Raw genomic sequence first — 55,096 nt, forward strand, 5'->3', positions numbered from 1 at the left:
TTCGCCAGCTGGGCGGCCAGCGTCTTGTTCGGCGCCATCACCAGGGTGGGGCGCTGGAGCTTCTCGATCATCCACGCGGTGGTGGCGGACTTGCCGGTACCGGTCGCGCCCAGCAGGACGACGTCCTTCTCACCGGCCTCGATGCGCCTGGCCAGGTCGGCGATGGCCGCCGGCTGGTCGCCGCTGGGCTGGTAGGGGCTGACGACCTCGAAGGGCGCCACCGTGCGTTCGATGTGGGAAACGGGCCGCATGTCATCCACCGTACGACCCCCCACTGACAACGGGGTCCGATCAGCGGTTTTGCGGGGTGCGCTGCCTGTGGGGCGCCGCCCTGCGGCGGGCGAGGAGGGCCGGGCGGCGGCCGTGGTGGGCGGCGGGCTCGTGGGCCGGGACGCCTGGCTTGTGCTCGACGGGGGTCCAGTCGGGCTTGCCCATGACCATCAGCGGGTCGAAGAGGACGACGACTCCGGCCAGGCAGAGGAAGGCGAGCGGGCCGATCAGCATCGGCGCCAGCACGGAGGCGGGCGAGTCCCCGGAGTCCGGGGCGCCGGCGCCGTGCAGGTGGACGCTGAGGGCGGCCATGCCGGTGTAGTGCATGCCGGTGACGGCGAGTCCCATGACCAGGCTGGCGCCGACGCTCCACAGGAAGCCTCTGACCTGCCCGGCGGCCCACAGGGCGGCGGTGGCCGCGACCATCGCGATGACGACGGAGAAGGCGACCGTGAGCGTGTTGTAGCCCAGCGTGCCGTTCAGGCGCAGTCCGGCCATGCCCAGGTAGTGCATGGAGGCGATCCCCAGACCGGTGATGGTGCCACCGGTGAAGAGGGCGGTTCCGGAGGTGCCCTTGTAGCCGACGATGAAGATCCCGACGCCGACCATCACGATGGCCACGCCCAGGCTGGCGAAGGTGGTGGGCCGGTCGTAGTGGATGGGCGCGCCCCGGACCGTGAAGCCCATCATGGCGATGAAGTGCATGGTCCATATGCCGGAGCCGATCGCCGCGGCGGCCAGGGCGAGCCAGCCGGGCCGCCACGAGTGGGCGACGAGCAGGGCTCTGGTCGTGCAGCGCAGTCCGAGCGCGCCGCCCAGGCAGGCCATGAGGTAGGCCACCAGCGGTGTGACGAGTCCGTAGCTGAAACCGTCGACGGTGCCCTGCATGCCCGGCTGCCCCTCCGCCCTGTTGCTGGAATTCCGTGAAAGCGCCCCCCTCCCAGGACCGCACGAGCGGTCAGGGTTGACGCAGAGAGTATGACTCCCACCGGATTGGTCGAACGATTTTCCGGCAAAGAAACACGTCCTTGCCCCATATGTGCGGCCGCGGTGTGCGGGCACCGGCAATGCCCTTTCCTTGTGTGGCCATCCTGCACCCCCGTCGCCCTTGACGCTCTGCTGTCACAGTTGAGCTGTACGTGATCGCACGACGCGAGGAGTACGCATGCACGCGCGCGCACTGGCCGCCATGACGACCGCGCTCCTGGGCATCGTCGCCCTTCTGCTGCCCGCCGCACCGCACGCCCGGGCCCGCATCGGCGGCCTGCCCCTGGTGATCGCGCACCGGGGCGCCTCCGCCTACGCCCCGGAGAACACCCTGGCCGCCGTCGACGAGGCGGCCGGGCTGGGCATCCGCTGGGTGGAGAACGACGTCCAGCGCACCAAGGACGGCGAGCTCGTGGTGATCCACGACGACAGTCTCCGCCGTACGACCGACGCGGAGGAGGTCTTTCCCGGCCGTGCTCCCTGGAAGGTGAAGGACTTCACGGCGGCCGAGATCGCGCGGCTCGACGCGGGCAGCTGGTTCTCCTCCGCCTTCGCGGGCACGCGCGTGCCGACGCTGCGGCAGTACCTGCGCCGTGTGGAGGCGAACCGGCAGAAGCTGCTGCTGGAGGTCAAGAACCCCGAGCTGTACCCCGGGATCGAGCAGCAGATCCTCAAGGAGCTCGGCAACGAGAGCTGGCTCGACGAGCGGCACGTCGACGGGCGGCTGGTCGTGCAGAGTTTCAGCGCCGACAGTCTGCGCACCGTGCATGGCCTGGAACCGTCCGTCAGGACCGGCTTCCTCGGCACGCCCGCGCGGGCCGACCTTACGCGGTACGCGGACTTCGCCGACTTCGTCAATCCGGCGTACACGGCGCTGTCCGAGAGCTACGTGTCCGCCGTGCACGAGCACACGGGGCCGCACGGTGACGCCCTGGAGGTCTCCGCCTGGACGGTGAACGACGCGGCCACCGCCCGGACCGTCGCCGGGTACGGCGTGGACGGGATCATCACCAATGTGCCGGACGTGGTGCGGCGGGCCCTGTCCTGGTACTGACCGCGCTCCGCGGCGGGCCGGGGGCATTGTCAGTGGCGGGCCGTACGGTGGGTCGCATGAACAGCCGAGGGCAGCAAGGGCAGGACGAGCAGCGGGTGGTGTGGGCCGTCGTCGGCTCCGGCATCGGTCCGCTGCTGCTGGCCGCGACCGACGCGGGACTGGTCAACGTCGTCTTCCACGCCGACGACGCGGTGCGCGACCGGGCACTGGCCCGGCTGGCCGAGCGGCTGGGCACCACGCCCGTGGAGGCGCCCGGCTCCCCGCTGCTGGCCGAGGCGATACGCCAGGTCGAGGACTACTTCGCGGGCGACCGGCACGACTTCGAGCTACCGCTGGACTGGACGCTGATCTCCGGCTTCAACCGCCAGGTCCTGCGCGAGCTGGCCTCCGGCGTGCCGTACGGCTCCGTGGTGGGCTACGGCGATCTGGCCCGCCGGGTGGGGCAGCCGGGGGCGGCGCAGGCGGTGGGGACGGCGATGGGCGCCAATCCGCTGCCGGTCGTGGTGCCCTGCCATCGGGTCGTGGAGAGCGACGGCGGGATCGGCGGCTTCGGGGGCGGCCTGGAGACCAAGCGCAGACTGCTCGCCCTGGAGGGGGTACTGCCCGAACCGCTCTTCTGAGCCGCGCCCCCTCCGTCCCGTCGCCGGTGGCCGTCAGTCGTAGTGCCGGGCCTCGAATATGTTTCCGTCCGGGTCGCGGAAGTAGAAGCTGCGCCGGGCCAGGCCGCGGGCACCGAAGGAGTCGTGGGAGATGTCCGACACGGGAACCGACCGCTCCTCCAGCCGCGCCCTCAAGGTCTCGAAATCGTCCCCGGGCAGAGCCAGGCAGACATGGTTGACCGGGTGCCCCGAGCTCTCGGCGGCGTCCGGGAACATCCGCATGCGGTCCACCATGGAGAGCGGCATGAGATCGAGGACGGTCTCGTCATTGAGGCGCGCGGAGGGGAAGGGCACCGACCCCGCGGCGAACTCGGTGACCCTCACGGGCTGCATGCCTATGGCCTTCTCGTAGAACTCCATGGAGGCGATCGGGTCGCGCACCCACAGGACGACATGATCCAGACGCATGGTGTTGTCCGTCATGCACCCCAGACTGGTGTCCTGCCCCACAGGCCACAAGGGTTTGATCCAGTCTGCCGCCCGCCAGACATGAGGGAGTACCGACGCAGGAGCACCGACGGACAGGAGGCGGTCGCGTGACGCTGGTGGTGTCGGAAGAGGTACGGGAGGCGGTCGACGCGCGTCGCCCCGTGGTGGCCCTGGAGTCCACGATCATCGCGCACGGGCTGCCCCGCCCGCGCAATCTGCAGGTGGCCCTGGAGCTGGAGGCGGCCGTACGGGCGGAGGGCGCCGTACCGGCGACGATCGCCGTGCTGGACGGGCGGCCCCATGTCGGCCTGGACAAGGACCAGGTGGAGCGGATCGCCAACGAGGAGGGGATCCGCAAGCTGGGCCACCGCGACCTGCCGCTCGCGCTCGCCACGGGCGCGAGCGGGGCGACGACGGTGTCCGCGACGGCACTGCTCGCCGCGCTCGCCGGGGTGCGGGTGTTCGCGACCGGCGGGCTCGGCGGGGTGCACCGGGAGTGGACCGTGACGCAGGACGAGTCGGCCGACCTGGGCCTGCTGGCGCGGACGCGGATCACGGTGGTGTGCGCGGGCGTGAAGTCGATCCTGGACGTGCCGGCGACGCTCCAGCGGCTGGAGACGCTGGGTGTCGCGGTGGCGGGTTACGGCACGGACCGCTTCCCCGGCTTCTACCTCTCCGACTCCGGGTATCCGGTGGACTGGACGCTGGAGACGCCCGGCCAGGTCGCGGAGGTGATGCGGGCTCAGGACGCGCTCGGCGCACCGGAGTCGGCGCTCATCGTGGCGAACCCGGTGCCGGAGGCGGAGCAGCTGGACCCCGCGCTCCACGCGCGCGTGCTCGCGGAGGCACTGCGCGCGTGCGAGGCGGAGGGCATCACCGGGCAGGCCGTCACGCCCTTCCTCCTCGACTACCTGGTGCGCCACACGGACGGCGCGTCCCTGAACGCCAACCTGGCGGCGGTGCGCGGCAATGTGCGGCTGGCGGGACGGATCGCCTCGGCCTGGGCGGGGGCGTGAGTGGAGGGTGGGGGCCTGCTCGTCGTCGGGGATGTGGTGACCGATGTCGTCGCCCGGCATCGGGGGCCGCTCGCCCCGGGGACCGACACGGCCGCCGTGATCCGGACGTTGCCGGGCGGGGCGGGCGCCAACGTGGCGTGCTGGGCGGCGCACTGGGGGTGGCCGGACGTACGGCTGCTGGGGCGGGTCGGCGCGGACGCGGCGGCCTGGCACGAGCGGGCGCTGACCGCCGCCGGGGTACGGCCCCGGCTGGTCGTCGACGCCGAGGCCCCGACCGGGACGGTGATCTGCCTGGTCGACACCGGTGCGGCGGCCGAGCGGACGTTCCTCACCGACAGCGGCGCCTCGCTGCGGCTGGAGCCCGGTGACTGGTCCGACGCGCTGCTGGACGGGGTGGCCCGGCTGCACCTCTCGGGATACCTGCTGTTCTCCGCCTCCGGCCGCGCGCTGGTGCGGGTCGCGCTGGAGGCGGCACGCGCGCGCGGTGTGCCGGCGAGTCTCGATCCGGCGTCGGCGGGGTTCCTCGGTGAGCTGGGCGTCGACCGGTTCCTCACGCTCGTGGAGGGAGTGGACGTACTGCTACCCAGCCGGGACGAGGCGTGCCTGCTCACGGGGTTGCCGCAGGGGGCGGAGGCGGCGGCCGAACTGAGCCGGCACGTTCCGCTGGTGGTGGCCAAACAGGGAGCGGAGGGCGCGCTGGTGGCCCGCGACGGCGGCATCCTGGCCCATGTCCCGGCGGCACCGGCGAAGCCCCGCGACACGACGGGCGCCGGCGACGCGTTCACGGGCGCGTTCCTGGCGTCCCTCCTCTCGGGCGCCACCCCGGAGGCCGCGGCGAAGGAGGGGTGCCGGGCCGGGGCACAGGCGGTGGAGAGGGTGGGCGGGAGACCGCCGACGCCCGGGGAGGACGGGGGTGGGGGCGCCGGTAGGGGTGCCTGAGGGGGAGCGGGGCTGTTGGCACGAGTACTGAGGCGGAGTGGGGCTCTTGGCGCGGGTGCCGGACGGGTGCTCAGTGCTCAGGCGGAGTGGGGCTCTTGGCACAGGTACTGAGGGCAGATGGGCGCGGCGGTGGTCACGAAGGCGTGCCACCGCTCCGTAACGCCACCCCCACGGCTACCCCCAAGGGGCACCGCCAAGGGCCACCGCCACTGCCGCCGCCACTGTCACCGCCGATGGGAGGGAAGCCGCCGGGCCGCCACCCCTACCCCTTCCTCCCCCACGCCGAGATCATCGGTGCCGTGGCCAGGTCCATCGGGCCGGACTCGATGTTCGCGAGGTGGAGGTCGATGTCCTCCTCCGTGGCGATGCCCGCGGCGACGAGCTGGGGGCGGATCTGACGGATCGTCGCCGATTCCAGGGCGGCGCAGGCCGGAGAGGTCATCGGGAAGTAGGCGTCGGCCTCGACGCGGTGCAGCCCGGCCTCGCGAAGGAGCCGCGGGAGCCGGCGGCCGTAGGAGAGGTCGGCGCCGCGTTCGGCGAGGAGGGCGCGGAAGCCCTGGCGCAGCCGGTTGGCGAGTTGCTGTGCGGGGCCGTGTTCGTCGGGGCAGGCGAGGGGCTGCAGGGCGGGGTCGGCGTCCTCCAGGAGCAGCCGTCCACCGGGCCGCAGCGCCTTGACCATCGACTGCAACGCCCGTTCCCGGTCCGGCACGTGCACGAGCACGAGCCGGGCGTGCACGAGGTCGAATCCCTCCCCTGGTGGCTCCTCGACGCCCACGTCATGGACACGTACCTCGACCGGCGGCCGGGCCGCGGCTGCGAGCCGCGAGGTGTCGATGTCGGTCGCGACGACCTTGCCGGTCGGCCCCACCTTCTTCGCCAGCCAGGAGACCACCGAGGGACCGCCGGCACCGACCTCCCAGCAGCGCCAGCCGGGGCCGATGCCGAATCCTTCGAGGTGGCGGAACGTCGTGGGATCGAAGAGGGTGGCGAAGGCGTCGAAGCGCTCTCCCGCCTCGGTCTGCTGGTTGTCGAGGAGATACCCTCCGGTTCGCTTCATACCGGGATCATCCCAGTCGTCCGGCATGTCCGGGGTGGGCGACGCGGTACGAAGGCGATCGGAGCCGACATCGGGGTTTTCCGCGACCCCGCCTCTGCTTCCGCTCGGCGCCACGCAGGCCCTCAAGTCCCGTTGTCCACAGGCGGGAACAAAGCGGAATCCATGCTTTCCACAGGCTTACCCGGGGCATACGCCGGACTGGCAGACTGGCGGGCCAGGACGCGGAAACGCGACACGGGGAGATCCACGCGAGGAGATCCAGATGACCATGGCAGGGAATCTGCGGAAGGTCACCGGCTTGAGCAGGGTCGGCGGCCTTCGCAAGGTGGCACGGCTGGCCCGACGTCCGGCACGGGTCGATCTGAGCCATCCCGCGCGGTCCCCGCTGGGTTCCTCGGTGGTGAACTGCGTGACGTACCGGGACGGCGTGCGGGCCTCGGCCCGCGGGGATCTGACCGAGACCGTGGAGTCGCTGCGCAAGGGCCACGACGGCTTCATCTGGCTCGGACTGCACGAGCCGACGAACGAGGAGTTCGCGGGCATCGCCGAGTTGTTCGATCTGCATCCGCTGGCGGTCGAGGACGCGGTCGAGGCGCATCAGCGGCCGAAGGTGGAGCGGTACGGCGAGACGCTGTTCGCGGTGTTCAAGACGGTCTGTTACGTCGAGCACGAGCAACTCACCGCGACCAGCGAGGTCGTCGACACCGGCGAGATCATGGTGTTCGTCGGCAAGGAGTTCGTGATCTCGGTGCGGCACGGCCGGCACGGCTCGCTGGGACCGCTGCGCGAGGAGCTGGAGTCCGACCCGATCCAGCTCGCCAAGGGTCCGTCGGCGGTGCTGCACGCGATCGCCGACCATGTGGTCGACGACTACCTCAATGTCATCGACGCGGTGCAGGAGGACATCGACCAGGTGGAGACGGACGTCTTCGCGCAGAACGGCGCGCGGGTGGATCCGGGCCGTATCTACCAGCTCAAGCGCGAACTGCTGGAGCTGAAGCGGGCGGTGGTGCCGCTGGGCCGCCCGCTGCTGGACCTCGCGGACCGTCCGGTACGCGTGGTGGACCCGGAGATACAGGCGTACTTCCGGGACGTCTCCGACCATCTGCTGCGGGCCACGGAGCAGATCGCCGCGTTCGACGAACTGCTCAACTCGATCCTCCAGGCGCATCTGGCGCAGGTCACGGTCTCGCAGAACGAGGACATGCGGAAGATCACCGCGTGGGCGGCGGTGATCGCCGTGCCGACGATGGTCTGCGGCGTGTACGGCATGAACTTCGATCACATGCCGGAACTGCACTGGAGATTCGGCTATCCGCTGGTCATCGGGGTGATATCCGTCGCGTGTCTGGTGCTGTACCGCGGCTTCCGGCGCAACGGCTGGCTCTGACACCGCGCCGGTGCCCGAGCCGGGCCGCCGCGCGAGGGGTCAGTGCGCGGAGGGAGTGGTCCTGGCGTAGACGCTCTCGGCCCAACCGGCCAGCTGGGTCTCGCTGAGGTGCCGGGCGAGATCGGCTTCGCTGATCATGCCCACCAGGCGCTTGTTCTCGATCACCGGAAGCCGACGGATCTGGTGCCCCTGCATCTCCTGGAGCACCTCGCTGACGTCGGCGCTCGCGTCGATCCAGCGGGGGGTGCCCTGGGCCATCTCGCCGGCGGTGACCTGGGCCGGGTCGTGTCCCATCGCCACACAGCCGACGACGATGTCGCGGTCGGTGAGGATGCCGCAGAGCCGTTCGTCGGCGTCGCTGATGGGGAGGGCTCCGACGTTGAGTTCACGCATCAGCTGGGCGGCGCGGTCGAGCGTCTCATGGGCGGGGATCCACTGGGCGCCCCGGTGCATGATGTCTCCGGCGGTGGTCATGGGTACCTCCCGGTGCCGGACGGCCGGCGCGGCGCAGGACGCACCGCTGTCCCGGCGCCCTCATTCTCGCCGCGCGGGGCGGACGTCGCACCTCCGGTGAGCAAGGCCGTACGAGGCCGTCGGCCGCTGCGGCTCAGGCGGAGAAGCCCACGATCTTCCGCGGGGTGATGCGGATGATCACGCGGACCTCGTCGTCCTTCTCGGCCGGCGGGTCGATACCGAGGTACTTGTGCGAGAGCTCGCGCGGGAGGCGCTTGCCCTCGTCGGGAAGGATCTCGGCGGTGCCGCGGATCTCCACGGAGGTGTAGGGGTTGGCGAGGTCGAAGACCGAGAGGCTGATGCGCGGGTCGCGGCGGAGGTTGCGCACCTTCTGGCGCGCGTCGACGGAGGAGAACACCACGGTGTCGCCCTCGCGCTTGATCCAGACCACGGAGTTCTGCGGGGCGCCGTCCGGACCGAGGGTGGCGACGCTGGCGAAGTTCTTTCCGTCGAGCAGGGCGCGGACGGACTCGTCGAAGGACAGGGGTTGCTGCACGGACGTCACGGAAGTGGTCATGGAGAACACTCTAGTTATATGCACGCGCATGCAAAGGGGGTTTCAGCCTTTCCACGCGGGATGGCGCGGATCGTCGGCGCGCACCAGGACGTCGGCGGTGGCTGCGGGGTCGGTCTCCCGCTCGTAGCGCTCGAAGGCGGGCAGCGTCCAGCGTTCGGCCTCGGAGGTGCGACGGCGCAGGGCGGACGGGGAGAGGAGCACATGAACGGTCAGGTCGAAGGGGAACCAGTGACGCAGCAGGAGGGGACCGTGCAGCAACAGGAAGCCGCCGGGCGGGAGTTGGACGTAGGGGCTGCGGGTGGCGCGGTCGGTGGCCGGGTCCCACAGGTCGGGCAGGATCCGTCCGTCGCCGCCGGGTTCGAGGGGGCCGAACACCTCGCGCCACAGAGCGCCGGTGTCGAACCAGCCGTCGTAATAGGCGTCCACGTCGTGACGCCCGTATTCCAGACGGAGCGAGGCGGGCCGCAGGAAGCCGTGGGTGTCGAGGACCCGGGCGGCCCGGCCGCGTATGCGCAGTGCCTCGGCGACGCGCTCGGCGAGGTCTCCGGGGCGGGCCGCCGGGGCGCCGTCGAAGGCGACGCGCGGCCACGGGCCGCCGTCGACCGGCGTCAGGTCGAGCAGCCGCTCGGCGAGGAGGTCGCCGAGCCGGTCCCAGGTGATCGCTTCGAGTCGCACACGGCCCATGATGCGTCAGGTGCGGTCGAGGACGCCGCGTCCTCGTGGCGGCGGGCGGGCGGCAGGCGAGGGAGGTGGGACTCGCTCCAGGCGCGGGCCGCGTCGAGAAGCGGACCAAGGGTGCGGCCGAGGGAGGTGCGGGTGAGGGCGTATGCGACGCGGGGCGGATTCTCGTCGAACGCGGTGCGGGTGAGGAGCACTGCCCGGCGGAGGGGAGGCGGGACGGCGTAGCGCGGGGTGCGCCAGGGGGAAGGAAAGCCGTATGACGGCGATCACGACTCCCCCGGCCCGGGCCGGACTTCTCGTCTTCCAGCCGGTCCGGCGCAAGCACTGCGCCGCGTGCCGGCGCGGGCCGCTCTCGCTGCTCGTCCTGGAGGACGGGGTCCCGCGATGCCTGGACTGCGCCGACCTCGGGCACCTGGTGTTCCTGCCGCGTGGCGACACCGCGCTGACGCGCCGGGCCCGCGAGGAGAGCACGCTGTCGGCGGTCGTCGTGCGCTTCAACCGGCGCAAGGCGCGCTACGAGCGCCAGGGCGTCCTCGTCGAGGAGGCGGGCCTCGCCCGGGCCGAGGCACGGTGCCTGGCGGACGCCGAGGCCCGTCGGCGGCGCCGGGTGCGGGACGCGCGGCGTCGGGCGGATCAGGACGAGCGGTTCGCGGAAGCGTTCGCGGCGCAGATCCTGCGGCTGTTCCCGGGCTGCCCGGCGAGCCGCGCGCGGGAGATCGCGGCGCATGCCTCGGCGCGCGGCAGCGGACGCGTGGGGCGCAGCGCGGCCGGCCGGGCGCTGTCCGAGGGGGCGGTGGTGTCGGCGGTCGTGGCCTCCGTACGGCATGTGGACACGCCGTACGACCGGCTGCTGATGGACGGCGTGGCGCGGCACGAGGCGCGGCGGCGGATCGCGGGGACGGTGGAGGCGGTGGTGCGGGGGTGGCGGGGGGTGGGGAGGGAGGGGGAGGGGGGAGGGCCCCCCGAAGTGAGGTGAGCCGCAACACCCTGGACGACCACTTATGCCCTCGCGCGCCCCAGCCATGGTCACCGATCATCTACGGGGTTTCACTGATGGTGCAGGACGGCGGCGCCCGGGCGGGTCCCGGGTCCATGGGCGGGAGTTGAGGGTCGCATGGTTGACGGACCGTACACGGTGCTCGCGGTGCTGGGGGTACTCGCGACGGCGCTGATGGCCGGGGTGTTCTGCGCCTTCTCGGTGCTGGTCATGCGGGGGCTCGGCGCGCTGCCGCCGGCACAGGGCGTGGCCGCGATGAACGCGATCAACTCCTCCGCGCTGACCCCCGCGTTCATGGTGGTGTTCCTCGGGACGGCGGTGATGTGCGCGGTGATCGCCGTGGTGACGTTCGTGCTGTGGCCGGACGACGGGCGGCTGGAGTTGCTGCTGGGCAGCGCGCTGTATCTGTTCGGCGCGTTCGGGGTGACGGTGACGGCGAACGTGCCGCGCAACGAGGCGCTGATGAGGCTGGAAGCGGGCACGCCGGAGGCCGTCACCTACTGGCCGACGTATGTGCGCGAGTGGACGTTGTGGAACCACGTCCGCATGGTGGCGTCGGCCGCGGCGGCGGTGGTGTTCGCCGTGCCGCTCCTCTGAGGGCCCACCCGACGCGGGTGGGCCCGGTGGGCGGCGGGCCCAGCGGGCGGCGGGTCCGGCGAGCGGCGAGCGGCGAGCGGCGAGCGGCGGAAGAAAGCGGTGTCCGGCGCTGTTCGCCACTCTGCGCATGGGGTCGGCGAGACGTATCGTGGCCGAAGAGTGCCGCCCGATGACGCTCGGCCTGCCCACGCGTACGCAAGGAAGACGCCCATGGCCGATCCCAAGGGATTCATGACCACGCCGCGCCAGGACTGGCCCCGCCGGCCGGTCGAGGAGCGGGTCCGGGACTGGAACGAGGTCTACGTTCCAGGGGCGCTGCTGCCGATCATCAGCAAGCAGGCCGACCGTTGCATGGACTGCGGCGTGCCCTTCTGTCACGACGCCTGTCCGCTCGGCAATCTGATCCCCGAGTGGAACGACCTCGTCTCGCGCGAGGACTGGAGGGCGGCGAGCGACCGGCTGCACGCGACGAACAACTTCCCCGAGTTCACCGGCCGGCTGTGCCCGGCGCCGTGCGAGGCGGGGTGTGTGCTGGCCATCAACCAGCCGGCGGTCACCATCAAGAACGTGGAGTGCGCGATCGCCGACCGGGCGTGGGAGGACGGGTTCGTGCCGCCCCGGCCGCCGGACCGGCTGTCGGGGCGGACGGTGGCGGTGATCGGCTCGGGGCCGACGGGACTCGCGGCGGCGCAGCAGCTGACGCGGGCGGGTCACACCGTGGCGGTGTACGAGAAGGACGACCGGATCGGCGGTCTGATGCGGTACGGCATCCCCGAGTTCAAGATGGAGAAGCACCATCTGGAGCGGCGGATCGAGCAGATGCGGGCCGAGGGGACGAAGTTCCGTACGTCGACGGCGGTCGGGCGGGATATCGGTGCGGCGGAACTGCGGGCGCGTTATGACGCGGTGGTGATCGCCACCGGTGCCACGGCGTGGCGTGAACTGGACGTGCCGGGGCGGGAGTTGGCCGGTATTCGGCAGGCGATGGAGTATCTGCCGCTGGCCAACCGGGTGTGCGAGGGGGATCTTGAGGTATCGCCGCTGTCGGCCGCCGGCCGGCATGTCGTGATCGTGGGCGGCGGCGACACCGGGGCGGACTGTCTGGGGACCGCGGTGCGGGAGGGTGCCGCGTCGGTGACCCAGCTGGACATCTACGCGCAGCCGGGCGCCGAGCGGGACGAGGACGTGGAGCCCTGGCCGACGTATCCGAAGATCTATCGGATGTCGGCCGCGCACGAGGAGGCGCGCGATCTGGAGAGTGCGCCGGTCGCGGACGCCGACGCGCGGCTGTTCGCGGCGTCGACGCTCCGTTTCACGGGAGACGCGGAGGGGCATGTGCGGTCGCTGCACCTGGTGGAGGTGGACGCGCGGCGCCGGCCGGTGCCGGGGACGGGGCGGACCCTGCCCGCCGACCTCGTGCTGCTCGCCCTGGGCTTCTCCGGCCCCGATCGGAAGGACGGGATGATCGACCAGCTGGGGCTGGCGATGGAGCCGCGGGGCACGATCGCCCGGGACCACGCGTTCGCGACGAACGTTCCCGGGGTGTTCGCCGCCGGGGACGCCGCGCGCGGGCAGTCGCTGATCGTGTGGGCGATCGCCGAGGGCCGGGCGGTGGCGGCGGCCGTCGACCGTCATCTGACGGGTACGTCGAATCTGCCGGCCCCCATATCGCCGTACGACCGCCCGATGACCGTGTGAGGGGGCTTGGGCGGGATCGGGGCTGCTGCGAACCAACCCGATGAGCGAGCGGGCGGCAGTCGCACCAGATGAGGCAGCCCCGCTCGCCCGCCCCGCCGCCGCAGCGGATCGCTCAGCCCGGTCATCCGCCCCCGCCGCCGCACCGGATCGGTCAGCCCCGCTCGTCCGTTCCGGCCACCTTGCCCGTCGCCAGGGCCACGCGGTTCCATGTGTTGATCGTGCAGATCAGGGCGATGACCTGGGCGAGTTCCGCGTCGTCGAAGTGGGCCGCGGCCTCGGCGTAGACCGTGTCGGGGACGCCGCCGTCGGCCACCAGGGTGATCGCCTCCGTCAGGGCGAGGGCGGCCTGCTCCTTGGGGGTGTAGAAGTGGCGGGCCTCGCGCCAGACGGCGACCAGGTGCAGCCGGTCCTCGCTCTCGCCGGCCTTGCGGGCGTCGTTGGTGTGCATGTGCAGGCAGTACGCGCAGTGGTTGAGGTGCGAGGCGCGGATCTGGATCAGTTCGACGAGGGCCGGGTCGAGGCCCTCGCGGGCGGCGGCGTCGAAGCCGATGAGCGCGCGGAACGCCTTGCGCGCGGAACGCCCGAAGTCCACCCGGGTCCGGGCGCTCTCCGCCGCGGCGATGGCCGGCGCGGGGTCGGTGGGGGCGGAGGTGGCGGTGGTGGTGGTCGCGTCGATCGTGTTCGTCGTCATGCGTCCAACTTAGGGTGCGGAAAGACCCGTTGTAGGGTGCATTTCCATGGTGGAATCGTGGGTCAATTCGGCGGAGCGGATCGGTGCCGACCTGCATCTGGAGCTGACCGGTCCGGGCGGGCGGCGGGCCGCGCTCATCCGGGCGCTGCGGGAGGCCGTGCGGGGCGGGCGGCTGGCGCCGGGGACCCGGCTGCCGCCGTATCGTTCGCTCGCGGCCGACCTCGGGGTCGCCCGCAACACGGTGGCCGACGCGTACGCCGAGCTGGTCGCGGAGGGCTGGCTCACGGCGCGTCAGGGTTCGGGCACGCGGGTCGCGGACCGGGCGGAGCCCTTGCGTCCGGCGGGGCGCGTGCCCAAGAAGGTGGCGCCACGCGCGCGTGGGCCGCGGCACGACCTGAGGCAGGGCACCCCGGATGCTTCGGCGTTCCCGCGCACGGCCTGGCTGGCCTCCTACCGGCGGGCGCTGCAGCAGGCGCCGAACGAGGTGTTCGGGCCGGGTGACCCGGCGGGGCGCCGCGAGCTGCGGGAGGCGCTGACGGAGTATCTGGCACGCGCGCGTGGGGTGCGGACCGAGCCGGGCCGCATCGTGATCTGCTCCGGTTTCGCGCACGCCCTGCGGCTGCTGTTCGGCCAGGGCGGGGGCGGGGTGCTGCGGGGCCCGGTGGCCGTCGAGGCGTACGGACTGCCCTTCCATCGCGGGCTGTTCGCCACGGCCGGGGTCCGTACGGTGCCGCTGTCGTTGGACGAGGACGGGGCGCGCGTGGAGGAGCTGGGGCGCGAGCGCGCGGTCCTGCTCACGCCGGCGCACCAGTTCCCGACGGGCGGCCCGCTGCACCCGGCGCGCCGGACGGCGGTGGTCGACTGGGCACGCGCGCGTGGCGGCGTGGTCCTGGAGGACGACTACGACGGGGAGTTCCGCTACGACCGCAAGCCGGTCGGCGCCGTCCAGGGACTCGATCCGGAGAGCGTCATCCACATCGGTTCGGTCAGCAAGAGCCTGTCGCCGGCGCTGCGGCTGGGCTGGATGGTGCTGCCGGAACGGTTCGTCGACGGCGTGCTCGCGGCCAAGGGTGAGCGGGAGGCGTGGGCGAGCGTCCCGGACCAGCTGAGCCTCGCGGACTTCATCGTCTCCGGGTCCTACGACCGTCACGTACGGCGGATGCGGCAGCGGTACCGGAGCCGCCGTGACCGCCTGGTCGCGGCGCTCGCCGCCGAGGCGCCGCACATCGAGGTCACCGGGGTGGCGGCCGGACTGCACGCCGTGCTGAGGCTGCCGCCCGGCACCGAACGTTCCACAGTCAAGGCGGCCGCCTGGCATGGCGTCGCCCTGGACGGTCTGGCGGACTTCCGGCACCCGGAAACAGGGCGGACGCCCCAGACGACCGACGGTCTGGTCGTCGGGTACGCGACAACTTCGGAGCACGCGTACGAGGCGGCTCTGGAGGCCCTGTGCGCCGTACTGCCGCCGCTGTAGGCGGAGCGTGGCGGCTCGTGCTCGCGGAGTAAATCGTGCCGGACCAGGCCGGAAAGTGACCTGCGGGCGACTCGGATCCGAACGCCGGTGGGAACCTGGCCGCAGGAGGCGTTCCGTCGGCGTCACCGGGTCCCGGCCGACGGCGGCCGCCCCCATCCTTCGTTCCGCCGTCAGGCGCAGGGCCACCCCCGCGCGTCCCCCCTGTTGGCGGTCGGTCCTGGAGGGTGTTCATGACGACGCTCGACGAACGCCATGGAGAAGGCGCATCCGACGGGGAAGGCCCGCGGGACGTGTGCGCCCCTCACTCCTACGCGATGATCGGGACGCACGGCGGGCGGGCCCCGTGGGTCCCGGCGACGGCCGTCCCCTTGGATCGCCCCGCGGCGGCGATCGCCCGCCTCACCGGTTCCAAGGCGGCGAACCTGGCCCGTGCCGCGGCCGCCGGGCTGCCGGTGCTTCCCGGTTTCGTGATCCCGCACCTACCGCCGGCCGACGGAGCCGCTCCCCCGCACGACCCCCTGTCCGAGCAGCACATCGATCTTCACCGCGCCTGGCGGGAACTCTCAGACGGCGGCACCCGTTCTCTGGTCGTACGGTCCTCCTCCCCCCAGGAGGACACCGAAGAGTCCTCGCTGGCAGGCCAGTTCACGTCCGTCCTCGACGTGCGCGGCTGGGAGGACTTTCGTACGGCGGTCACCGCGGTGCTGGACTCGGCGCACCGGCCCGACGGGGTGACGGCCCCGATGGCGGTGCTCGTGCAGCCGATGCTGACCGCGCGGGTCGGCGGGGTGATGTTCGGGGCAGACCCGGTGGCGGGCCGCACCGACCGGATCCTCGTCAGCGCGGTGCACGGCGGTCCGGACAGCCTGGTCAGTGGCGCACAGGCAGGGGTGGACCACTGGCTGAGCGGTCGGGGCCGACTGCTGCGCCGTGAGCCACCGGAGGCCGATCCGCCGCTCACCCGGGCGGAGTTGCTCCGGCTGGCCCGGCTCGCGCGGCGCACCCGGCAGGTGTTCGGCGGACCGCAGGACGTCGAGTTCGGCTTCGACGCGGACGGACGGCTGTGGCTGTTCCAGAGCCGTCCGATCACGGCGATGGCGGCGCGCCCCGCGCGCGGGGCCCGGCTGCTGGGACCCGGCCCGGTCGCGGAGACACTGCCGGAACAACTGCTGCCGCTGGAGGCGGATCTGTGGGTCACTCCCATGGCCCGCGGGCTCGCCGCCGCGCTCGACATCGCGGGCAGCGCACCGCGCCGGCTGCTGCGGACCGTGCCGGTGGTCACCACGGTCGACGGGCGTGCCGCCGCCGACCTGCGTCTGCTCGGCGTGGTTCCGCCGCGCCACCCGTGGCTGGCGCTGCTCAACCCGGCGCCGGGCGCGCGCCGGCTCGGTGCGGCCTGGCGCGTGGGCCGGCTCACGGCGGCCCTGCCCGGCCTGGCCACCGACCTCGTGGCCGACGTCGACCGGCATCTGGCGGAGGTCCCGCCGCCCGCCGAGCTGTTCGGCGCCGACCTGGTCGCCGAGCTGCGCTGGACCCGCGCGGTCCTGGTCTCCCTGCACGCGCAGGAGGCCCTCGCGGGTGCGCTGCTGCCGGAGCCGCCGCGGTCCCGCACGGCGGCCGGCGCTGCCCTCGCCGCCCTCGCGGCGGCCCGCGAGCGAGGCGTGCCGGAGGAGCGGGTGGCGGCGGAGGCGCCGGTGGTGCTGGCACTCCTGGGACCGAGCCTGCGAGGGACGGGGGGATTACCGAGGGGAGGGGTGTACGGGGGCGACGAGCAGGAACCGCAGGCCCAGGCACCGCAAGTCCAGGCGCCCCGCGCTCCCCACGGGCCGCACGGGCGACCCGGTGAGTCGTCCGGCGGTGTCGGCGTGGCGGCGGGTGGTCGGCCCTCCCTTCCGCCGCGGGAGGCGCTGCGGTTGCGGGTGCGTTGGGTGCAGGAGTTGCAGGTGCGGCTCGTGCGTCAGGGGGCGCGGCGGCTGGGGCTGGATGCCGGGCGGGCCGGGCTGCTGCGCTGGCGGGAGTTCACCGGCGCGCTGGAGGGCGGACCGCTGCCGGCCGATCTGCCGGAGCGTGCGCCCCTGCCGGACTCCGCGCCGCTGCCTGACGCGTTCCGGCTCACGGAGGACGGGGTGGTCGTCGCCGAGCGCACCGCGTCCGGCAGCGGTGACGGCGGCGGACAGGGCGTGTCCGGCGGGCGGGCCGTCGGGACGGTGTGGGACGGCAGGGGGCCGCGCCCTTCCGACCCGGTGCTCGTCGTCCGCACGCTCGACCCGGCCCTCGCCCCGCTGCTCCCCGAGCTGACGGGTCTGGTGGCGCAGACCGGCAGCCCGTTGTCCCATCTCGCGGTCCTGGCGCGGGAGTTCGGGCTGCCGACGGTGGTCGGCGCGGGGGACGCGGTGCGCCGCTTCCCGCCGGGCTCCCGGCTGACGCTGGACGGGACCACGGGTGAGCTGCGGGGCGCGGCGGCCCAGGGCGACGGCGAGGACGGCCGGTCCACCGACGGTCTGACCGGGGGCGCCCGATGAAGCGCCTCGCCTATGTGTTCGGCGGCGCGGCCGCGGCCGGTGCCGGCATCTATCTGGTGGTCTATCTGTATCGCTGGGAGTGGCAGCGGGCGATCCTGTGCGGGGTGCTGTTGCTGGTCGTCGAGGTGATGCTGCTCGGGGCCGTGCTGCTGAGCCGGCTGTCGAGGATCGAGCGGCGGATCTCGGACGGGGAGCGACGGCAGCGGGACGTGCTGGCGCGGTTGCGGGAGCGGGAGCAGGACGCGCGACGGTTCCGCTGGCTGGAGGATCCGGCGGAACGCACCTTCGTCTTCGTGCCGGTGCTGATGGTCACCGGGGTGATGTTGTCCGGGCTGGCCTGGGTGGTGCAGCGGATCGCCTCGACCATGGCGCGGAGTCCGGCGGAGCGGAGGCTGGCCGGTCGGCTGGCCGTCCTCGTGGCCCCGGAGGGCCCGGTGACCGCCCCTTCGGCTGGCGGTGCCCCGGGCAGCCCGGGCGACCACGGGCCCGTAGACCTGGGTGGTGCGTCCGAACCCGTGGATCTGGAGGATCTGCCGCCGCTGCCGGCGAGCGGGGCACGACGGCGGGCCGCACGGATCACGGTCGTCACCACGGTGGGCGTGTTGTTGCTCGTCATGCTGGTGTCCGCGCTCGCGGATCTCACGCAGACCCGGGACGAGCGGGCGGGCGACAGCGAGGCGACGTCGGTGCTGCTGCGCATGGTGGTGCGGGGTCCCGACATCACCGAGGACCGGCAGGCCGTCGCGGCCCAGCAGATCTGGGAGCACTGCCGGGACTCCACGTCCGTGCTGCTCAGGCACACCACGTTGGGCAGCCTGGGCGACGGGATGTTCGGTGCGGTGGTCCGGCCGGCGCTGGGCGAGCACAACCAGCTGCGGCTGCGCGGCTGCCTGGAGGACGTGAACGTGAACCGCGTGCACCTGACGGTGATCGGCTTCGACGACGTGGCCGAGCCCGCTCTTGAATGACCCTTAGATGATCATTGACCCATATACCCGATTCGCTGCGGGTACGATGCGTGGGCGCCCACCGTCCCCGAGCCCCGCCCACCGTCCCCGAGCCCCCCGGGTCGTCCATGGCTGTCCTCGTCGAAACGACGCCGCCCCCGCCCGCCTTCTCCCCCGCTCGCCGCCCGCTGCGCGGACGTGTCGCGCGGGTGCTGCTGGCCGTCGTCATCGGCTATCTCGTTCTGTGGGCCGGCGGCGCGCTCGGGATCCTCGCCCTGTCGTACTGGGCGCGCGAGGAGACCCCGGAGCCCGCCGGAACGCGGAGGGTGCAGGGCATCCACCACTTCCAGCCGGTCGACACCGATGGACGGCTGTGGCGGGGGGCCGCCCCCTCCCCCGCCGGTTACCGCGCGCTCAAGAGCCTCGGCTTCACCACGGTCGTCGATCTGCGCGCCGAGGACCTGACGAAGGCACAGCTGGCCGAGCCGGCCGAGGCCGGGCTGAAGGTCGTACGGCTGCCGATCCGCGACGGGCAGACGCCGACGCCCGCTCAGGTCCGCGAACTCCTCGACACCGTGTCCGGCGCGCCGGGTCCGGTGTTCGTGCACTGCGGTGCCGGTGTCGGCCGGACCGGCACGATGGCGGCGGCGTACCTCGTGAGCACCGGGGAGGAGTCACCGGCGGCGGCGGTCCGGCGCAATCTCGCGGTCGGTCCGCCCTCGATCGAGCAGATCTACTACGGGCTGCACCTGGAACGGCACGAGGCCGAGCAGCCGCCGCTGCCCGTCGTCGCCGTGAGCCGCCTGGTGGACGCTCCCCGGCGCATGTTGACCTGGCTGTAGGACGGCTTCTCCAGAAACGACTTCTCCAAGCACGGCTCTCCAAGAACGGCTTCTCCAAGAAACCGCTTCTCCGAGACCGGGAGAACGGCCTCCTCTCAAGAGGCGACGAGACGTGGATTCAGCACCAAATTAAGGAAGTCGAGCGAGAGACAGGCAAGGCGGGAGTGACAGGCAAGGCGGTCACGTCATGAGAGCAGGAAGTCCGCCTCCCCCGCCTTGGCCCCCTCGATGAAGGCGGTCATCTCGTCGGTGGTGTAGATCAGCGCCGGACCGTCCGGGTCGGTGGACTGGCGGACGGCGATCCGGCCGTCGGCGAGCTTCATCGCCTCCAGGCAGTTCCCGCCGTTGCCGCCGCTCCACGGCTTGTGCCAGCCTTCGCTGCCCAAGTCGCGTGCGGGCATGCCGTTGTAGACCCGTTTGAGCGGCTTGATGCGATCCATTCACAGCTCCTTGCGGAGATCCCGGAGGATCTCCTTCGTGCGATGTGCCGTAGCGGCCTGCGCCGCCATGCGGTCCATGACCTCCAGGTGGGTCGCCACCTCGGTGCGCGCGTCGAGGTAGACGGCGCCGGTCAGGTACTCGCTGTAGACCATGTCCGGAAGCTCCGGCATGGCGAATCGGAACAGCACGAAGGGCCCGTACGTGCCCGGGTGCGGCCCGTTGGCGAACGGGGCGATCTGCAGGGTCACGTTGGGCAGCTTCGTGATGTCGAGGAGTTTGTCGATCTGCGCGCGCATCACCTCCGGGCCGCCCACCGGGCGGCGCAGCAGCGTCTCGTCCATGACGACCCACAGCCGCGGCGCGTCCTGACGGGTGAGCAGATCCTGGCGTTGCATGCGCAGGTCGACGAGGCGTTCGATGTCCTCGGGCCGCGTCTGGCCGATGGCTCCGGACCGCAGCACCCCGCGCGCGTAGTCCTCGGTCTGGAGCAGGCCGGGGACGAAGTGCGGCTCGTACTGGCGGATCATGGAGGCCGCGCCCTCCAGGCTGACGTGCATGGAGAACCAGCCGGGCAGGACGTCGTGGAAGCGCTGCCACCAGCCGGGCCTGTTGGCCTCCTCGGCGAGCTGGACGAAGCCCTCGGCCTCCTCGTCGGTGACGCCGTAGGCCTTCAGCAGCAGCTGGAGGTACGGGATCTTGAGGGCGACCTCGGCCATCTCCATGCGGCGCACGGTGGCGGGCGCGACGCGGAGGATGCGGGCGGCCTCCTCGCGCTTGAGTCCCGCGCGTTCGCGCAGGTCGAGGAGGCGTCGGCCGAGCACGACCTGTCCCACGGTCGGCGCGGACCGCGGTTCGCTCACGCTCCACCTCCACGAAGAGCCCCGAAAAGAATCCCTGACAGCCCTACGGCGCCATGCGAAGACCCGTTCGAAGATCGGTACGAGTCCGTACGGATCCCCGGCGATCCCAACTGGCGCCGCTCGACATGCTGTTGCGAGCAGTGTGCCACGGGGGCCCACCGCGTCACACAGCACTCTGCATTTTTCAGAGTGACACTTGCCAAGTGTTCACGGCGGGGAGATAGTGGCAAGCGTGATTCCGTCCGCACCCTTAGGAACAGACGCAGGTCCTGACCAGGCCGCAGCCGAGCGCCGGTTCCGTTTCGAACTGGCCGCACACCCGGGCTCCCCCGCGCAGGCAAGACGCCTCGCCCGGGCCCGGCTGACCGGCTGGTCGGTGTGCGAGGACACCTGCGACACGGCCGCTCTGGTCATCTCCGAGCTGGTCACCAACGCGATCGTGCACACCGCGAGCGGTGTCGTCGTATGCGAGCTGCACGACGGCGACGACCTCGTCCGCATAGCCGTGCACGACGAGGGCTGCTCGCCCGACGAGCCCCATCCGTCTCCTCAGCGCCCCGAGGAGGAGCACGGGCGGGGACTGCTGCTCGTCGACGCGCTCTGTCACGCCTGGGGTGCCCAGGAGCACGGCGCCGGCCTGCTGGTCTGGGCGGACCTCACCCGCGGTGCGGCCGAGCCGCGCGACGACCTCGGCTGGGGCGCCCGCCCGAAGCGGGAGTCGTCCGACCACGCGGGCAAGGAGGAAGCCCCGGCCCACCAGGCGCACGACCCGGCCCGCCAGCCGCACGCCCCGGCCGGTACCGCAGGCACGGACACCGGTACCGCAAGCACAGACATACGAGTGGACCACGACGGTCCCACCCATCTCCTGGACCGCTCGAAGCACCACGTGGACAGCCCCAAGCACCACCCGCTCGACGCCGCCCTCGCGAAGCACCACCCGCTCGACTCCCGCTCCCCCCGCCCCACCGGCCCGGACGCCGATCGCGCCCCCTGGGCCTCGCACCCCCGTCCCCACGCCCTGGGCGTGCCGCCGCTCGGACGCGGCCGAGAGCGGGGCCGGGGATGACGGCCGCCCCCGGTCGCGGCCCGGCGCTCAGCCTCGACACGCTCGTCCGCGTCCAGCGCGAGCTGTCCGGCCCCGCTACTCCCCGCCGCCTCGCCGTGCCCGACGGCATGACAGCCCCGCTCGGCTGTGACGCCGTCGCCGTACCGGCCCGGTTCGGACCGCTGGTCCTGCCCCGTCTGCCGCGCGTGGGCTGTGTCTACGCCGACGAGGCGCACTGGTGGTGGCTGGTCCCGTCCGACTCCGACTATGCCCTGGAGTGGCCGGCCCCCGCCCGCTATGCCACGGGCGCGGTCCTCCCGGACCTGCCGACCTCCCCCGGCCTCATCCACCGCCCGGACGGCACCCTCCCCTATACGCCGCCGATCCCCCTCTATCTGGCGCTGTGCCGCGTCACGGGCGCGACGCCCACCTGGTCACGCCCGGTCACCGCGTAGCGCTCCGCGTGTCGCGGATCGCCCCGGCCGCCGTCACGGGCACGTCACCCGGCGCCGCCACCGTCGCCGCGGACGATCACCAGGAACGTGTCCGTGGCGAGGTCCATCACGACCTCCGCCGGCAGCCCTTCCATGCGTCGCGCGTGCGCGAACTCCTCCGCGGGCCATGATCCCCGCGGGCCACCGGCGGGAAAGCGTTCGAGCACGGTTCGCCCGTTCACCATCTCGCACCTCCAGAAAGCGTCGTACTTGTAGGAGTTAACGCCTTCCAACGGGTGAAACCCTCGCCCGGTGACGGGACTGAGACGTAGTTGACACTCGTTCACCGCGGAGTGTGAGAATCCGGTCACCGTACGAACAGAAGCGATACGCTCCGCGCCGGAATGCGTGCGCTCAGGTGTCGTACTCCTGGACGCGTCGCCCATGGCTCCGGTCGAGCAGCGCGGGCATGCGCTCCCCCAGCTCCCGTACGACGTCCCGCACGTCGATGGTCAGCAGCTCGCGGTCGCGCATCAGCACGCGGCCGTCGACGATCGTGGTGCGGACGTCGGAGGAGCGGGCGCTGTGCACCAGGGTCGCGGCGAGGTCGTGGACGGGCTGGGTGTGCGGACCGGTCAGGTCGACCAGGATCAGGTCGGCGCGCCGGCCCGGGACGATGCTGCCGACGCTGTCGCCGAGCCCGACGGCCCGGGCGCTCTGCAGCGTGGCGTGATGCAGGGCCTGGCGGGACGTCAGCCAGCGGGGGTCGCCGGTGGTGGACTTCTGGACGAGGGCGGTGAGCGCCATCGACTCCCACACGTCGAGGGAGTTGTTGGAGGCGGCGCCGTCGGTGGCGAGGCCGACGGGGATGCCGATCCGGCGCAGCGCGCGCACGGGCGTGGTGGTGGGCCAGGCGAACTTGAGGTATCCGCGCGGGGCGCTCGCCACGGCCGTACGACCACGCGCGCGTGCGAGAACGGGCAGGTCGCGCTCCAGGATGCCGGTGCCGTGGGCGATCAGGACGTCGGTGTCGAGGATTCCGGTGCGTTCCAGGACCTCGATGGGGGTGACGCCGTGCCGGGTGAGAGCGACGTCGGCCTGGTCGCGGTTCTCGGCGGCGTGCAGATGGACGGGGAGGCCGTGGACGCGGGCGAGTTCGGCGGTGGCGGCGAGGTCCTCGTCGGTGACCGTGTACGGGGCGTGGGGCGCGAGGGCGGTGGTGATGCGGCCGCCGGCGCCGCCCCGGTGCCGTAGCGCGAACTCCAGGGACTCCTCGCGCCCCTGGGGCCCCTGCGAGGAGAAGTACACCTGCCCCAGATGCGCCCGCAGTCCGCACTCCGCCACGACCGCCGCCACCGCGTCCATTGCGAAGTAGTGGTCGGCGAAGCAGGTGACCCCGGCGCGGATCATCTCGGCGCAGGCGAGCCGGGCGCCCAACTCGACGTCCTTCTCGGTGAGGTTGGACTCCACCGGCCACACGACGTCGTTGAACCACTCCTCGGTGGGCAGATCCTCCGCGAGACCGCGCAGGGCGACCATCGGCGCGTGGGTATGGCAGTTGACGAGGCCCGGCAGAGCGACCTGGCCACGGGCGTCGATGTGCTCGGCGGGCACGAGGTCGACGGCGTCGCCCACGGGCGTGACGGCGTCGACGATCCCGCCCCGGACGACGATGGCGACGTCCTCGCGGAAGCCGATCCGCTCCTGTTCGTCGTGGGTGAGCACGGTGCAACCGGTGATGAGGAGATCGGCGGAACGGGAAGGCCTCATCCCCTCAACGTACGGCCCCGGCGTCACGGCCCGAAAGGGCGTGGGGCGCTGTCGGCGCGCGGCCCGGCGGCGGGGGCGCGAGAAGCCCCCAGGGGCCCGCGGACGACGCGTCCCGGTGCTCGGCGAGCGCGTCGAGGAGCTCCCCGAGCCGCTCGCTGAGGCTCGCCGTCAGCCGGCCCGTGTCGTCGAGCTGCACCGCACACGCGGTGGTCGTGTCGACGAGCCTTTCGAGCAGCGCGGCGACCTCGTCCGTCCCCTCGGTGTGCCGCGCGACCGCGGGCAGTTCCGCGGCGGCGAGCGCGATCGCCGTACGGGCCTCGGCGAGCGTCCGGTACGCCTCGCGCCGCAGGGTCCAGCGGGCGGCGCGGTCGTCGGATCCGGCGAGGACGTGCGCGAGATAGGTGTGCGCGGCGGCTCCGGCGGCGGCGAGCCGCGCCCGCACCTGGCCCCCGCGCTCGCCGGGCATCGGCAGATGCCCTACGACCAGCACGATCACGCAGGCCAGCAGGGTCTCCCCGATGCGCCCGGCGGACGCCTGGGACTCGCCCCCGATCATCACCAGCGCGAGCACGAGGACGGTGACGACGGCGGTCTGCGCGGCGAAGTGCCGGGTCGCGACGGGTATCAGGGCCCCGCTGACGGCGACGAGCGCGACGAGCCCCTCGGGCCGGGGCAGTACGGCGGCGAAGGCGGCGAAGACCAGCGCCCCGAGGACGGTTCCGGCGGCCCGGCACAGCACGCGGGAGACCAGCGGTCCGAGGTCGGGCTTGACGAGGAAGACGGCGGTGGCGGGCAGCCAGTACCAGTGTTCGTGCTGCCCGTACCAGTGGGAGTGATGCAGCGCCTGGGCGATGGCGACGGCGGCGCCGAAGGAGAGGGCGACCCGGAAGCCGTACTCCCGCCCGCCGGGCCCGCAGGCGGTGCGCAGCAGCTCCCCGGCCGACCGGCGCCGATGGTGCAGCCGGCCGCCCTCTCGCCCCTGGTCGAAGGCGTCGGCGGCGTGCAGCAGGGCGTCGTCGAGGGCGCGCAGTCCCGGCGCGGAGCGGGAAGGCGCGGGCAGCGGTCCGGTGGGCGCGTTGTCGCGTACGGCGGTGGCGAGGCGACGGGGTCCTTCGGAGGCCCGTTCGGGTACGGCCTCCCCGGCCCAGGCGAGGGCGGTCGCCGCTTCGGCGAGGGGAAGGGCGGCGGCGTACTGGGCGTGCAGTCGCCGTTCGGCCGAGGAAGCGGCCCGGCGGCGCAGACGGGGGCCGGTCAGGGCGTCCTGGGCGTGGTCGAGCGCGGCGGTGAGGGCGGCGCGGCGGGCGGTGGCGGCGTCCGTGGCGACCGCGTCGAGGAGGGCGGCTACGGCGTCGTAGACGTCGGCGACCGCCGCGCGCTCCCCGTCGAACCGGAAGTCGCCGGCGAGGGAGCCGGGGGTGGGCAGCAGCAGGCGCAGCGCGAGCAGCCAGGCGGCCCCGGCGAGATAGGCGAGGGCGCGCGCCCCCGCGCTGTCCGGCAGGGGCATCCCGGCGCCGATCGCACTCGCGACGAGCAACTGGGTTCCGGCGCCCGAGGCGACGGGCCCGACGGCGCTGATACCGCCGGCGAGCAGCCCGAGGACCGTGAGCAGCAGCGTGAGCGCGACACCGCCGAGCAGGTCTCCGGCGTACGTCCCGACGAGCAGCCCCACCGCGCCGGCGAGCGCGGGCGCCCCCAGCCTGCGGACGGAGGCGCGTCGGCTGCCGGGCCGGTCGTTGATGCCGGCGAGCATGGCGGCGATGGCGGCGACGACACCGAGGGACGTGTGCCCCAGGGCCAGGGCCAGCAATAGGAGCGGCCCCCCGGCGAGCGCTCCCCTGCCGACCGCGCTCCAGGGCACGGGCCCGCGCTGGGTGCGCAAGGCGTGGGCGAGCCAGGGCGGCAGGGCGAGGGCGACGCGGGACACGGAGCTCCAGTCGGGACGAGGGCGGTGGGGTGTGCCTTCGGGCGACGGTGGCCGGGCGGGATGGTGTCCACGCTAGGGGGCGATCTTGGAGGTGAGGAGGCTTTCGCGTTTCGCGAGTGTGACAAGGGGCGCGGAATCAGCGTTCTTTATGAACGCAATGCCGGTTGCCCGTCATGACGGCACCGCGCGGACGGCGTCCACCGCGTCCTCGAAGAGGGTGAGGGCGCGTCCCAGCGCGTCGGCGATGTCCTCGCCCTGTCCGACGGCCGCGGTGATCTCCTCGACGTCCCGCAGACCGGCGCGCTCCAGCAGCCGCTTCTCATTGGTCACCCATTCCCCGCGTGCGGCGAGGGCGGCGTGCCCGGCCTGGGTGGCGGCGACGGCGAGGGCACCGGCGGCCTCGGTGCGGCGGCCGGCGGGAGCGTGGTGGGCGAGGGCGTACGAGAGAGTCGCGCGGGCGGTCCCGTACCAACGCTCGCGGGCGCTGTGCCGCAGAGCCGCCGGATAGCCGTCCGGCCGGGGCAACTCACCGCTGAGCACCTGGTTGATGGCCAGCTCGGCGACGACGAGGTAGCTGGGGATCCCGGCGAGATGGAAGAGGAGCGGCTCGACGCGGAAGCGGCCCTGCTCGGCCTCGGCGAGCTCGTGCTCCACGACGTCGAGGTCCCGGTAGTGCACGTCCACGCGGCGTCCGTCGATGGTGAGCCAGGCACCCCCGTTGAAGACACCGCCGCCCCAGCCGCCGACTTCGGAGACCTCGCCCTCCCAGCCGAGGGCGCGCAGATCGGCGGGGGCGAAGGGGCCGCGGTAGTAGACGGCGAGATCCCAGTCGCTGTCGGGCCGATGCGTCCCCTGCGCCCGCGAACCGCCGAGCGTGACGGCCCGCACGGTGGGGAGGGAGGCGAGGCGGTCGGTGGTGACGGTGAGGAAGTCCGCGTCGGAGGAGGATGGCATGGGGGCAGCGTACGGAGCTGTGAGCTGGGCTTCCAGGGGATTTCGGCGTGCCGCGGAGTGCGTCGGGCGGCCGCTTCGTCGCGTCGTCGGCCGCCGCCTCGCCGGGCCGTCGGTCGCGTTGTCAGTGGTCCGCGTTATCAATGAAGTCGTCACTCAGTGTTACGACGAGGTGGGACGACGGGGGAATCATCGATGACGGAGCACGACAGGGAGCGGCGGCATCTGTCCACGGCGGGGCTGCGGGCCCGTGGCTGGACGGCCGGGATGGTGCGGCGGCTGCTCGGTGAGCCCGATTTGCTGCTCGACAATCCGGCCTTCCGCGCGGGGCCGAGGATCCGGATGTATCGCGTGGAGCGGGTCGAGGCCGCCGAGCAGAGGGAGGAGTTCAGGTCCGTCGCGGCGGCCGCGGCCCGGCGGTCGGCGGCGGCGAAGGCGGCCGCGCTGCGCAGGCGGCGGGAGGTGCTGGTGCGGATCGCGGCGGAGCCGATCGACGTGCCCCGGCTGACTCCGGACCGGCTCAGGGCGCTGGCCGCTGAACACGGCGGGACCGGCGCGGGGGGCGACACTAGCGCGGACGGCGACACCATCACGGGCGGCGAGACCGGCGCGCTCGATCGGTGGAAGGTCGACTATCTGCGCCAGCGGCTCACCCGTTACGACGGGCTGCTGGCCGGGCTGCGGGGGAGTACGGGGCGGGCCGCCGCGGAGTCGCTGTTGCGGCGGCGCGTGTACGCGGCCATCGCCGAGGCGTACCCGGATCTCGCGGCGGAGTGCGAACGGCAGTTGGCGGGAGGGGGGTCGGGTCCGGTGCGCCCGGGCGTGCCCCGCCCCCGAAATTCGGATGCGGCCGCGACCCCCGCGGCCGATGATCGGCAGGTTGTCGGCCGTCCACCCCAGGAGTCCCCTTGATCCGGCGCGTCACCGTCCCCGGGCTGTTCCCGCCGCCCGTCTACTCCCACGCCTCCGTCGTCGAGGCCGGGACCAGACTCGCCTTTCTCGCCGGGTCGGTGCCGCTCGACGCCGACGGGAAGCTGATCGGTGCGGGGGATCCCGTGCGGCAGGCCGAGCGGGTGATCGCCAATCTCACCGAGCAACTGCGGGCGGTCGGAAGCGACTTGGCTCATGTCATCGCCACCGATGTGTATGTGGTGAGCGGTGAGACCGCCGTGCTGTCCGCCGTGTGGGACGTGGTGGAGGCGTCCGGACTCAGCGTGGGACCGCACTCCTCGACCCTCATCGGGGTCGCGTGTCTCGGATACACCGGGCAGTTGGTGGAGATCACGGCCACGGCGGTCGTCCCCGACGAACCGGCCGTCACCCTGCGCCGGGCCACGACCGACGACGCCGCCGCCGTCACCGACGTCTATCTGCGCTCCTTCGCCGCCGCCCTGCCGGCGGTCGTCCGGCCGCACACCGACGACGAGGTGCACGCGTACTTCCGCCATGTCCTCATACCGCAGCACGAGACCTGGCTCGCCGCCGTCCCGGCCACCGGTGAGGTCGTGGGGCTGATGGTGCTGGAGGGCGACTCGCTGTCCCAGCTCTACCTCGCCCCCGACTGGCGGGGCCGTGGCATCGGCGACCGCTTCGTCGAGCTGGCCAAGGAGCGCAGCCCGCAAGGGCTCTCCCTCTGGACCTTCCAGGTCAACGAGCCCGCCCACCGCTTCTACGAGCGCCACGGCTTCACCGCCGCCGAACGGACCGACGGCAGCGGCAACGAGGAGGGGGAGCCGGATGTGCGATACGTGTGGCGACCGTAGGGGGTGGGCTCTCCGTCCCTCACCCTCTCCCCCACGTCCTCCCCTTCTCCAGGGGGAGTGCGTAGCTTCCCGCGCGGCTCGTGCGCAGGCCCAGGCCGACCAGGCCCTCCGCTAGTTTCACCGCCGCCCCGACGCCGTCGACCACCGGTACCCCGAGCTTCTCCGCCACCGCCCGCTGGAGTCCCGTCATGCCGGCGCACCCCAGGACCAGCACCTCGGCGCCCGCCTCCCGTACCCGCTCGGCGGCCGTGAGGAAGGCCGACTCCGTGCGCTCCGTGTCACCCAGGTCGAGGACACCCAGTCCCGTGCCGACCACGGCCACGCAGTTGCGGCCCACCCCGGCCAGTTCGAGGCTGTCCTCGATCTGGCCGCAGGACCGCTCCAGGGTGGTGATCACGCCATAGCGCCGGCCGAGCAGACAGGCGAGATGGGCGGCGGCCTCGGTGATGTCGACGACCGGTGCGTCCACCAGTTCCCGGACGCCTTCTCTGCCGTGCTCCCCGAAACCGGCCATGACCACCGCGTCGTAGGCCGGGCCATCGTAGGTGCGCAGGGCGTCGATGACGGCCGCGGCCGAGAGATAGCTGTCGAGCCAGCCCTCCGCCGACTCGGGTCCCCACGCGGGGGTGAGTCCGAGCACGGTGGTGCCCGGGCCTGCGGCGGCCCGGGCACCTCGTACGATCTCCTCGGTCATCTCCTGCGTGGTGTTGCAGTTGGTGACGACGATCCGCACGTCCGTCAGACCTCCTGGCCGGCGGCGGTGGCGGGGACGGTCGCGGACTCGGCGCGCTCGCCGCGGCACAGCAGCAGATAGAGGCCCGCCGCCAGTGCCGTGCCGATGAACCACGAGTAGGGCGCCACATCGCTGAACGTCTTCACCAGCGCCAGCACCGCCGCGACCCCCGCCGCCGGCAGGAACGCCGCCAGCGCCTTCGGGTTGACGCCCTTGCGGTAGTAGTAGCGGGAGCCGGGTGCGGCGGAGAACAGCTCGTCGACGTCGACCCGGCCGCGCTTGATCAGGTGGTAGTCGACCATGATCACGCCGAACAGCGGGCCGAGGAAGGCGCCCAGGCCGCCGAGGAAGTAGTTGACGACCGTGGGGTTGGAGAAGAGGTTCCACGGCGTGACCACCAGCGCGGCGACCGTGCTGATCATGCCGCCGACCTTGAAGCTGATCTTCTGCGGCCAGACGTTGGCCAGGTCGTACGCCGGGGAGACGAAGTTGGCCACGATGTTGACGCCCATGGTGGCGACGGCGAAGGTCAGCGCGGCCACGACCAGGACCCAGGTGTTGCCGACCTTGGCGACGAGCTCGGCCGGGTCGGTGATGGCCTCGCCGAAGGCCTCCAGCGAGCCGGCCGTGACGATGACGGAGACGACCACGAACGCCGTCGAGTTGATGGGCAGGCCCCAGAAGTTGCCCCGCCGGACGGTCCGGTAGTCCGGTGCGAAGCGGGAGAAGTCGCAGAAGTTGAGCATCAGGGTGCCGTAGGTGGCGAGGATCAGGCCGATCGCGCCGAACCACTGCCGCCACTGCTCGCCGACGGAGACGGGGTGCGGGGTGGTGGTGAGGGAGATCGTCCAGTGGGCCTTGGCCAGCACCCACACGGCCAGCGCGATCATCACCAGCCAGATCGCGGGGCCGCAGAAGTCCTGGAACTTCCGTACGGATTCCATGCCCTGGCTGATGATCAGCGCCTGGATCAGCCAGAGGGAGACGAAGGAGGTCCAGCCGAGCGCGTCGAGCCCCAGGAAGGAGTGGTGGGTCCAGGACTCCAGGCCCGGCCAGGCCGCCAGCAGCATCACATTGACGGCGACCGAGGCGAGGTAGGTCTGGATGCCGTACCACATGATGGCGATGACCGCCCTGATCAGCGCGGGGATGTTCGCGCCCCACACGCCGAAACTGATGCGGCTGACGACCGGGAAGGGCACGCCGTGGCGCTGGCCGATCCGGCCCATCCAGTTCATGCCGATGTAGATGAGCACGAAGCCGACGAGCAGGGAGGTGAAGACCTGCCATACGTTCATGCCGAGGACCAGCAGGCCCGCGGCGAACGTGTAGTTGCCGAGGTTGTGGACGTCGGACATCCACATCGCGAAGAGGTCGAAGACCTTCCAGTTGCGCTGGTTCGCGGGGGCGAGGTCTTCGTTGGTGAGGCGGGGGTCGGGGACGAACGCTGGGGCGCCGGTGGCTGTGGCGCGGTCGGCGAGGGACACGGGGCCTCCCTGAGCGGCGGGGCTGGGGACGGAGGAGGACTACAACCGGTCGTTTGGTATACCAAACTGCCGTCATGGTCTCGCCGTCAAGCGTCCCGACCGATGTCCGTCCCGTTACGGCTCCGTAAAAGACCTCTCGCATCGGCGAAGATGACCTCATGACGACGATCGAACCCCTCGGGGCGGTCCGCGAACGCGTGCTGGCGCAGCTGCGGCAGGACATCATCGCCGGACGGCTGCGCCCCGGGGACCGGTTGGTCGAGCGGGAGCTGGCCGACCGGTTCGGGGTCTCGCGCGTGCCCGTCCGGGAGGCGATCCGGGCCCTGGTCGCCGAGGGTTTCGTCCTCTTCGAGTCCGCGCGCCGCACGGTCGTACGGCGCCTCACCCCGACCGACGTCAAGGAACTCTTCGAGCTGCGCGAGGCGTTGGAGGTGTACGCGGCGGGACTGGCCGCGGCACGGGCGACCCCCGAAGCGCTGGCGGAGCTGCGGGAGCTGCTCGACCACGCGGCGACGGCGACGAAGGCGGGTGAGGCCGAGGCGATCACGGACATCAACACGCGCTTCCACGACCGCATCCTCGCCCTGGCCGGCAACACTCTGCTGATCTCGGTCATGGAGCCGGTCGACGGCCGGCTGCGCTGGCTCACCCGGCAGAACGAGGAGTGGCCCCAACTCCTCACCGAGCACCGCGAGTTGTACGAGGCGATCGCGTCCGGCGACCCCGAGCGCGCCCGCGCGCACGCCCTGCGTCACGTCCGGGCCAACTACCGCTCGACGGTCCGGCACCTCTTCGGCGACCTGCCCGAAGAACAGTTGCCCTAGATCGCCGGGCCGATCCCGCGGCACGCGTCGTCCGACCGACACCAGTGGACCGCCCCCCGTCGCGGCCGGTTCCCTCAGCGCCGGGCGTACGCGTCGGTCGCCGCCACGATCGCGTCCGCCACGCCCGGCGCCCCGGCGTCGTGCCCCGCCTCGTCCACCAGGATCAACTCGCTGTCGGGCCAGGCGTGATGGAGGCGCCAGACGGTGCCGAGGAGGTTGCCGAAGTCGAGGCTGCCCTGGACGAGCGTGCCGGGGATCCCCTTCAGCAGCGGGGCGTCGCGCAGGACGACGCCCTCCGCGCCGGCCCCGTCGCCGCCTTCCTCGCCGAGGAAGTGGCCGTTGCCGAAGTAGTGCGTGACCGTCCGGGCGAAGCCGTAGCGGAACACCGGGTCCTGAAAGCGCGGGACGGAGCGCGGCGGAGCGGGGATCGTCGCGGTCTCCCAGTCGGTCCACGCCAGCGCGGCCCGTTCCCGCACCACGAGATCGGGCGAGGCGAGCAGCCGGCCGTACGCGGCGGCGAGATTGCCGCCCCGCTCCCCCTCCGGCAGCCCGTCGAGGAACCGCTCGAACGCCTCCGGGAAGATCTTCCCCAGCCCCCGGGTCAGCAGCTCGACCTCGGCGTCGGAGCCGGTCGCGACCCCGGTCAGCACCAGCTCGCTCACCGCCCCCGGGTGCGTCTGCGCGTACCGCAGTCCGAGCACCGACCCCCACGACACGCCCCACACCAGCCATCGGCCGATCCCGAGATGCCGTCGCAGCAGCTCCAGATCGGCCAGGAGATGGGCGGTGGTGTTGACGCTCATGTCCGTGCTGAACGCGCTCGCCGACGGTGTCGACCGCCCGCTGCCCCGCTGGTCGAGCAGCACGATCCGGTACGCGTCCGGGTCGAACAGCCGCCGGAAGTACGGCGTGCTGCCGGACCCCGGTCCCCCGTGCAGCACCAGCGCCGGCTTGCCGCGCGGATTGCCACAGGTCTCCCAGTGGACCTGGTTGCCGTCCCCGACATCGAGCATGCCGTGGTCGTACGGTTCGATCTCCGCATACAGGCCCATCCGGGCACCGTAACGTCCCTACGACGCGGTCGTCGCGTCGATTTACGGCAGTCCCGCCCTCCGTGCCGCCGCCCGCAGGACCTCGCGCAGCATCTCGGGGGTGAGCCGACCGGTGAAGGTGTTGCGCTGGCTGACGTGGAAGCAACCGAAGAGGTCCAGGGTGCCGTCGGGGCCGTCCAGGGGGACGCGGGCGCCGTGCGCGAAGGCGGGGCGCGGACGGGGCACGCTCCAGCCGGCCGCCGCGAACGCCGGCAGCGCGGCCTGCCAGCCGAACGCGCCCAGCACGACCACGGCCCGCAGCGTGGGCCGCAGCAGCCGCAGTTCCTGCACGAGCCACGGCCGGCACGTGTCCCGCTCCCGTGGCGTGGGCCTGTTGGCGGGCGGCGCGCAGTGCACGGGCGCGGTGATCCGCACACCGCGCAGCCGCAGCCCGTCGTCCACGGCCGAGGACTCCGACTGCGAGGCCAGCCCCACGTCGTACAGAGCCCGGTACAGCACGTCACCGGAGCGGTCGCCGGTGAACATCCGTCCCGTGCGGTTCCCGCCGTGCGCGGCCGGTGCGAGCCCTACGATCAGCAGCCGGGCGTCGTCCGGCCCGAAACCGGGCACCGGGCGCCCCCAGTACGTCCAGTCCGTGAACGCGGCCCGCTTGGTCCGGGCCACCTCCTCCCGCCATGCGACCAGCCGGGGACAGGCCCGGCACCCGGCGATCCGCTCGTCGAGACCGGCCAGCCCACCGGGCCCGCTGATGTCCATGCCTCCACCGTAGAGCGCCACGAAAACCCTTCCGGCCGGTCCCACCCGGGCGGCTAAGGTCGGATACATGGTTTCTGAGGACGCGGCCCACGAGCCGGCGGAGCCCACGGGCACGGCGGGGACGGTGGGCGATCCGGGCACGGCCGGGACGTCGAGGCCGACGGAGGCGAGGGAACCGGCGGACGGCACCGGCGAGCCGGCGGACCCGAAGATCGCCGCCGCGGTCGCCGCGGCCGAGGCCGCCGGTCCCGCCGCCGGCGAGTCCGTGCGTGTCGACAGCTGGATCTGGTCCGTACGGCTGGTCAAGACCCGCTCCCAGGGCGCCACCGCGTGCCGGGGCGGGCATGTGCGGGTGAACGGCGAGCGGGTCAAGCCCGCGCATTCCGTCCGCGTCGGCGACGAGGTGCGGGTCCGGCAGGAGGGCCGCGAGCGGGTCGTCGTCGTCACCCGCCTGCTCCGCAAGCGGGTCGGCGCCCCCGTGGCCGCCCAGTGCTATGTCGACAACAGTCCCCCGCCGCCGCCCCGCGAGGCCTTCGCCCCCGCCGGTGTCCGCGACCGTGGCACGGGCCGCCCCACCAAACGGGACCGCCGCGAGATGGAACGCCTCCGCGACGTCACCGGCTTCGGCACCCTCGGCGGCCCGCCCAGCCCGATCGGCCCCGCGGGCCTGGGCAGCTCCGGCACGAACCGCCGGAACCCCGTCCAGCCCGACGACGACCGCCACAGCGCCGGCCGATCCGGCGAGGGACGCCGCGGTGACGGCCGCCAGGGTGGCGGACGACGTGGAGGGCGAGCAGGCGCGTAGGGCGAGCAGGCGCGTAGGGGGCGGGCGGGATCCCCGGATCATGCCGCCCGCCGCACCCACCGGATCAGCTCGGCGTTCCGCTCGCGTCGCGCCCAGGCGATCAGCAGGAGCGGCACCAGCAGGATCAGCGGGGTCGCCGCGTTCTCCCCGTCGAAGACCGTGGTCTGGACGACGAACGCGCCCACCATCAGGCCGCTCAGCGCCAGCGCCGCCACTGACTGCAGCAGCGGCACCAACAGGGCCACCGCTCCGGCCAGTTCGAGCGCTCCGATGACGTACATACCGGCGCTGCCCCAGCCCAGCTTGTCGAACGCCTCGACCGCCGTCGGGTGGGCGATCAGCTTCGGCAGCGCGCTGGCGATCCCGTAGAAGAGAGCGAGCATGATCTGCAGGCCACGGAGGGCGATCCGGGCACGGCGGCCCTTCGCGGTCGCGGACTCGGCGATGACGGCGCGGGCGGCGACGCCGGTGCGGGTCCCCGTGCGGGTGCGCGTGCCGGTGCCGGTCGAGGCGGTGGCCGTGGCGGCACCGGTCGAGGCGGTGGCGGTGGTCTCGGACATGAGGTCTCCTCGGGGAAGCGGTCCGTCGTGCTGTCACAGAGATAGACCGACCCGACCTCCCCAACTCATCGCCCGCCGACGAAACTTCTCGCCTCACCGCCCTCCGCCGGTACCGCCCGCACCCACGTCCGGTCCTCCGTCAGATACCGGTCCACTCTCAGGCCCGCCTCCCCCAACGCCTCCTCGAACTGCTCCTTGCTCAGGGGGCGCGACAGGAACGTCTGGGTCCAGGTCGCGTCCGGGAACACATACTCCGCTCGCACCGAGCGCACTCCGTCCTCGACCGGCTCCGCCGACAGGATCCGGACCGTGAAGCCGCTCGGGTCGACCCGCTCCCGCGGCACCTTCGCGTGGTAGTCCTCGCCCTCCCGCTGGATCAGTACACACCCGCCCTCCGCGACATGCCGCGCGCAGGTCCGCAGCAGGCCCCGCCGCACCTCCGCATCGCCGGCGTGCACCAGGAACGACGCGAGCATCACCACGTCGAAGGTCTCACCGGCGAGGTCGAGGTCCTCGATCGGGCCGCATATCGTGCGTGCCCCGCGCACCCGCTCCAGCATCTGAGCGGACTCGTCCACCGCCGTGACCCGGAACCCGCGCTCCAGCAACGCGTGGGTCACGCGGCCCACGCCGCTGCCCAGCTCCAGGATGTGCGCGCCCTCGGGCACGGCCGCGGCGATGATCTCCGGCTCCTCCCCCACGGGCAGCCGGGCATACAGCTCCACCGCACAGCCGTCGGGGGTGATCGGACCGGGACCCGTGCCCTGATATCCCTCTCGCATGTTCAGCCTCATGCCCGTCCAACGGCCCGTCCCCGCAAGGCCGTTCCCACCCCGCCCCAGTTCACCCGTTCGAGCGACAGCCCCTCGTTCGACTACAACGCGACGGCCCTCCGCCCGGCGGAGCCGCCCGCCTTTGGAGATCGCGCGTCGCGAAGAGTACGTTTCAAGGGAGAGTGGTGTGTGCCGATGCGTACGGGCAGTGAGCCGACGACCGCGCGCAGTGTGCTGCGGGTACGCCTATGGCTGTGTCTGTGGGGGCTGGCCTGGGCGACCTTCGGCACGGTCGCGTTCCTGCTGGTCGGGCGGCTCGGGTGGGCGGCCGCGTGCGGGGCGCTGTGGCTGGTGGTCATGGTGGACCTGAGCAGAGTGCTCCGGCACATCCGGCAGGGCCCGCACTATCAACCGGGCCCGGACGTCCCGCCGTACCGCCCGCCGGATCAGCACCCCCGCTGACCGTGTCAGCTCTCGAAGCGCGCCGCCTTGAGGTACTCCGGGTTGGGGTCCAGCGCCGCGGCCAGCCGGAAGTGGCGCTTGGCCTGGTCGTCGCGCCCCTGCCGCTGGTAGGTGCGGGCGAGTGCGAAGTGGGCGAAGGCGTTGTCCGGCTCGCGCTCCAGCACGATGGTGAACTCCAGCTCGGCGGGCCGTAGTTGAGCGGCCGCGAAGAACGCACGCGCGCGCAGCAGCCGGGCGGCGGTGTTCTCGGGGTGTGCGGCGATGACACCGTCGAGCAGCTTCACCGCGCCCCGCGGGTCCCGTGCGGCGAGCAGTTGCTCCGCGGCACGGAAGTCGATGACGTGCGTCTCCGGAGAACGTCCGGTCGAACCGCTGGTTTCGGGCACGGAAAAGTCCTTCCCTCGCTGCACCGGTTCAACGCCCGGGGGACGCATGTCTATTCCTCCGGCAGGGCCTCCCCCTGTCCCTTCGGCGCACCCGCCCGGCGGGCCAGCTCGGCCCAGACGTCCCGCACGCGCCGCTCCAGGTCGGCCAGCGGTACGTCGTTGTCGATCACGATGTCGGCGATCTTGCGGCGCTCCTCGCGCGACGCCTGGGCGGCCATCCGCGCGCGTGCGTCCTCCTCGGTCATGCCACGCAGCCGGACCAGCCGGTCGAGCTGGGTCTCCGGGGCGGCGTCGACGACGATGACGACGTCGTAGAGCGGCGCGAGGCCGTTCTCGGTGAGCAGCGGGACGTCGTGGACGACGACGGCGTCCTCGGGGGCGGCCTCCTCCAGGGCGCGGGAGCGGGCGCCGACCAGGGGGTGCATGATCGCGTTGAGCACGGCGAGCTTCTCGGGGTCGGCGAAGACGATCGACCCGAGTGCGGGTCGGTTCAGGCTGCCGTCCGGCGCGAGGATGCCCTCGCCGAAGGCGTCGACGACGGCGGCGAGACCGGGCGTGCCGGGCTCCACGACCTGGCGCGCGATCCGGTCCGCGTCGATCAGCACGGCCCCGCACTCGACGAGCAGCCGCGACACCTCGCTCTTGCCGGCGCCGATACCACCGGTCAGGCCCACTTTCAGCATGAGCGGAAGCTTAGGGCCTGCCCGTGATCAGCCGTCCGCACGGTGTCAGTTCTCCCCCTCCCGCTCCGCCAGGAAGCGCTCGAACTCCTGACCGATCTCGTCCGCCGATGGAATGTCCAGCGGTTCGGCGAGCATGTTGCCGCGGGTCTCGGCGCCCGCGACGGCGTCGTACTGGTGCTCAAGGCCCTCGACGAGGGACGTCAGTTCCTCGTCGCCCTCGCGGATCTGGCGGTCGATCTCCGTCTGCGTGCGGTGCGCCTCGGTGCGCAGCGCGTGCGCGACACCCGGCAGGACGAGACCGGTGGCGGCCGTGATGGCCTCAAGGACGGTCAGGGCCGCGTCCGGGTACGGGGAGCGGGCGATGTAGTGCGGCACGTGCGCGGCGACGCCCAGGACGTCGTGTCCGGCCTCCATGAGGCGGTACTCGACGAGCGACTCGGCGCTGCCGGGCACCTGGGCCTCGTCGAACGGGCTGCGGTGGCCGGGGATCAGGTCGGTGCGGTTGCCGTGCGGGGTGAGGCCGACAGGGCGCGTGTGCGGGACGCCCATGGGGATGCCGTGGAAGTTCACCGACAGGCGCACGCCGAGCCGTTCCACGATCTGCCGGACGGCGGCGGCGAAGCGCTCCCACTCCACGTCCGGCTCGGGGCCGGACAGCAGCAGGAAGGGCGCGCCGGTGGTGTCCTGCACGAGGCGCACCTCGATCGCCGGCTCCTCGTACTCCGCCCAGCGGTCGCGCCGGAAGGTGAGCAGCGGGCGGCGAGCACGGTAGTCGACCAGCCGGTCGTGGTCGAAGCGGGCGACGACCTGGTTCGGCAACGCGTCGAGGAGCCGGTCGACGATCTGCTCGCCGGTCTCGCCCGCGTCGATGTATCCGTCGAAGTGGTAGAGCATGACAAGTCCGGCCGACTCCTGCGCCAGCGCCATGTCGACGACGGCCAGGCCCTTCGGCTCCCATGCGTACAAACCCTGCGGATCAAGCACTGTGACCGCTCCTCCTCGTGTTCATAAGCGACAACGAGGCGCGGGGCACGAGCATTCCCGCGGACTGGAGACTCCCGGCGACGCCAACTCCCTCAGGGGGGCGGGGAACTGCGCGACCAGCCCCCACCGGCGGAAAGCCGAAGAACAAGCAGAAAACACTGATGGGCCGCACCTCGAAAGGTACGGCCCATCAATTAACGGCTAAGCCTCAGCGGCAGCGTTCAGCTCTGGCCACCGGCGAGCTTCTCACGGAGCGCGGCAAGCGCCTCGTCAGAGGCCAGCGCACCGGAGGTGTCCGCCCCCTCGGAGGAGTACGAACCGCCACCCGCGGCCGGAGCCGCACCGGCGGCGTCGCCGCCCTCGGCGGCAGCGGCAGCGTCGGCCTCGCGGCTCTTGATGACCTGCTGCTGGTGCTGCTCGAAGCGGGTCTGCGCCTCGGCGTACTGGCGCTCCCACTCCTCGCGCTGCTTCTCGTAGCCCTCGAGCCAGTCGTTGGTCTCGGGGTCGAAGCCCTCGGGGTAGATGTAGTTGCCCTGGTCGTCGTAGGACGCGGCCATGCCGTACAGAGTCGGGTCGAACTCGACCGAGGCCGGGTCGGCACCGAAGGACTCGTTGGCCTGCTTCAGCGAGAGGCTGATGCGACGACGCTCGAGGTCGATGTCGATGACCTTGACGAAGATCTCGTCGTTGACCTGGACGACCTGCTCCGGGATCTCCACGTGGCGCTCGGCCAGCTCGGAGATGTGGACCAGACCCTCGATGCCCTCGTCCACGCGGACGAACGCACCGAACGGAACCAGCTTCGTGACCTTACCCGGGACGACCTGGCCGATCTGGTGGGTACGGGCGAACTGCTGCCACGGGTCCTCCTGGGTCGCCTTCAGCGACAGGGAGACGCGCTCGCGGTCCATGTCGACGTCGAGGACCTCGACCGTGACCTCCTGGCCGACCTCGACGACCTCGGAGGGGTGGTCGATGTGCTTCCAGGACAGCTCGGAGACGTGGACCAGACCGTCGACGCCACCCAGGTCCACGAAGGCACCGAAGTTGACGATCGAGGAGACCACACCGGAGCGGACCTGACCCTTCTGGAGGGTCGTGAGGAACGTCTGGCGGACCTCGGACTGGGTCTGCTCCAGCCAGGCACGGCGGGACAGGACCACGTTGTTGCGGTTCTTGTCCAGCTCGATGATCTTCGCCTCGAGCTCCTTGCCCACGTAGGGCTGGAGGTCGCGGACACGGCGCATCTCGACGAGGGAGGCCGGCAGGAAGCCACGGAGGCCGATGTCGAGGATGAGACCACCCTTGACGACCTCGATGACGGTACCGGTGACGATGCCGTCCTCTTCCTTGATCTTCTCGATGGTGCCCCAGGCACGCTCGTACTGGGCGCGCTTCTTCGAGAGGATCAGGCGGCCTTCCTTGTCCTCCTTCTGGAGAACAAGGGCTTCGATCTCGTCACCGACGGCGACGACCTCGTTGGGGTCGACGTCGTGCTTGATCGAGAGCTCGCGGCTCGGGATGACACCTTCGGTCTTGTAACCGATGTCGAGCAGGACCTCGTCCCGGTCGACCTTCACGATGACGCCGTCGACGATGTCGCCGTCGTTGAAGTACTTGATCGTCTCGTCGATCGCGGCGAGGAAGGCTTCCTCGTTACCGATGTCGTTGACCGCAACCTGCGGGGTGGTGGCGGTGGTCTCGGTGCTGCTCGTCATGTGGGAAAGGGCTCCGGTACGGACATTGAGTCGTAGGTACTGCTACGCCGGGAGCCCGTATCGCTCTGAAGAAGCCGGACAGCCTAGGAAGCGCCACACCAGGAAAAACCCGGTGACGCCTCGACAACCGAGGGGACATACAACAGATGCGAGCGCAGCCTGCTACGTCTGAGGTGCGCAGGCCCGCAGCGCAACTTGTAGCATACGGGGGCAGCCGGGCGGGGTCAATGCGCGAAGGCGCACACCCGGGGCGGATCGCCGCATACCCGGCACACAACCTGTCTCCCGAGGCCACGCAGGGCGTGGCGAGCCCCTTCGGTTTCACCCTCGGGACGGGTTGGTTGGACGGAAGAGTACGACGAGGGAGCCGATCATCCAAGAGCCCGTATCGTCCGCGTACCGTTCCGACCCCGAACCCGAGCCGGAGGCCACGCGGCGTGACGCCGACGTCGCCGAGAGCTCCCGGGCCAACCGGGGCTGGTGGGACCGCAACGCGGACGAGTACCAGATCGAGCACGGCACGTTTCTCGGCGACGACCGCTTCGTCTGGGGTCCGGAGGGCCTGGACGAGGTCGAGGCCGAGCTCCTCGGGCCGCCCGAGGAGCTGAAGGGCAAGGACGTCCTGGAGCTCGGGGCCGGCGCGGCCCAATGCGCGCGCTGGCTCGCCGGGCAGGGCGCCCGCCCGGTCGCCCTGGACCTCTCCCACCGTCAGCTCCAGCACGCGCTGCGCATCGGCGCGTCCTTCCCGCTGGTGTGCGCGGACGCGGGTGCGCTGCCCTTCGCGGACGCCTCCTTCGACCTCGCGTGCTCGGCGTACGGGGCACTGCCCTTCGTGGCGGACCCGCGGCTGGTGCTGCGCGAGGTGCGGCGGGTGCTGCGCCCGGGCGGCCGGTTCGTCTTCTCGGTGACGCACCCGATCCGCTGGGCGTTCCCTGACGAGCCGGGGCCCGAGGGCCTGTCGGTGTCTGCCTCCTACTTCGACCGCACGCCCTACGTCGAGCAGGACGAGCGGGGTGCCGCGGTGTACGTCGAGCACCACCGCACGCTCGGCGACCGGGTGCGCGACATCGCGGCCTCGGGCTTCCGGCTGGTCGATCTGGTCGAGCCGGAGTGGCCGGCCTGGAACACCGCCGAGTGGGGCGGCTGGTCACCCCTGCGCGGCAGCCTCATCCCCGGCACGGCGATCTTCGTCTGCGAGCGGGACTGACGCACCTCGTCCGCAGCACGTCCGCTCTTTGTCGCGCGCGCGTGACGCAGCACGTCGGCTCTTCGGCACGCGCGCGTGAAGGCTTCGCCAGGGGCCGCGCGTGACGGCTGCGCCGGGGGCCGTACGACACTGGGGGCGTGATCCGCTACGACGCTCTGGACGCGCTTCCCGTACGGGGCGCCCTGCCCGCCCTGGACGATGCTCTCGACGCGCACGGCACCGCCGTGCTCGTCGCGCCGCCCGGAACCGGCAAGACGACCCTGGTGCCGCTCGCCCTGGCCGGACTGCTGGGCGACGGGCCGGCGCGGCGGGTGGTCGTGGCGGAGCCGCGCCGGATCGCGGCGCGGGCGGCGGCGCGCCGGATGGCGTGGCTGCTGGGCGAGAAGGTCGGCGAGAGCGTCGGCTACACCGTGCGCGGGGAGCGTGTCGTCGGGCGCCACGCGCGCGTGGAGGTCGTCACGACCGGTGTGCTGCTCCAGCGGCTCCAGCGCGACCAGGAGCTGACCGGCGTCGACGTCGTGGTGCTCGACGAGTGCCACGAGCGGCATCTGGACGCCGACACGGCCGCCGCCTTCCTGTGGGACGTGCGGGAGGCGCTGCGGCCGGAGCTGCGGCTGGTGGCCGCGTCCGCGACGACCGACGCGGAGGGCTGGGCGCGGCTGCTGGGCGGTGCGCCGGTCGTCGAGGCGCACGGCGTGTCGTATCCGGTGGAGACGGTGTGGGCGCCACCGGTCCGTCCCGTGCGGCCGCCGCACGGGACGCGGGTCGATCCGGTGCTGCTCGCGCACGTGGCGTCGGTGGTGCGGCGGGCGCTGGCCGAGCGGCCGGGGGACGTCCTGTGCTTCCTGCCGGGTGTCGGGGAGATCGCGCGGGTCGCCGCACAGCTCGGGGACCCGGAGGGCGTGGAGGTGCTCCAGGTGCACGGGCGGGCTCCGGCGGCCGTCCAGGACGCGGTGCTGGCGCCCGGGGAGCGGCGGCGGGTGGTGCTGGCCACGTCCGTCGCCGAGTCGTCGCTGACGGTGCCCGGGGTGCGGGTGGTCGTGGACTCGGGGCTCGCGCGGGAGCCGCGGGTGGACCACGCGCGCGGGCTGAGCGCGCTGACGACGGTGCGGGCCTCGCGGGCGGCCGGGCGGCAGCGGGCGGGGCGGGCCGGGCGTGAGGCGCCCGGGGTGGTGTACCGGTGCTGGGCGGAGGCGGAGGACGCCCGTCTGCCGCGTTTCCCGTCGCCCGAGATCAAGGTGGCCGACCTGACGGCGTTCGCGCTTCAGGTGGCCTGCTGGGGCGATCCCGAGGCGTCCGGGCTGGCGTTGCTTGATCCGCCGCCGGGCGGGGCGATGGCGGCGGCGCGGGAGGCGTTGGTGGCGGTCGGGGCGGTGGACTCCGCCGGTCGGGCCACGGAGCGCGGGGTGATGCTGGCGCGGCTGGGGTTGCATCCGCGGTTGGGGCGGGCCCTGGTGGATGCGCCCGGTGGCGGGGCCGAGGTGGTCGCGTTGCTGTCCGAGGAGGCACCGCGGGAGTACGGGGACGATCTTGCCGCGGCTCTGCGGAGCGCTCGGCGCGGGGGTGACGCCTACGCGGGGCGATGGCGGGCCGAAGTACGGCGGCTGCGCGCCGCCTCCGCGGAGATTTCCGAGACGGGCTCCCCCTCCGGGGACGACCGGCTCGTCGGTCTCGTCGCCGCGCTCGCTCAGCCCGAGCGGGTGGCCAAGGCCGACGGAGGCTCATATCTCATGGCTTCCGGGACCCGTGCCGAGCTTGCCGAGGGGTCCGGATTGCGCGGGTCGCCGTGGATCGCCGTCGCCGTCGCCGATCGGCCCGTCGGCAAGGGGCACGCGCGTGTGCGGCTCGGGGCCGTGATCGACGAGGGCGTCGCGCGGCTCGCCGCCGGTGCCCTGCTCGACGAGCGGGACGAGGTGCGCTGGGCCGACGGGGACGTCGTCGCGCGGCGCGTGGAGCGGCTGGGGGCGATCGAGCTGGCGGTGCGGCCGCTCACCGACGCCGACCCCGCCCTCGTACGACGGGCCCTGCTCGACGGGCTCCGGCAGGAGGGGCTGGGCCTGTTGCGCTGGTCGGCCGACGCGCGCGTGCTGCGGCAGCGGCTGGCGTTCCTGCGGCTGCACCTCGGCGAGCCCTGGCCCGACGTGACGGACGACGCGCTCTACGCACGCGTGGACGAATGGCTGGAGCCCGAGCTGGGCCGGGCGCGGCGGCGGGCCGATCTCGCGCGGATCGACGCCGGTGAGGCGCTCGCGCGGCTGCTGCCGTGGGCCTCCGGTGCGGCCGGGCGGCTGGACGGGCTGGCGCCCGAGCGGATCACCGTGCCGAGCGGATCCAGGATCCGGATCGACTACAGCGACCCGGAACGGCCCGTCCTCGCCGTGAAGTTGCAGGAGATGTTCGGGCTGCACGAGTCGCCGCGCGTGGCCGGGGTGCCGCTGGTCGTGCATCTGCTCTCGCCCGCCGGGCGGCCGGCGGCGGTCACCGCCGACCTCGCGTCCTTCTGGAAGGACGGCTACAAGGGCGTCCGGGCGGAGCTGCGGGGCCGGTATCCCAAGCATCCGTGGCCGGAGGATCCGGCGACGGCCGAGCCGACGCGGCACACCACCGCGCGGCTCAGGCGGTGACCGGTTCGGGTTCGGCGGGCTCGGCGGGGGCCGGGGCGCCCGGGCGGCGTCCGCGGGCCTCCAGGTAGAGGGCGAGGACCAGCAGGAGCGCGCCGAGGGTCAGGAAGCCCTCGGGCAGGTAGGTCGTCAGCAGCAGGATCGTGGTGCGGTTGGACTTGACCAGGTCGACGGTGTGCCGGATGTAGTCCTCGCGCATCTTCACGTGCCCGGCGAACGCGGTGACCTTGTCGCGGTCGCCGAGGAGGGTGCCGCCGCGCAGTTCCTCCCGGTGGATCTCCTCGCCGTAGACGGGCGCCCCGGTGACGGGCTCGACCCAGAACTTGCGGACCGTGGTGTACCAGCGGGTCGTGCCGGTCCTGGCGACGGTCTCGGGGGTGATGCCCGCGATGGGCATCGTCTTCGGCATGGGGACCTTGGTCCAGGGGATCGTCTGCTCGAAGTAGTAGACCTTCACGCCGCGGAAGGTCCGGGTGCCCTCGTAGTGGATGGGGGCGCTGGTGCGGGTCTGCGCGTCGAAGTACTCGTAGTCCCGCTTCTCGGTGCCGAAGGGCCATTTGAACTCGATGCCGGTGCGGGTGACGGGGTCGCCGTCGACCATCTCGCCGGTGGCGTGGACGGGTTCCTGGGTGTGGGCGTCGAAGATGTAGCGCTCGGGGACCTGGGAGACCATCGCGCCGTCGGGGCCCTGGATGTAGGACAGGCCGTTCCAGACGACGACGTCCCGGCCGGCCGTCTTCTCGATGCGCTCGGACGCCTCGACGTCACCCTTGAGGGTCTGCACGATGGTGATCTTCGGGACCGTGCGGGCGGTCATCGTGCCGTAGTCGAGGAGGGTCGCGTTCTTCGCCTCCAGGACCGAGGTCTGGTAGGTGTTCGGCGGGATCTTGGCCAGGCGCGGGAAGGCGTACCAGCGCAGCAGCGGGGACAGCGCCGCGAAGAACACGGCGAGGGCGAGCAGGATCAGACTGGCCTTGCGACGCAACGGGGCCTCCCTCCGGGGCGGTTGCGGGCCCTCAGGGGTGTGCGGGCACCGTGGTCAGCAGCGGCTTCGGGGACGTCTCGCCGGTGGGCGTGCCCAGGGCGGTGAGCGTGAGGACGAGCGCGAACGCGACGGCGAGGCCGACCGCTACGGCGATCAGGGCACGCATGCGGCCTCCGAACCGGACCGGCCCGACCGACCGAAGCCGGGCATTTATGGGCATCTAATAGGCGTTGACGGGCATGGATGGGCGTGGATGAGCGCGGATGAGCATCTGATGGATCGTCAGGTCCGGCACCGTAGCAAGGCGCGCGTGAGATGAGAACAGGTCGCGCACGACGGCGGCGCCCCCTTCCGCGAAGAGGGCGCCGCCGGGGTCGTACGGGGTGTTACGCGCCGGTGGTCTCCGACGACGACGGGCTCGGCGAAGACGAAGGCGAGGCCGAGGTCGACGTCGAGGTCGAAGGCGAGGGGGAGGGCGAAGCGGCGGCCGTGACGGTCAGTTCGACCGTGACCGTCCCCCCGCCCGGGGTGGTGACGCGGAGCAGGAAGGTGCCGGTGGTGTCGTCCGCGTACAGCTTCGGCAGCTTCAGCAGACCGTTCGCGTCCGTCGTCAGGCCGGTGAGGGTGCGGACGGGGTTGCCGGCGGCGTCCTTGAAGTACGGGCCCTTGTCATTGGCCGTCGGGTCGTCCGCCGACTTGATGAGCATGGCGGTGGCCGCGACCTTGTCCGCGACGGCGCCCTTGTAGGTCGCCTTCACCTCGACCTGGTCGGCGAACTCGCCGCCCGCCGTGCACGTCAGCGCGGTCTGGCCGGTGCGGGTGAGGGTGTCGGCGGCGCGCTCGGTGACGGTGGCCGCGTACGTGAGCGGAGACATGATCCGGCCCACGAGGCTGGCACTCACCGTGAAGGTGCCGGTCTTCTCGCCCGCCCGGAGCGCGGGCGCCAGCGCGACACCGGTGCCGTCGGTGAGGACCGTGGCGACGGTCTCGCCGTTCGCGAAGGTGGCGTCGGCGCTCCCGCTGATGGTGAAGCGGATCCTGACCTTCGCGACGGCCTTGCCGGTGGCGGTCTCCGCGCGCGTGCCGATCCGCTCGGAGAAGGTGTGGCCGGCCATCGCGCTGAGCGCGGTCGTACCCGCGTCCTCCAGGTGGTGGACGGTCTCGGTGGGCGTGGGCGCCGGCTCCGACGGGGCGGGCGGGGTGGTGGTGCCGGTGCCCGGTTGGGCCGGCTTGGACGGTTTGGCGGGCGGAGGGGTCGGCGTGGGCCTGACCGGCGCGGTGGGGGTCACCGTGGTGCCGGTGCCGTCGCTGCGGTGGCCGGGCAGCGAGCCGGTGCCGTCCGGGATCTCGTGGGTGCCCTTGCGGTAGTACTCCAGCCACGACATGACGGTGTTGTAGTAGTCCGTCGAGTTGTTGTAGCTGAGGACGGCCTTGCGCATGCCGGACGTGGTGGACATGTCCCAGTCGTTGCGGCACAGGTAGTGGCCTGCGGCGAGCGCGGCGTCGTAGATGTTGTTGGGGTCCTTCTTGCCGTCGCCGTTGCCGTCGCGGCCCGCCCACTCCCAGGTGGACGGGATGAACTGCAGGGGCCCGACGGCCCGGTCGTACCTGGTGTCGCCGTCGTACGCGCCGTTGTCGGTGTCGGTGATGCTCGCGAAGCCGTTGCCGTTGAGGACCGGGCCGAGGATCGGCGTGAAGGTGGTGCCGTCGGCGGAGACGCGGCCGCCGCCGGCCTGCCCGGACTCGACCTGGCCGATGGCCGCCAGGAGCTGCCAGGGCATGTTGCAGCCGGGCTTGGAGGCGGCGAGTTCCGCCTCGGCCTTCTTGTAGGCGTCGAGGACGGTCGCGGGGATGCCGGCCTCGGAGGTGCCGGTGCCCGGCGTGGGTCCGGTGGTCGCGCTCGGCGCGGGAGCGGGGGTCTTCAGCGGCGGCAGGTCCGTGTAGTAGGGCGAGTTGCCGGTGGCGCTGTCGCCGGTGACGCCGTCGGGCGTGGACTGCGCGTCGGCGGCGCTCTGTCTGCCCTGGTCCTCCGTGGTGGCGCCGGGAGCCTGGGACGCGGACAGTGCCGCGACCGCCGCCGCGGCCACGGCGGTGGTCACCGCCCCCTTGCGCAGCCGCCTGCCGAATTGCGCCGCCATGAAGTGAACCCCTCCCATGGACGCCCGAGCGCCCGACTCTGTCTGTTGCTGTTCGCCCTGTTGTGACGATCGACCAGGCCAGCAGGTTGCCCTCGCGGGCGATTTGCGCTGTTCTGTTCTGTTCATCGATCGCCGTACAGCACATCGACCCAGGCGACCCTACGACAACTTCATTGGCGCCGGGACCCGTTCGTGCCCGGTATTCACCGGTTGGCCATGTGTCATCGGCGCGCGGAGGGCGTCGCGCATACTGGTCGGCGTCGATCTCCGGGCCGGCCGGCCCGCCAACGTCCTGTCCCGGGAGTCCCGTTGCCGTTCACCCTGAGTCATGCGGCGGCGGTGCTGCCCGCGATCCGCGCGGACGGCGGCGGGCGGGGGCGGCTGGTGCCGGCGGTCCTCGTCGCGGGTTCCTTTTCGCCCGACATGACGTACTACGCGGCGAGTGTCGTGTCCGGGGCGATGGAGTTCGGGGACGTCACGCACTCCTTCCCCGGTGTCTTCACCGTGGACGTGCTCGTCGCGTGGCTGCTGACGGGGCTGTGGCTGCTCGTGCGCGAACCGCTGGTGGCGCTGCTGCCGCGGGCCCGCCAGGGGCGGACGGCCGCGCTGACGCGGTGCGGGGCGCCACGCGCGCGTGTACGGCCGTCGCTGTTGCTGTGGTGGTACGTCTCCGCGGCGCTCGGTGCGCTGACGCACGTGGTGTGGGACGCGTTCACGCATCTCGACCGGTGGGGCATGCGGCTGTTCCCCGTGCTGGGCGAGACGGTGGCCGGCTCGCCGCTGTACTGGTACCTGCAGTACGGCGGGTCGGCGGTGGCCGCGGTCGTGATCGTCGCGTTCGTCGCCCACGCGCTGCGGCGGGTGCCCTCGGGCGAGCCGCTCGGGGTGCCGGCGCTGTCGGTGCGGGACCGGTGGTGGGCCGGGGCGGTGATCGGCGGCTGCGCGCTGGTGGCGGCGGTGCGGCGGGCGACGCGCTGGTGGGACTACTGGGCACCGCGCGCCAAGCCGTGGGAGCTGATCCCGACGGTGTGCTTCGGGGCGGGCGCCGGGCTGGTCCTGGGGCTGCTGCTGTACGCCGTGGGGGTGCGGGTGTGGCGTCCGGCCGCCCGGAGTGCCGGCGGGCGGCCGGAGGCGGAGGCGGTCAGCGCCGGGCGGAGCGGTCCGCCGTCGCGATGAAGACCTTGAGGGCGCGGCGGGAGGTACGGCGGGGCAGGCGGGGCCGGGGAAGCCGGCCGAGGGCGCTGACGGCCAGGTCGAGGTAGCCCCGGGCCAGCTGCCAGGCCGGGGCGCCCTGGAGGCGGCTCAGGCCCCGGCGCAGGGGGGCGGTGGCCTCGTGGAGCGCCTTGAGGGGGGTGCGCGGAAAGCGGGGCGTCGCGGCATCCGGGGCGCGCGCGGGCAGCGGGCGGGAGGGGGCCGCGTGGGGGTGGAGCTGCGTGTCTGCGGTCGCCGTGGCGTCAACGCGTGCGGTAGCCGTCCGGCGGTGGAGCATGCGTATACCCATGGCGGCATCTTGTCCGCGCCACACCGTCCCCGGCCTCTCGTCGGGGGCCACGCGGGTGAGGAGGCTTGGGGGCCGGGGGTGTGGGGCCCCGGGGTCTACGAGGGTGTGCGGCGGGTCTACGAGGGTGTGCGGCGGAGTTACGGCCGGTGGCGCGGCCTGCCCGGCACCGCCGGGACGCGCCGCCGTGGCTGAGCAGCGTTGCGGCGGCATAAGGGGACGGCACCGACAAAAGCACCACACCCAGACAGCCCCAGCCCCGCACCGCCGGAACACACCGTCGCGGCGGGCACAAGGTGACGGCAACGACAAAAGCACTGCGCCCTGACAGCCCCAGCCCTACTCCGCCGTGGCGGAACGTCGTCGCGGCGGACGAGGCGTGAGAGGGCCCGCCTTTGTCGGGCGGGCCCCCTTGAAGCTCACCTCGGTGGTGGCTTCCCGTCGCTCCGCCGGAGGCTAGTGTGCTGCCGATTCCCAGTCCGGGCCCGATCCCACCGAGACGTCCAGCGGGGCCCTGAGGTGGACCGCCGTGGACATCTCCTGGCGGACCAGGTGCTCCACCCTCTCGCGCTCGCCGGGAGCGATCTCCAGGACGATTTCGTCGTGGACCTGGAGCAGCATGCGGGACGTGAGGTCCGCCTCCCGCAGCGCGCTGTCCACCTTGAGCATGGCGATCTTGACGATGTCCGCCGCCGTGCCCTGGATGGGCGCGTTGAGGGCCATCCGCTCGGCCGCCTCGCGCCGCTGGCGGTTGTCGCTGTTGAGGTCGGGGAGGTAGCGGCGGCGCCCGAACAGCGTGGCCGTGTAGCCCGTCGCCCGTGCCTCGTCGACCGCCCGGCGCAGATAGTCCCGGACTCCGCCGAACCGCTCGAAGTACGCGTCCATCAGCGCGCGTGCCTCGCCCGCCTCGATGTTCAGCTGCTGGGACAGCCCGAACGCCGAGAGGCCGTAGGCGAGGCCGTACGACATGGCCTTGATCTTGCGGCGCATCTCCGCGTCCACGGCGGCGGGCTCGACGCCGAACACCTGGGACGCGGCCGTGGTGTGCAGGTCCTCGCCGGAGGTGAACGCCTGGATCAGGCCCTCGTCCTCGGAGAGGTGGGCCATCACGCGCAGTTCGATCTGGCTGTAGTCCGCCGTCATCAGGGACTCGAAGCCCTCGCCGACGACGAAGCCCCGGCGGATGGCGCGGCCCTCGTCGGTGCGGACGGGGATGTTCTGCAGGTTCGGGTCGGTCGAGGAGAGGCGGCCGGTCGCGGCGACCGTCTGGTTGAAGGTCGTGTGGATGCGGCCGTCGGTGGCGATCGTCTTGATCAGGCCCTCGACGGTGACCCGCAGCTTCGCCTGCTCACGGTGGCGGAGCATGATCACCGGCAGTTCGTTGTCCGTCTGGCCGGCGAGCCAGGCGAGCGCGTCGGCGTCCGTGGTGTAGCCGGTCTTGGTCTTCTTGGTCCTGGGCAGGCCCAGTTCGCCGAAGAGGACTTCCTGGAGCTGCTTGGGCGAGCCCAGGTTGAACTCGTGGCCGGCGGCCGCGTGGGCCTCCTTCACGGCCTGCTGGACCGCGCCCGCGAACATCTGCTCCATGGCCTCCAGATGGGCCCGGTCGGCCGCGATGCCGTGCCGCTCCATGCGGGCGAGCAGGGCGGAGGTGGGCAGCTCCATGTCGCGCAGGAGGTCCGCCGCGCGGACCTCCTCCAGGCGGCCGCGGAACGCCTCGCCGAGGTCGAGGATCGCGCGGGCCTGCACCATGAGGGCCTCGGCCTCGGCGCCGTCGTCCGCGCCGAAGGCGAGCTGGCCGTCGGCCGTGGCGGCGGGCGCCAGCTCACGGCCCAGGTACTCCAGGGACAGGGCGTCCAGGTCGAAGGAGCGGCGGCCGGGCTTGACCAGGTAGGCGGCGAGGGCGGTGTCCATCCACACGCCCTCGATGCTCCAGCCGTGCTCGGCGAAGACCCGCATCGCGCCCTTGGCGTTGTGGAAGACCTTGGGCCGGTCCGCGTCGGCGAGCCAGGCCGCCCACGCGGTCTCGTCGGCCTCGTCCAGCTGGGACGGGTCGAACCAGGCGGCCGCTCCCCCGGCGGCGGCGAGCGCGATCTCGGCGACCGAGCCGGTGCCGAGGGCCCAGGTGTCGACCGTGGCGACGCCGAGGGTCTCGCCGGCGTGCTCCGCGAGCCAGCCGGCCACCTCCCCGGTGCCGAGGACGGAGCCGTCGACCGCCACGCCGGCCTGGACGGCCGGGGCCGGCTCGGCCTCCTCGGCGCCCGGGTCGACGGCGAGCAGGCGCTCGCGCAGCGAGGGGTTCCTGATCTCCAGGGTGTCCAGGACCGTCGCGACGGCCTTGCGGTCGTACGCCACGCGCTCCAGGTCGGTGACCGTGCGGTCCAGCTCGACGGTGCGGACCATCTCGGTGAGGCGGCGGTTGAGCTTGACCGCCTCCAGGTGGTCGCGGAGGTTCTGCCCGGCCTTGCCCTTGACCTCGTCGACGCGCTCGACCAGCTCCGCGAAGGAGCCGAACTGATTGATCCACTTGGCGGCGGTCTTCTCGCCGACGCCCGGGATGCCCGGGAGGTTGTCGGACGGGTCGCCGCGCAGGGCCGCGAAGTCGGGGTACTGGGCGGGCGTCAGCCCGTACTTCTCGACGACCTTCTCGGGGGTGAACCGGGTCAGCTCCGAGACGCCCTTGGTGGGGTAGAGCACCGTCACGTGGTCGGTGATCAGCTGGAAGTTGTCCCGGTCGCCGGTGACGATCAGCACGTCGAAGCCCGCGGCCTCGGCCTGCGTGGCGAGGGTGGCGATGACGTCGTCGGCCTCGAAGCCGTCCACCGCGAAGCGGGCGACGCGCATGGCGTCGAGCAGCTCGCCGATCAGCTCGACCTGGCCCTTGAACTCGTCCGGCGTCTTGGAGCGGTTCGCCTTGTACTCGGTGAACTCCTCGGAGCGCCAGGTCTTGCGGGAGACGTCGAAGGCGACCGCGAAGTGGGTGGGCGCCTCGTCACGCAGGGTGTTCGCCAGCATCGACGCGAAGCCGTAGATCGCGTTCGTCGGCTGGCCGGTCGCGGTGGTGAAGTTCTCCGCGGGCAGCGCGAAGAACGCGCGGTAGGCCAGCGAGTGCCCGTCCATGAGCATCAGGCGCGGGCGGCTGCCGCCGGAGGGGGTGTCGGTCTTCTTCGATGCTGTCTCTGCCACGCCCCCGATCCTGCCACGCCCCACTGACACCGAACCGCCACCACCGCCCGCCGCCCCCGCCCGGACGGCCCGGCCCCGCACCTGGCCCCGGCCCCCCGACGGCTCAGCTCGCCCCCGGCCCCCGGCCCCCCGACGGCTCAGCCCCGGCCCCCGGCCCCGGCCCCCCGACGGCTCTGCTCGCTCCCGGCCCAGGCCCCCCGACGACTCCGCCCCCGGCCCCGGCCAGCCAGGCCCCCGACGGCTCAGCCCCGGCCCCCGGCCCCGGACGGCCCGGCCCCGCCCCCGACCCCCGGCCCCCCGACGACTCCGCCCCGGCCCCGGCCAGCCAGGCCCCCGACGGCTCAGCCCCGGCCCCGGCCTCGGACGGCTCGGCCCCGCCCCCGGGGGCTGATCGCTGTCACCGGTCCGTGCGAGGATCGAAGACGTACCTCGTCTGTGCACCCGAAGGAGAGCGCGCGATGGCAACGAAGCCGCCGAAGGCCGATCCCGTCCAGGACGCGCCCCAGGTCACCGAGCCGCAGCATGCCGCGGCGGGGCTGCCGGCCATCGGGCACACCCTGCGCGTCGCCCAGCAGCAGATGGGGGTCAAGCGGACGGCGCTGACCCTGCTGCGGGTCAATCAGAAGGACGGCTTCGACTGCCCCGGCTGCGCCTGGCCGGAGCCGGACCACCGCCACAAGGCGGAGTTCTGCGAGAACGGCGCGAAGGCGGTCGCCGAGGAGGCCACGCTGCGCCGGGTCACGCCGGAGTTCTTCGCCGCGCACCCGGTCGCCGACCTCGCGACCCGCAGCGGCTACTGGCTCGGCCAGCAGGGGCGCCTCACCCACCCCATGTATCTCCCCGAGGGCGGCGAGCACTACGAGCCGGTGTCCTGGGAGCGCGCCTTCGACATCGTCGCCGAGGAGATCACCGCTCTCGCCTCGCCGGACGAGGCCCTCTTCTACACCTCGGGGCGCACGAGCAACGAGGCGGCGTTCCTCTACCAGCTCTTCGCGCGTGAGCTCGGCACGAACAACCTGCCGGACTGCTCCAACATGTGCCACGAGTCGTCGGGGTCGGCCCTGTCGGAGACCATCGGCATCGGCAAGGGCAGCGTCCTGTTGGAGGACCTCCACCGGGCCGACCTGATCATCGTCGCCGGCCAGAACCCGGGCACCAATCACCCGCGCATGCTCTCCGCCCTGGAGAACGCCAAGGCGAACGGCGCGAGGATCATCAGCGTCAATCCGCTGCCCGAGGCGGGCCTGGAGCGCTTCAAGAACCCGCAGACCCCGCAGGGCATGCTCAAGGGCGCCGCGCTCACCGATCTGTTCCTGCAGATCCGCATCGGCGGCGACCAGGCCCTGTTCCGCCTCCTGAACAAGCTGATCCTGGAGACGGAGGGCGCGGTCGACGAGGACTTCGTCCGCGAACACACGCACGGGTACGAGGAGTTCGCCGCCGCCGCGCGGGCCGCCGACTGGGACGAGACCCTGCGGGCCACCGGCCTGTCCCGGGAGCGGATCGAGGAGGCCTTGCGCATGGTCCTGGCCTCGGAGCGGACGATCGTCTGCTGGGCCATGGGCCTGACCCAGCACAAGCACTCCGTGCCGACCATCCGCGAGGTGGTCAACTTCCTTCTGCTGCGCGGCAACATCGGCCGCCCGGGCGCGGGCGTGTGCCCGGTGCGCGGCCATTCGAACGTGCAGGGCGACCGCACCATGGGCATCTTCGAGCGCCCCGCCCCCGCCTTCCTGGACGCCCTGGAGAAGGAGTTCGGCTTCGCGCCCCCGCGCGAGCACGGCTACGACGTGGTGCGGGCCATCCGCGCCCTGCGCGACGGCGAGGCGAAGGTCTTCTTCGCGATGGGCGGCAACTTCGTCTCCGCCTCCCCCGACACGGAGGTCACCGAGGCCGCGATGCGCCGGGCGCGGCTGACCGTGCACGTGTCGACCAAGCTGAACCGCTCGCACGTGGTCACGGGCGCGCGTGCGCTGATCCTGCCGACCCTCGGCCGCACCGAGCGCGATCTGCAGGACGGCGGCGAGCAGTTCGTGACCGTCGAGGACTCCATGGGCATGGTGCACGCCTCCCGGGGCCGCCTGGCGCCCGCGAGCACGCATCTGCTGTCCGAGCCGGCCATCGTCTGCCGTCTGGCACGCCGTGTGCTGGGCGAGCGGAGCGTGGTGCCGTGGGAGGAGTTCGAGAAGGACTACGCCGCGATCCGCGACCGCATCGCGCGCGTGGTGCCGGGCTTCGAGGACTTCAACGCGCGCGTGGCCCGGCCGGGCGGCTTCACGCTGCCGCACGCGCCGCGTGACGAGCGGCGCTTCCCGACCGCCACCGGCAAGGCCAACTTCACGGCGGCGCCGGTGGAGTACCCCGAGCTGCCCGAGGGCCGGCTGCTGTTGCAGACGCTGCGCTCGCACGACCAGTACAACACCACGATCTACGGCCTGGACGACCGCTACCGGGGCATCCGCGGCGGCCGCCGGGTGGTCCTGGTCAACGCCGAGGACGCGCGGGCCCTCGGGGTCGCCGACGGGGCGTACGTGGACCTGGTGAGCGAGTGGAAGGACGGCGTGGAGCGGCGGGCGCCGGGCTTCCGGGTCGTCGTCTACCCGACGGCGCGGGGCTGCGCCGCCTCGTACTACCCGGAGACGAACGTCCTGGTGCCGCTGGACTCCACCGCGGACACCAGCAACACCCCGGCCAGCAAGTCCGTCGTGGTCCGTCTGGAACAATCGCCCACCGACTGAGCGTTTGCTCAGCGGACGCCTGACGTACGACGACGAACGGAGCCGGGCCCCATGGGCGAGCAGCACGACGTGAAGTTCCCGCAAGAGGTCATCGACGAGTACGCCGCGCTCGGCGTGGATCTGCCGGCCCTGTTCTCCGCCGGGCACCTGGGCACGCGCATGGGCGTGCAGATCGTCGAGGCGTCCGCGGAGCGGGTGGTCGGGACGATGCCGGTCGAGGGCAACACCCAGCCGTACGGCCTGCTGCACGGCGGCGCCTCGGCCGTGCTCGCCGAGACGCTCGGCTCGGTGGGGTCGATGCTGCACGGGGGCAGTTCGAAGATCGCCGTCGGGGTCGACCTGAACTGCACGCATCACCGCGGCGTCCGCTCCGGCCTGGTCACCGGCGTGGCCTCGCCCGTCCACCGGGGGCGCTCGACGGCGACGTACGAGATCGTGATCACCGACGAGGCGGGCCGACGGGTGTGCACCGCCCGGCTGACGTGTCTGCTGCGGGACGTGAAGGCGGGCGACGAGGCGCACGCGCGCGTCAAGGACTGACGGCGTCCGAGGGCGCGCGTCCCGTTGCTCCGCGGCGGGCGGGCGCCCTAGCGTCGAGACATGACACGGGCACGGGCCGTCCCGCCGTCACCGGCGTGGCCCACAACGGCGAGATCGCGCCAAAATACCGACATCGTCGGCCAGTTGAGCGCCCCCCGGCCGCGTGCGCACTCCGCCCGGAGGCGGCGGTCATGAGCACCATCGGCCCCGTCGAGCCCGGCGAGGGGACGCGTGAACGGGGTGCGTACGACCGCCCCGAGGCGCCCGGCGGCCGGCCCGGAGGCGCGCGCCCCCGACTCTCCCCCGGCCGTCGGCGTGCCGTCCTCGCGATCCTCACCGCCGCCGCACTGCTGGCGGGCGGCGGTGTTCTGTACGCCACCCGGCCCGATCCGCCGCACCCCGTCCCCGCCGCCCTGCCGTATCCCGCCCAGACCACCGAGGTCACCTACCTGGGCCGATACGCCCTGCCTCCGGGCGCGCGCCCGGCCACCT

The 55,096-nt window shown here is 72.6% G+C and carries 54 protein-coding genes and 2 pseudogenes (2 of these 56 only partly in view); 26 read left to right on the forward strand and 30 right to left on the reverse strand.

Annotated elements, in window-relative coordinates; genetic code table 11:
* Together uvrB and ACZ5NW_RS09525 are read right to left on the reverse strand one after the other, a co-directional pair.
* Positions 1–251, reverse strand: partial view of an excinuclease ABC subunit UvrB gene (gene uvrB / locus ACZ5NW_RS09520; RefSeq protein WP_468743217.1) — the start only. 1,900 nt of this gene lie to the left of the window's left edge; 251 of the gene's 2,151 nt are visible here — the first part of the coding sequence; the start codon lies at positions 249–251; its stop codon lies off the left edge, out of view.
* A 40-nt stretch (positions 252–291) separates the two neighbouring features.
* Positions 292–1,158, reverse strand: a complete 867-nt coding sequence (locus ACZ5NW_RS09525) for an MHYT domain-containing protein (RefSeq protein WP_468743218.1) — start codon at positions 1,156–1,158, stop codon at positions 292–294.
* A gap of 277 nt (positions 1,159–1,435) precedes the next feature.
* On the opposite strand from ACZ5NW_RS09525, the gene ACZ5NW_RS09530 reads away from it, so the two are divergent.
* Positions 1,436–2,311, forward strand: coding sequence for a glycerophosphodiester phosphodiesterase (locus ACZ5NW_RS09530; RefSeq protein WP_468743219.1), 876 nt, complete (start codon positions 1,436–1,438; stop codon positions 2,309–2,311).
* Between the two features lie 56 nt (positions 2,312–2,367).
* Positions 2,368–2,931, forward strand: coding sequence for a methylated-DNA--[protein]-cysteine S-methyltransferase (locus tag ACZ5NW_RS09535; protein ID WP_468743220.1), 564 nt, complete (start codon positions 2,368–2,370; stop codon positions 2,929–2,931).
* Positions 2,932–2,964: 33 nt separating this feature from the next.
* Here the strand turns inward: ACZ5NW_RS09535 and ACZ5NW_RS09540 are convergent, their stop codons facing one another.
* A complete protein-coding gene (locus ACZ5NW_RS09540) occupies positions 2,965–3,393 on the reverse strand; it encodes a VOC family protein (protein ID WP_468743221.1) in 429 nt (142 codons plus the stop codon).
* A gap of 113 nt (positions 3,394–3,506) precedes the next feature.
* Between ACZ5NW_RS09540 and ACZ5NW_RS09545 the strand changes: the two genes are divergently transcribed.
* Both ACZ5NW_RS09545 and ACZ5NW_RS09550 read left to right on the forward strand, forming a co-directional pair.
* The gene (locus ACZ5NW_RS09545) at positions 3,507–4,415 is read left to right on the forward strand and encodes a pseudouridine-5'-phosphate glycosidase (RefSeq protein WP_468743222.1); all 909 of its coding nucleotides are present in this window, start codon (positions 3,507–3,509) and stop codon (positions 4,413–4,415) included.
* Positions 4,416–5,354: a carbohydrate kinase family protein gene (locus tag ACZ5NW_RS09550; RefSeq protein ID WP_468743223.1), complete on the forward strand. Its 939-nt coding sequence runs from the start codon at positions 4,416–4,418 to the stop codon at positions 5,352–5,354.
* Between the two features lie 262 nt (positions 5,355–5,616).
* On the opposite strand, the gene ACZ5NW_RS09555 is transcribed toward ACZ5NW_RS09550, so the two are convergent.
* Positions 5,617–6,411 (reverse strand): methyltransferase, encoded by a 795-nt coding sequence (locus ACZ5NW_RS09555; protein WP_468743224.1) that lies wholly within the window; start codon positions 6,409–6,411, stop codon positions 5,617–5,619.
* A gap of 262 nt (positions 6,412–6,673) precedes the next feature.
* Between ACZ5NW_RS09555 and ACZ5NW_RS09560 the strand changes: the two genes are divergently transcribed.
* Positions 6,674–7,801: a magnesium and cobalt transport protein CorA gene (locus ACZ5NW_RS09560; protein WP_468743225.1), complete on the forward strand. Its 1,128-nt coding sequence runs from the start codon at positions 6,674–6,676 to the stop codon at positions 7,799–7,801.
* A 39-nt stretch (positions 7,802–7,840) separates the two neighbouring features.
* Here the strand turns inward: ACZ5NW_RS09560 and ACZ5NW_RS09565 are convergent, their stop codons facing one another.
* The 4 genes from ACZ5NW_RS09565 to ACZ5NW_RS09580 all read right to left on the reverse strand — a co-directional run bounded on the left by ACZ5NW_RS09565 (position 7,841) and on the right by ACZ5NW_RS09580 (position 9,706).
* Complete coding sequence (locus ACZ5NW_RS09565) at positions 7,841–8,275, reverse strand: CBS domain-containing protein (RefSeq protein WP_468743226.1); 435 nt, start codon at positions 8,273–8,275, stop codon at positions 7,841–7,843.
* Positions 8,276–8,408: 133 nt separating this feature from the next.
* Positions 8,409–8,831, reverse strand: coding sequence for a PPOX class F420-dependent oxidoreductase (locus tag ACZ5NW_RS09570; RefSeq protein ID WP_468743227.1), 423 nt, complete (start codon positions 8,829–8,831; stop codon positions 8,409–8,411).
* 42 nt (positions 8,832–8,873) lie between these two features.
* Positions 8,874–9,515: a nucleoside/nucleotide kinase family protein gene (locus tag ACZ5NW_RS09575; RefSeq protein WP_468743228.1), complete on the reverse strand. Its 642-nt coding sequence runs from the start codon at positions 9,513–9,515 to the stop codon at positions 8,874–8,876.
* The gene (locus tag ACZ5NW_RS09580) at positions 9,440–9,706 is read right to left on the reverse strand and encodes a winged helix-turn-helix transcriptional regulator (RefSeq protein ID WP_468743229.1); all 267 of its coding nucleotides are present in this window, start codon (positions 9,704–9,706) and stop codon (positions 9,440–9,442) included. Before ACZ5NW_RS09580 ends, ACZ5NW_RS09575 begins: the two co-directional genes overlap by 76 nt.
* A gap of 62 nt (positions 9,707–9,768) precedes the next feature.
* On the opposite strand from ACZ5NW_RS09580, the gene ACZ5NW_RS09585 reads away from it, so the two are divergent.
* The 3 genes from ACZ5NW_RS09585 (at position 9,769) to ACZ5NW_RS09595 (ending at position 12,804) form a co-directional block, all read left to right on the forward strand.
* Positions 9,769–10,488: a DUF2293 domain-containing protein gene (locus tag ACZ5NW_RS09585; protein WP_468743230.1), complete on the forward strand. Its 720-nt coding sequence runs from the start codon at positions 9,769–9,771 to the stop codon at positions 10,486–10,488.
* 138 nt (positions 10,489–10,626) lie between these two features.
* On the forward strand, positions 10,627–11,106 hold the full coding sequence (locus ACZ5NW_RS09590) for an anthrone oxygenase family protein (protein WP_468743231.1): 480 nt from the start codon (positions 10,627–10,629) through the stop codon (positions 11,104–11,106).
* 210 nt (positions 11,107–11,316) lie between these two features.
* Entirely contained in the window at positions 11,317–12,804 is a 1,488-nt protein-coding gene (locus ACZ5NW_RS09595; protein ID WP_468743232.1) for a glutamate synthase subunit beta, read from the forward strand.
* A gap of 151 nt (positions 12,805–12,955) precedes the next feature.
* Here the strand turns inward: ACZ5NW_RS09595 and ACZ5NW_RS09600 are convergent, their stop codons facing one another.
* Positions 12,956–13,495 (reverse strand): carboxymuconolactone decarboxylase family protein, encoded by a 540-nt coding sequence (locus ACZ5NW_RS09600; protein ID WP_468743233.1) that lies wholly within the window; start codon positions 13,493–13,495, stop codon positions 12,956–12,958.
* Positions 13,496–13,541: 46 nt separating this feature from the next.
* Between ACZ5NW_RS09600 and pdxR the strand changes: the two genes are divergently transcribed.
* The 4 genes from pdxR to ACZ5NW_RS09620 all read left to right on the forward strand — a co-directional run bounded on the left by pdxR (position 13,542) and on the right by ACZ5NW_RS09620 (position 19,280).
* A complete protein-coding gene (gene pdxR / locus ACZ5NW_RS09605) occupies positions 13,542–14,969 on the forward strand; it encodes a MocR-like pyridoxine biosynthesis transcription factor PdxR (RefSeq protein ID WP_468743234.1) in 1,428 nt (475 codons plus the stop codon).
* A 230-nt stretch (positions 14,970–15,199) separates the two neighbouring features.
* Positions 15,200–17,491, forward strand: coding sequence for a PEP/pyruvate-binding domain-containing protein (locus ACZ5NW_RS09610; RefSeq protein ID WP_468743235.1), 2,292 nt, complete (start codon positions 15,200–15,202; stop codon positions 17,489–17,491).
* A complete protein-coding gene (locus tag ACZ5NW_RS09615; RefSeq protein WP_468743236.1) occupies positions 17,488–18,459 on the forward strand; it encodes a hypothetical protein in 972 nt (323 codons plus the stop codon). Before ACZ5NW_RS09610 ends, ACZ5NW_RS09615 begins: the two co-directional genes overlap by 4 nt.
* Before the next feature lie 107 nt (positions 18,460–18,566).
* The gene (locus tag ACZ5NW_RS09620) at positions 18,567–19,280 is read left to right on the forward strand and encodes a protein-tyrosine phosphatase family protein (RefSeq protein ID WP_468743237.1); all 714 of its coding nucleotides are present in this window, start codon (positions 18,567–18,569) and stop codon (positions 19,278–19,280) included.
* A gap of 185 nt (positions 19,281–19,465) precedes the next feature.
* On the opposite strand, the gene ACZ5NW_RS09625 is transcribed toward ACZ5NW_RS09620, so the two are convergent.
* Together ACZ5NW_RS09625 and ACZ5NW_RS09630 are read right to left on the reverse strand one after the other, a co-directional pair.
* Positions 19,466–19,720, reverse strand: a complete 255-nt coding sequence (locus ACZ5NW_RS09625; RefSeq protein WP_468743238.1) for a DUF397 domain-containing protein — start codon at positions 19,718–19,720, stop codon at positions 19,466–19,468.
* Positions 19,721–20,581 carry a helix-turn-helix domain-containing protein gene (locus ACZ5NW_RS09630; protein WP_468743239.1) on the reverse strand — a complete coding sequence of 287 codons (861 nt, stop codon included), beginning with the start codon at positions 20,579–20,581 and terminating at the stop codon, positions 19,721–19,723. It lies immediately after the preceding gene.
* A gap of 196 nt (positions 20,582–20,777) precedes the next feature.
* On the opposite strand from ACZ5NW_RS09630, the pseudogene ACZ5NW_RS09635 reads away from it, so the two are divergent.
* Positions 20,778–21,383: pseudogene (locus tag ACZ5NW_RS09635) on the forward strand (ATP-binding protein); the annotation flags it as partial.
* Positions 21,384–21,646: 263 nt separating this feature from the next.
* Entirely contained in the window at positions 21,647–22,084 is a 438-nt protein-coding gene (locus tag ACZ5NW_RS09640; protein WP_468743240.1) for a hypothetical protein, read from the forward strand.
* A 44-nt stretch (positions 22,085–22,128) separates the two neighbouring features.
* Here ACZ5NW_RS09640 and ACZ5NW_RS09645 read toward each other — a convergent pair whose 3' ends face one another.
* The 4 genes from ACZ5NW_RS09645 to ACZ5NW_RS09660 all read right to left on the reverse strand — a co-directional run bounded on the left by ACZ5NW_RS09645 (position 22,129) and on the right by ACZ5NW_RS09660 (position 26,711).
* A complete protein-coding gene (locus ACZ5NW_RS09645; RefSeq protein WP_468743241.1) occupies positions 22,129–22,308 on the reverse strand; it encodes a hypothetical protein in 180 nt (59 codons plus the stop codon).
* A 169-nt stretch (positions 22,309–22,477) separates the two neighbouring features.
* The gene (locus ACZ5NW_RS09650; RefSeq protein ID WP_468743242.1) at positions 22,478–23,833 is read right to left on the reverse strand and encodes an amidohydrolase; all 1,356 of its coding nucleotides are present in this window, start codon (positions 23,831–23,833) and stop codon (positions 22,478–22,480) included.
* A gap of 4 nt (positions 23,834–23,837) precedes the next feature.
* A complete protein-coding gene (locus ACZ5NW_RS09655) occupies positions 23,838–25,757 on the reverse strand; it encodes an FUSC family protein (protein WP_468743243.1) in 1,920 nt (639 codons plus the stop codon).
* Positions 25,758–25,928: 171 nt separating this feature from the next.
* A complete protein-coding gene (locus ACZ5NW_RS09660; protein WP_468743244.1) occupies positions 25,929–26,711 on the reverse strand; it encodes a nucleotidyltransferase domain-containing protein in 783 nt (260 codons plus the stop codon).
* 192 nt (positions 26,712–26,903) lie between these two features.
* Between ACZ5NW_RS09660 and ACZ5NW_RS09665 the strand changes: the two genes are divergently transcribed.
* From ACZ5NW_RS09665 to ACZ5NW_RS09675, 3 genes and pseudogenes are all read left to right on the forward strand, one after another.
* Positions 26,904–27,620: a hypothetical protein gene (locus ACZ5NW_RS09665; protein ID WP_468743245.1), complete on the forward strand. Its 717-nt coding sequence runs from the start codon at positions 26,904–26,906 to the stop codon at positions 27,618–27,620.
* 98 nt (positions 27,621–27,718) lie between these two features.
* Positions 27,719–27,949 (forward strand): annotated as a pseudogene (locus ACZ5NW_RS09670) (Rid family hydrolase); the annotation flags it as partial.
* Positions 27,950–27,988: 39 nt separating this feature from the next.
* Positions 27,989–28,471, forward strand: coding sequence for a GNAT family N-acetyltransferase (locus ACZ5NW_RS09675; RefSeq protein ID WP_468743858.1), 483 nt, complete (start codon positions 27,989–27,991; stop codon positions 28,469–28,471).
* A 19-nt stretch (positions 28,472–28,490) separates the two neighbouring features.
* Here ACZ5NW_RS09675 and ACZ5NW_RS09680 read toward each other — a convergent pair whose 3' ends face one another.
* Entirely contained in the window at positions 28,491–29,204 is a 714-nt protein-coding gene (locus ACZ5NW_RS09680) for an aspartate/glutamate racemase family protein (protein ID WP_468743246.1), read from the reverse strand.
* A 5-nt stretch (positions 29,205–29,209) separates the two neighbouring features.
* Positions 29,210–30,691, reverse strand: coding sequence for an NCS1 family nucleobase:cation symporter-1 (locus ACZ5NW_RS09685; RefSeq protein WP_468743247.1), 1,482 nt, complete (start codon positions 30,689–30,691; stop codon positions 29,210–29,212).
* Between the two features lie 158 nt (positions 30,692–30,849).
* Here ACZ5NW_RS09685 and ACZ5NW_RS09690 point away from each other — a divergent pair, with 158 nt between their 5' ends.
* Positions 30,850–31,515 (forward strand): GntR family transcriptional regulator, encoded by a 666-nt coding sequence (locus tag ACZ5NW_RS09690; RefSeq protein WP_468743248.1) that lies wholly within the window; start codon positions 30,850–30,852, stop codon positions 31,513–31,515.
* Between the two features lie 74 nt (positions 31,516–31,589).
* Here ACZ5NW_RS09690 and pip read toward each other — a convergent pair whose 3' ends face one another.
* Complete coding sequence (gene pip, locus ACZ5NW_RS09695; RefSeq protein WP_468743249.1) at positions 31,590–32,567, reverse strand: prolyl aminopeptidase; 978 nt, start codon at positions 32,565–32,567, stop codon at positions 31,590–31,592.
* Between the two features lie 42 nt (positions 32,568–32,609).
* Positions 32,610–33,323, reverse strand: a complete 714-nt coding sequence (locus ACZ5NW_RS09700; protein WP_468743250.1) for a uracil-DNA glycosylase — start codon at positions 33,321–33,323, stop codon at positions 32,610–32,612.
* 67 nt (positions 33,324–33,390) lie between these two features.
* On the opposite strand from ACZ5NW_RS09700, the gene ACZ5NW_RS09705 reads away from it, so the two are divergent.
* Positions 33,391–34,128 (forward strand): RNA-binding S4 domain-containing protein, encoded by a 738-nt coding sequence (locus ACZ5NW_RS09705; RefSeq protein ID WP_468743251.1) that lies wholly within the window; start codon positions 33,391–33,393, stop codon positions 34,126–34,128.
* A 38-nt stretch (positions 34,129–34,166) separates the two neighbouring features.
* Here the strand turns inward: ACZ5NW_RS09705 and ACZ5NW_RS09710 are convergent, their stop codons facing one another.
* A complete protein-coding gene (locus ACZ5NW_RS09710) occupies positions 34,167–34,688 on the reverse strand; it encodes a DoxX family protein (RefSeq protein ID WP_468743252.1) in 522 nt (173 codons plus the stop codon).
* 65 nt (positions 34,689–34,753) lie between these two features.
* Complete coding sequence (locus ACZ5NW_RS09715) at positions 34,754–35,470, reverse strand: class I SAM-dependent methyltransferase (protein WP_468743253.1); 717 nt, start codon at positions 35,468–35,470, stop codon at positions 34,754–34,756.
* A gap of 186 nt (positions 35,471–35,656) precedes the next feature.
* Here ACZ5NW_RS09715 and ACZ5NW_RS09720 point away from each other — a divergent pair, with 186 nt between their 5' ends.
* Positions 35,657–35,923 (forward strand): DUF6343 family protein, encoded by a 267-nt coding sequence (locus ACZ5NW_RS09720; RefSeq protein ID WP_468743859.1) that lies wholly within the window; start codon positions 35,657–35,659, stop codon positions 35,921–35,923.
* A gap of 5 nt (positions 35,924–35,928) precedes the next feature.
* On the opposite strand, the gene ACZ5NW_RS09725 is transcribed toward ACZ5NW_RS09720, so the two are convergent.
* The 4 genes from ACZ5NW_RS09725 to rpsA form a co-directional block, all read right to left on the reverse strand.
* Complete coding sequence (locus tag ACZ5NW_RS09725; RefSeq protein ID WP_468743254.1) at positions 35,929–36,309, reverse strand: tetratricopeptide repeat protein; 381 nt, start codon at positions 36,307–36,309, stop codon at positions 35,929–35,931.
* A 50-nt stretch (positions 36,310–36,359) separates the two neighbouring features.
* The gene (coaE, locus tag ACZ5NW_RS09730; protein ID WP_468743255.1) at positions 36,360–36,992 is read right to left on the reverse strand and encodes a dephospho-CoA kinase; all 633 of its coding nucleotides are present in this window, start codon (positions 36,990–36,992) and stop codon (positions 36,360–36,362) included.
* A gap of 45 nt (positions 36,993–37,037) precedes the next feature.
* Positions 37,038–37,976, reverse strand: coding sequence for a PAC2 family protein (locus tag ACZ5NW_RS09735; RefSeq protein ID WP_468743256.1), 939 nt, complete (start codon positions 37,974–37,976; stop codon positions 37,038–37,040).
* 221 nt (positions 37,977–38,197) lie between these two features.
* Entirely contained in the window at positions 38,198–39,694 is a 1,497-nt protein-coding gene (rpsA, locus tag ACZ5NW_RS09740; RefSeq protein WP_031166273.1) for a 30S ribosomal protein S1, read from the reverse strand.
* A 370-nt stretch (positions 39,695–40,064) separates the two neighbouring features.
* Between rpsA and ACZ5NW_RS09745 the strand changes: the two genes are divergently transcribed.
* Together ACZ5NW_RS09745 and hrpB are read left to right on the forward strand one after the other, a co-directional pair.
* Entirely contained in the window at positions 40,065–40,901 is an 837-nt protein-coding gene (locus ACZ5NW_RS09745; protein ID WP_468743860.1) for a class I SAM-dependent methyltransferase, read from the forward strand.
* Between the two features lie 137 nt (positions 40,902–41,038).
* Entirely contained in the window at positions 41,039–43,525 is a 2,487-nt protein-coding gene (gene hrpB, locus ACZ5NW_RS09750) for an ATP-dependent helicase HrpB (RefSeq protein WP_468743257.1), read from the forward strand.
* Here the strand turns inward: hrpB and pgfA are convergent.
* The 3 genes from pgfA to ACZ5NW_RS09765 form a co-directional block, all read right to left on the reverse strand.
* Positions 43,515–44,507 carry a cell envelope lipid trafficking protein PgfA gene (gene pgfA, locus ACZ5NW_RS09755; protein WP_468743258.1) on the reverse strand — a complete coding sequence of 331 codons (993 nt, stop codon included), beginning with the start codon at positions 44,505–44,507 and terminating at the stop codon, positions 43,515–43,517. The genes hrpB and pgfA overlap by 11 nt on opposite strands.
* A 31-nt stretch (positions 44,508–44,538) precedes the next feature.
* Positions 44,539–44,673 carry an SPW_0924 family protein gene (locus ACZ5NW_RS09760; RefSeq protein WP_468743259.1) on the reverse strand — a complete coding sequence of 45 codons (135 nt, stop codon included), beginning with the start codon at positions 44,671–44,673 and terminating at the stop codon, positions 44,539–44,541.
* A gap of 220 nt (positions 44,674–44,893) precedes the next feature.
* Complete coding sequence (locus tag ACZ5NW_RS09765) at positions 44,894–46,645, reverse strand: lytic transglycosylase domain-containing protein (protein ID WP_468743260.1); 1,752 nt, start codon at positions 46,643–46,645, stop codon at positions 44,894–44,896.
* Positions 46,646–46,954: 309 nt separating this feature from the next.
* On the opposite strand from ACZ5NW_RS09765, the gene ACZ5NW_RS09770 reads away from it, so the two are divergent.
* Positions 46,955–47,821 (forward strand): DUF4184 family protein, encoded by an 867-nt coding sequence (locus ACZ5NW_RS09770; protein WP_468743261.1) that lies wholly within the window; start codon positions 46,955–46,957, stop codon positions 47,819–47,821.
* On the opposite strand, the gene ACZ5NW_RS09775 is transcribed toward ACZ5NW_RS09770, so the two are convergent.
* Entirely contained in the window at positions 47,787–48,146 is a 360-nt protein-coding gene (locus ACZ5NW_RS09775) for a hypothetical protein (protein WP_468743262.1), read from the reverse strand. The two genes, ACZ5NW_RS09770 and ACZ5NW_RS09775, sit on opposite strands and share 35 nt — an antisense overlap.
* A 453-nt stretch (positions 48,147–48,599) precedes the next feature.
* Entirely contained in the window at positions 48,600–51,326 is a 2,727-nt protein-coding gene (gene polA, locus ACZ5NW_RS09780) for a DNA polymerase I (RefSeq protein ID WP_468743263.1), read from the reverse strand.
* 458 nt (positions 51,327–51,784) lie between these two features.
* Here polA and ACZ5NW_RS09785 point away from each other — a divergent pair, with 458 nt between their 5' ends.
* From ACZ5NW_RS09785 to ACZ5NW_RS09795, 3 genes are all read left to right on the forward strand, one after another.
* On the forward strand, positions 51,785–54,064 hold the full coding sequence (locus ACZ5NW_RS09785; RefSeq protein ID WP_468743264.1) for an FdhF/YdeP family oxidoreductase: 2,280 nt from the start codon (positions 51,785–51,787) through the stop codon (positions 54,062–54,064).
* 51 nt (positions 54,065–54,115) lie between these two features.
* Positions 54,116–54,604, forward strand: coding sequence for a hotdog fold thioesterase (locus tag ACZ5NW_RS09790; RefSeq protein ID WP_468743265.1), 489 nt, complete (start codon positions 54,116–54,118; stop codon positions 54,602–54,604).
* A 191-nt stretch (positions 54,605–54,795) separates the two neighbouring features.
* On the forward strand, positions 54,796–55,096 hold the 5' portion of the coding sequence (locus ACZ5NW_RS09795) for a Tat pathway signal sequence domain protein (protein ID WP_468743266.1). 335 nt of this gene lie beyond the right edge of the window; only the first 301 of its 636 coding nucleotides appear in the window; it begins with the start codon at positions 54,796–54,798; its stop codon lies beyond the right edge, outside the window.

Source organism: Streptomyces sp. NPDC032126 (assembly GCF_055580085.1).

Excerpts from the sequence above, each read along its gene's own strand:
- ACZ5NW_RS09700 (WP_468743250.1), bottom strand. The coding sequence starts at position 33,323 with ATGGACATCAGCGGGCCCGGTGGGCTGGCCGGTCTCGACGAGCGGATC.
- pip (WP_468743249.1), bottom strand. The coding sequence starts at position 32,567 with ATGGGCCTGTATGCGGAGATCGAACCGTACGACCACGGCATGCTCGAT.
- rpsA (WP_031166273.1), bottom strand. The coding sequence starts at position 39,694 with ATGACGAGCAGCACCGAGACCACCGCCACCACCCCGCAGGTTGCGGTC.
- ACZ5NW_RS09765 (WP_468743260.1), bottom strand. The coding sequence starts at position 46,645 with ATGGCGGCGCAATTCGGCAGGCGGCTGCGCAAGGGGGCGGTGACCACC.
- ACZ5NW_RS09705 (WP_468743251.1), top strand. The coding sequence starts at position 33,391 with ATGGTTTCTGAGGACGCGGCCCACGAGCCGGCGGAGCCCACGGGCACG.
- ACZ5NW_RS09595 (WP_468743232.1), top strand. The coding sequence starts at position 11,317 with ATGGCCGATCCCAAGGGATTCATGACCACGCCGCGCCAGGACTGGCCC.
- ACZ5NW_RS09525 (WP_468743218.1), bottom strand. The coding sequence starts at position 1,158 with ATGCAGGGCACCGTCGACGGTTTCAGCTACGGACTCGTCACACCGCTG.
- ACZ5NW_RS09720 (WP_468743859.1), top strand. The coding sequence starts at position 35,657 with ATGCGTACGGGCAGTGAGCCGACGACCGCGCGCAGTGTGCTGCGGGTA.
- ACZ5NW_RS09645 (WP_468743241.1), bottom strand. The coding sequence starts at position 22,308 with ATGGTGAACGGGCGAACCGTGCTCGAACGCTTTCCCGCCGGTGGCCCG.
- ACZ5NW_RS09610 (WP_468743235.1), top strand. The coding sequence starts at position 15,200 with ATGACGACGCTCGACGAACGCCATGGAGAAGGCGCATCCGACGGGGAA.
- ACZ5NW_RS09690 (WP_468743248.1), top strand. The coding sequence starts at position 30,850 with ATGACGACGATCGAACCCCTCGGGGCGGTCCGCGAACGCGTGCTGGCG.
- ACZ5NW_RS09620 (WP_468743237.1), top strand. The coding sequence starts at position 18,567 with ATGGCTGTCCTCGTCGAAACGACGCCGCCCCCGCCCGCCTTCTCCCCC.
- ACZ5NW_RS09790 (WP_468743265.1), top strand. The coding sequence starts at position 54,116 with ATGGGCGAGCAGCACGACGTGAAGTTCCCGCAAGAGGTCATCGACGAG.
- ACZ5NW_RS09785 (WP_468743264.1), top strand. The coding sequence starts at position 51,785 with ATGGCAACGAAGCCGCCGAAGGCCGATCCCGTCCAGGACGCGCCCCAG.
- ACZ5NW_RS09650 (WP_468743242.1), bottom strand. The coding sequence starts at position 23,833 with ATGAGGCCTTCCCGTTCCGCCGATCTCCTCATCACCGGTTGCACCGTG.
- ACZ5NW_RS09710 (WP_468743252.1), bottom strand. The coding sequence starts at position 34,688 with ATGTCCGAGACCACCGCCACCGCCTCGACCGGTGCCGCCACGGCCACC.
- ACZ5NW_RS09585 (WP_468743230.1), top strand. The coding sequence starts at position 9,769 with ATGACGGCGATCACGACTCCCCCGGCCCGGGCCGGACTTCTCGTCTTC.
- ACZ5NW_RS09775 (WP_468743262.1), bottom strand. The coding sequence starts at position 48,146 with ATGGGTATACGCATGCTCCACCGCCGGACGGCTACCGCACGCGTTGAC.
- ACZ5NW_RS09575 (WP_468743228.1), bottom strand. The coding sequence starts at position 9,515 with ATGGGCCGTGTGCGACTCGAAGCGATCACCTGGGACCGGCTCGGCGAC.
- ACZ5NW_RS09660 (WP_468743244.1), bottom strand. The coding sequence starts at position 26,711 with ATGCCATCCTCCTCCGACGCGGACTTCCTCACCGTCACCACCGACCGC.
- ACZ5NW_RS09625 (WP_468743238.1), bottom strand. The coding sequence starts at position 19,720 with ATGGATCGCATCAAGCCGCTCAAACGGGTCTACAACGGCATGCCCGCA.
- ACZ5NW_RS09615 (WP_468743236.1), top strand. The coding sequence starts at position 17,488 with ATGAAGCGCCTCGCCTATGTGTTCGGCGGCGCGGCCGCGGCCGGTGCC.
- ACZ5NW_RS09570 (WP_468743227.1), bottom strand. The coding sequence starts at position 8,831 with ATGACCACTTCCGTGACGTCCGTGCAGCAACCCCTGTCCTTCGACGAG.
- ACZ5NW_RS09590 (WP_468743231.1), top strand. The coding sequence starts at position 10,627 with ATGGTTGACGGACCGTACACGGTGCTCGCGGTGCTGGGGGTACTCGCG.
- ACZ5NW_RS09555 (WP_468743224.1), bottom strand. The coding sequence starts at position 6,411 with ATGAAGCGAACCGGAGGGTATCTCCTCGACAACCAGCAGACCGAGGCG.
- ACZ5NW_RS09600 (WP_468743233.1), bottom strand. The coding sequence starts at position 13,495 with ATGACGACGAACACGATCGACGCGACCACCACCACCGCCACCTCCGCC.
- ACZ5NW_RS09715 (WP_468743253.1), bottom strand. The coding sequence starts at position 35,470 with ATGCGAGAGGGATATCAGGGCACGGGTCCCGGTCCGATCACCCCCGAC.
- coaE (WP_468743255.1), bottom strand. The coding sequence starts at position 36,992 with ATGCTGAAAGTGGGCCTGACCGGTGGTATCGGCGCCGGCAAGAGCGAG.
- ACZ5NW_RS09760 (WP_468743259.1), bottom strand. The coding sequence starts at position 44,673 with ATGCGTGCCCTGATCGCCGTAGCGGTCGGCCTCGCCGTCGCGTTCGCG.
- ACZ5NW_RS09535 (WP_468743220.1), top strand. The coding sequence starts at position 2,368 with ATGAACAGCCGAGGGCAGCAAGGGCAGGACGAGCAGCGGGTGGTGTGG.
- ACZ5NW_RS09560 (WP_468743225.1), top strand. The coding sequence starts at position 6,674 with ATGACCATGGCAGGGAATCTGCGGAAGGTCACCGGCTTGAGCAGGGTC.
- ACZ5NW_RS09540 (WP_468743221.1), bottom strand. The coding sequence starts at position 3,393 with ATGACGGACAACACCATGCGTCTGGATCATGTCGTCCTGTGGGTGCGC.
- ACZ5NW_RS09530 (WP_468743219.1), top strand. The coding sequence starts at position 1,436 with ATGCACGCGCGCGCACTGGCCGCCATGACGACCGCGCTCCTGGGCATC.
- pdxR (WP_468743234.1), top strand. The coding sequence starts at position 13,542 with ATGGTGGAATCGTGGGTCAATTCGGCGGAGCGGATCGGTGCCGACCTG.
- ACZ5NW_RS09565 (WP_468743226.1), bottom strand. The coding sequence starts at position 8,275 with ATGACCACCGCCGGAGACATCATGCACCGGGGCGCCCAGTGGATCCCC.
- ACZ5NW_RS09640 (WP_468743240.1), top strand. The coding sequence starts at position 21,647 with ATGACGGCCGCCCCCGGTCGCGGCCCGGCGCTCAGCCTCGACACGCTC.
- ACZ5NW_RS09665 (WP_468743245.1), top strand. The coding sequence starts at position 26,904 with ATGACGGAGCACGACAGGGAGCGGCGGCATCTGTCCACGGCGGGGCTG.